Raw genomic sequence first — 55,137 nt, forward strand, 5'->3', positions numbered from 1 at the left:
TCCTGCGCCTGGGCAAGCTCGGTTCCTTCGACTTCAACTCGCGCTTCTACGCGGACGATGACCTGATTGTGGGAGCAGCGGATCCGTTCCAGCTCTTCCGCATCATGCACGAGGTCATCCGGGGCGGCGGCTTCGGCAAGGATTCCGCCGTGGCCCTCATGCTGGACCAGTGCCACAACCTGGAAGAGAAGATTCCGGGCCAGATCCGCTCGGTGCTCAACGTCCAGGAAATGACGGCCCGCGCCCTGCTGATCGACACCGCGGCGCTGACCGAAGCCCAGCGCGCCGGCGACGTCCTGGCCGCCAACGGCGTGTTCAACGACGCCTTCTACACCGACGTCCGGCCCATCCTGGCCGAATGGCGTGAATCCCGCGGCCTGCCCGCGGACCCGATGGCCGCCTTCAAGGCCAGCGGATACCAGAAAAAGATCAACGAGGACCGCGTGGGCGGCCAGCAATCCGGATGGGGCGCATAAACAGCCATGAGTAACAAGACTGTCGAAGACCTGATTTCCCGTTCCAACCGCCTCGGCGCCGATAAGCGGAACACCAACTTTGCCGGCGGCAACACCTCCGCCAAAGGCACCGAGAAGGATCCCGTCACCGGCGAGGACGTCCAGCTGCTCTGGGTCAAGGGCTCCGGTGGAGACCTGGGCACCCTGAAGGCCGGGAACCTTGCCGTGCTGCGCCTTGACCGGCTGAACGCCCTCAAGAACGTCTACCCCGGCGTCGAACGCGAAGACGAAATGGTGGCCGCCTTCGATTACTGCCTGCACGGCAAGGGCGGCGCCGCGCCCTCCATCGACACTGCCATGCACGGACTGGTGGACGCCGCACACGTTGACCACCTGCACCCGGACTCCGGCATTGCCATTGCCACCGCTGCGGACGGCGAGGCGATGACCACCAAGATCTTCGGCACCAAGGTGGTGTGGGTGCCCTGGCGCCGCCCCGGCTTCCAGCTGGGCCTGGACATCGCCGCCATCAAGGAGGCCAACCCGCAGGCCATCGGCACCATCCTGGGCGGCCACGGCATCACCGCGTGGGGCGAAACCAGCGAGGAAGCCGAAGCCAACTCGCTGTGGATCATCGAGCAGGCCGAGGCCTACATCAAGGACAACGGCACAGCCGAACCCTTCGGTGCAGCGCTGCCCGGCTACGCAGCCCTGCCGGAAGCAGAGCGGAAGGCCAAAGCCGCCGCCCTGGCACCCGTGATCCGCGGCCTGGCCTCCACCGACAAACCGCAGCTGGGGCACTTCAGCGATGACGCCGTCGTCCTTGACTTCCTCGCCGCAGCCGAACACCCGCGCCTGGGCGCCCTGGGCACGTCCTGCCCGGACCACTTCCTGCGCACCAAGGTCAAGCCGCTGGTCCTGGACCTGCCGGCCGACGCATCCATCGAGGACTCGATCGCCCGCCTGCACGAACTGCACGCGGACTACCGCGAGGACTACCAGGCCTACTACGACCGCCACGCCGACGAAAACAGCCCGGCACTGCGCGGCGCGGACCCGGCCATTGTGCTGGTTCCCGGGGTGGGCATGTTCAGCTTCGGCGCGAACAAGCAGACCGCCCGCGTGGCCGGGGAGTTCTACATCAACGCCATCAACGTGATGCGCGGTGCCGAGTCGATCTCCACCTACGCCCCGATCGAGGAATCCGAGAAGTTCCGGATCGAATACTGGGCGCTGGAGGAAGCCAAGCTGGCCCGCCTGCCCAAGCCGAAGTCGCACGCCACCCGCATCGCCCTGGTGACCGGAGCGGCGTCGGGCATCGGCAAGGCCATCGCCACCCGCCTCGCCGCGGAAGGCGCCTGCGTGGTCATTGCCGACCTGAACCTGGAGAACGCCGAAAAGGTGGCTGAGGAACTGGGCGGCCCGGACGTTGCCATCGGCGTCCAGGCGGACGTCACCAACGAAGCCCAGGTCGCGGCGGCAATCGACGCCGCGGTCCTGGCGTTCGGCGGCGTGGACCTGGTGGTGAACAACGCCGGCCTGTCCATCTCCAAGCCGCTGCTCGAAACCACCGAAAAGGACTGGGACCTCCAGCACAACGTGATGGCCAAGGGCTCCTTCCTGGTGGCCAAGGCCGCCGCAAAGGTCATGATTGCCCAGGGCCTGGGCGGGGACATCATCTACATCTCCTCGAAGAACTCCGTCTTCGCGGGCCCGAACAACATCGCCTACTCTGCCACCAAGGCGGACCAGGCGCACCAGGTCCGGCTGCTCGCAGCTGAACTGGGCGAGCACGGAATCCGCGTCAACGGCATCAACCCCGACGGTGTGGTCCGCGGCTCCGGGATCTTCGCCGGCGGCTGGGGCGCCAAGCGCGCCGCCGTGTATGGCGTGGACGAGGAAAAACTGGGCGAGTACTACGCCCAGCGCACCCTGCTCAAGCGCGAAGTCCTGCCTGAGCACGTGGCCAACGCCGCCGCCGTCCTCACCAGCAGCGAACTGTCCCACACCACCGGCCTGCACATCCCCGTGGATGCCGGTGTGGCAGCAGCCTTCCTGCGATGAGCACCAGGCCTGAAACCGGTGCCGGCGGCGGCGTGTTCGCCGCCGTCGACATCGGCGCTTCCTCCGGCCGGGTCATCCTGGGCCGGACCACCGGCGGCACCGTGGACCTTGAAGTGGTCCACCGGTTCCCCAACGGCGTGGTGGAGCTCGACGGCGGCCTCCGCTGGGATTTCGACGCCCTGTTCGCGGAGGTCCTCGCGGGGCTCGCTGCCGCGGCCACCGTGGCTGCGAGCCAGGACGAAACGATCACCAGCATCGGCATCGACACCTGGGCCGTGGACTACGGCCTGGTCAACGCCGCCGGCCAGCTGACGGCCCAGCCGTTCAGCTACCGGGATGACCGCAGCCGCGCCGCCGTCGCGCCCGTGCACGCAAAACTGGATCCGGCCCGCCTGTACGCCACAACCGGGCTGCAGTTCCTGCAGTTCAACACGCTGTACCAGCTGGCCACGGAACCGGACCTGACCGGGCTGCAGGCCCTGCTTATCCCGGACCTGATCGCCTTCCTCCTGACCGGGCAGCGGCGGACCGAAGCCACCAACGCCTCCACCACCGGCCTGTTCGACGCCGTGGCGGGGGAGTGGGCCACCGGGTTCCTGGCCGAGCTGGGCCTGCCCAAAAAGCTGTTCCCGCCCCTGGTCCAGCCAGGTGAAACCGTGGGGACGCTGCTGCCGGACGTCGCGGCCAACGTTGGCCTGCCGGCCACCACCACCGTGGTGGCTGTGGGCTCGCACGACACCGCTTCCGCCGTCGCCGCGGTCCCGGCCCAAGCGAAGGACTTCGCCTACATTTCCTCCGGGACATGGTCCCTGGTGGGGCTGGAGCTGGACTCGCCGGTGCTGACCGAGGCCAGCCGCGAGGCAAACTTCACCAACGAACGCGGCGTGGACGGCACCATCCGTTACCTGCGGAACATGGGCGGGCTGTGGCTGCTGAGTGAATGCCAGCGGTCCTGGGCTGCTGAAGGGTTCACGCAGGACCTGCCGGCGCTGCTCGCAGCCGCTGCGGCGCTGCCGTCCGGCGGCCCACAGGTCAACCCGGACGATCCCTACTTCATCGCGCCGGACAACATGCCTGCCCGGATCAGCTCGGCAGTTAAGGTCACCGGGGATATCCTGCCGGCGGATCCGGCGGCGGTCACCCGGTGCATCATGGACAGCCTGGCTGCGGGGTACGCCCGCACCATCCGCGACGCGGAACGGCTCGCGGCCCGCACCGTGGACGTGGTGCACGTGGTGGGCGGCGGATCCCAGAACGCCTTGCTCTGCCAGTTGACGGCGGATGCCACCGGCAAGCGCGTGGTGGCCGGCCCGGTCGAGGCCACGGCCCTGGGTAACGTCCTGGTCCAGGCCAGGGCTGCTGGCCAAGTGTCCGGCGGACTGGCGGACCTGCGGTCCCTTGTGGTGGGTTCGCACGCACTGCTGGAGTTCACCCCGGAGCTTGCCAGGCGATAACGCCCGTGCGGCGGGGTCCGGAACTCCGGGCCCTGCCGCAGGGTGGGATTTCCTGCCGGACCCCTTCTCTCCATCGATGTAATTGTCTAGGGTTGGATTCCGTGCGCACTGAACATTCCCTGACTTATGACTCGCCCGCAGCCGACTGGCTGGCAGCGCTGCCGCTGGGCAACGGACGCCTGGGAGCCATGGTTTTCGGCGGGGCGCCGGTCCCCGGGCAGCCCGGACTGGAGCACCGGTTCCAGCTCAATGACGGATCGGCCTGGTCCGGCTCCCCGCACAGCCAGGACCTCGGCCCTGCATTCAGCCGGGAATCAGCGGACGCCATCCTGGCCGCGGCGCGGGGGCAGATCAGCGCCGGTGATTTCGGGGCGGCCCACGAAACGATGAAGCAGCTGCAGCACCGCAACTCGCAGGCCTACCTTCCGTTCGCCGACTTTTTCCTGGCGGTCGCAGTTGCCGGCGATTCCGGGGCCCCCGCCGGCTACGGCCGCAGCCTGGACCTGGCCCGTGCCGTCAACAGCACCCGATACCAGCAGGCGGGCCACAACATCCGCATCGAGGCATTTGCGGCCCACCACCCCTCAGTCCTCGTGGTGACGGTGGAGTCCGGTGCGCCGCAGGGCCTGGACCTGGCACTCCGGCTCGATTCCCCGCTGCGCATCCTCCGGCGGACCGCGGCGGCAGGAACCGCGGCCATGGAACTGAAGCTGCCGTCCGGCGTCGCGCCTTCCCACGACGGCGGCGCCGTGGACTACTCCGATGATGATTCGCTCAGCCTCCAGGGCGCCGCCGTGATGTCCTGGGAACACGACGGCACCGACGCGGCGGCGGACGACGGCGGCCTGGCCGCCACCGGCGTCCACCGCGCCACGGTGTTCATCACCACCGAAACCACGTTCCACGGCCTCGGCCGGCAACCGCAGGGCACGGCGGCCGGCGCTGCCGACGCCGCCCGGGCACTGCTCGCCAGCGCAGCGGCAACCGGTCCGGCAGGATTACTGGAACGGCACGAAGCAAGCCACGCAGCCCTGTACGACAGCTGCAGCCTCACCCTTGACGTGCCCCCGTGGCAAGGCACCAACACGGCCGAGCGGCTGCTGGCCGCCAACCGGAATCCGGCCGGGCCGCTGGCGGCAGATCCCGGCCTGGCCGCGCTGCTGTTCAACTACGGCCGGTACCTGCTGATCTGCAGTTCCCGGGCGGGCCACCCGGGCTCGCGGCCGGGAACCGCCTGGCAGGGCACCCCCGCCAACCTGCAGGGCATCTGGAACGCCGAGCTGACCGCGCCGTGGAGCTCCAACTTCACCACCAACATCAACCTGCAGATGAACTACTGGGCCGCGGAACCCACGGGCCTGGCTGCCTGCGCGGAGCCCCTGTTCGCCCTCATTGAAGCCCTTCAGGTGACCGGGGCCCGCACGGCCAGGGAGTACTACGGCGCCGACGGCTGGGCGGTGCACCACAACTCGGATATCTGGGGGTACAGCAAACCGGTGGGGCACGGCAGGCATTCCCCGGAATGGTCCTACTGGCCCATGGCCGGGCTGTGGCTGGTCCGCCACCTGTGGGAGCACCTGCAGTTCGGGGCCGCCGGGCCCGGCTTCGCCCGGGACGCCGCCTGGCCCGCCGTCCGTGGCGCAGCAGCCTTCGCCCTGGACCTGCTGCTGGAGAACCCGGACGGGACGCTGGGCACCAGCCCGTCCACCTCGCCGGAAAACAGCTTCACCCTCCCCGGCGGCGGTGGCCGGGCTGCCGTCGCGGAGTCCTCCACCCTGGACCTGACGCTGATCCGGGACACCTTCCTGATGGTGGACGCCCTGGCGGCCGGGCTGGGCCAGCCGGACGACGCCGTTGCTGCCGCCGCCCGGCGTGCCCTGCCCCGGCTGCCGGAACCCGCGCCCGGGCGCAACGGCCGCCTGCGCGAATGGCTGGCCGACCCGGAAGAGTGGGAGCAGGACCACCGCCACGTCAGCCACCTCTACCTCGCCTACCCCGGCGATACACCGCTGGCACCGGAGCTCGAGGCGGCCGTCAAAGCCAGCCTCGACGGCCGCGGCGACGAATCCACCGGCTGGTCCCTGGCCTGGAAAATCCTCCTGCGGGCCCGGCTCCGGCAGCCGGAGAAGGTCAGCGACCTGTTCAGGTTGTACTTCCGGGACATGGCCGCCGAACGGTCGGGTCACAGCGGCGGGCTGTACCCGAACCTCTTCGGGGCCCACCCGCCGTTCCAGATCGACGGCAACTTCGGCTTTGTGGCCGGCGTGGCTGAGTGCCTGGTCCAGAGCCACCGGACCGCCGCCGGGGTGCAGGAAATCGAGCTGCTTCCAGCCCTTCCGGCCGAGCTTCCGGCCGGCAAAGCCAATCGGCTCCGCGCCCGCCCCGGGGTGGAAGTGGACCTCGAGTGGCGGGACGGCCGGCTGGCCGGGGCCACCCTTGCCGCCCAGCGCGAAGCCACCGTCCAGCTCCGGTCCGGGGACAAAATCCTGGCCCTCCGGCTGCTGCCCGGAGAGCCGGCCGCCATCACCGTCGGAGCCGGCGGCGGGCTGGCACTGAACACGGCGTCATCACGGCATGACGCTGCGCCCCAAACGACCTAGGATCAGCAGAAAACCACTTCCACCAGCAACAGGACCGGACCACCGCATGCCACTCTTTGACCTGCCCCTCGCCCAGCTGCGCAGCTACAGCAGCCACGTCACAGCACCGGATGACTTTGCGGCGTTCTGGGACGCCACCGTCGAGGAAACCAGGGCTTTCCCGCTGGCGCCAACGTTTGAACCCGTGGAGAACCACCTCACGGTCATCGACACCTTCGACGTCACGTTCGCAGGCTTCGGCGGCGCGCCCATCAAGGGCTGGCTGCACTTGCCGGCGCACCGCGACGCCGGAACCCGGCTGCCCGTGGTGGTGCACTACGTGGGCTACTCGGGCGGCCGCGGACTGGTCAACCAGGACACCCGCTGGGCGCAGGCCGGGTACGCCCACTTCATCATGGACACCCGGGGCCAGGGCTACGGCGGGACCCTGGGGGAAACACCGGACCCGCATCCCTCGGCAGGCGGAGTGGCCCACGCAGGCCTGATGACCCGCGGCATCGGGAACCGCGAGGACTACTACTACCGGCGTGTCTACATGGACGCCTTCCGTGCCGTGGAGGCTGCCCAGGCGCACCCCGCCGTCGACCCTGCCAAAGTGGTGCTGGCCGGCGTCAGCCAGGGCGGCGGCATTGTGGTGGCCGCTGCCGGGCTTGCGGCCGGCCGCCTGGACGGGGTCATCGCCGCCTTGCCGGATGTCCCGTTCCTGCAGGACTTCCCCCGCGCCATCGACATCACTCCGCGCGGGCCGTACCCGGAGATCGCCGCGTTCCTGGCCCGGCACCGGGACAGCTACGATTCCATCCTGGACGTGCTGCGCTACTTCGACGGCGTCAACCTGGCCCGCCTCGCCACCGCGCCGGCCCTTTATTCGGCGGCCCAGATGGATGACATCTGCCCGCCATCCACCGTGTTTGCCAGCTTCAACGCCTACGGCGCGGGGGAGCCGGGCGCGCCCGCGGCCGGCGTGGCCAAGGACATCGAGGTGTACAGGTTCAACAACCACGAGGGCGGCCAGGAGCACCACTGGATTAAGCAGCTGCAATTTCTCCACAAGATGCTGGCTTAGCCCTTCCTGTCCCTACCGCGCGGTGGGGGACGGGACTATCCTGTGCCTGTTGGCCACACCAGGCCTGCGGAGGTGCTGGGGCTTTCCGTGACATTTAGTCATCGGGAAAGTGAAACCACATGGACACAGCATCCAACGCCGCACCTCCAACAGCGGCACGCAGCCGGTTCCGGCGGGTTGGCATCATCGTGCCGGTCCTTGCGGCAATCACCATCGCGTTTGCAGGCCTGGCCGGGCCCGCGCAGGCTGCCGGAACCAGCTCCTACGGAACAGGCAGGGCGGAGGTCACGCTGAGCGCCAATGCGTTCGGGCTTCCCTTCGCGGACGCCCCGGTCCTGGTGGCGGCAGGCGTCGTTCCGGCCGCGCCAGGTACAGGTGTCCCGTCGGGAACCGTCAGCCTGTTGTCCGACGCCGATGGCACGGTGCTTGGCGTGGGGGACGTCGACACCGAAGAACCGTTCCTTGGGCTGGCGCTGATGGACTCGCCGGTCCTCGCCCTGGGAACGACCTTCTTCAAGGCCAGATACTCGGGGGACAGCACCTTCGTCCCCAAAACCATCAGGTTCTCGATTACTGCCATCAGCGGGCCGGGGACCAGGACGGCCATCACCGTTATGCCGGCTGGCACATCGGTGTTCGGTGCACCCGTTACCGTCACGGCGCGGGCCACGGCGCTCCCATCAGGGCCACTGACCGGAACGCCGCTGGGAAGCCTGGTGCTGATTGTCGACGGCGTCGAGGTCCAGGCCCAGGCCCCCGGACCGGGCTGGCAGTCGGTCTTCACCATCAACTACCTGCCCGCGGGCCAGCACGTGTTCACCGCAGAATTCAGGCACGCGGAGGGCGACTACTTCGGCTCAACCTCCGGGCCGGTGACCCACACCGTGACGCCTGCCCTTGCCGCGGTGAAGGGTGAGTTCCACAGCTCGCACCACGGCGACATCCGGCCGGGGACTGCTGTCACCGTCCAGGCCGTCATCATGCCGGCTGTTGGCGGCGGCGCAACGCCCACGGGGTGGGTGCAGTTCTATGACTGGAACACCAAGGTGGGCGCGCCGGTGAAACTGGTCAACGGCAAGGCCGGCTACACCCACACCTCGCTGCGCTACGGCAAACACGTCCTGCAAGCGAAATACCTCGGCTCCAGCACCTACCTGCCGGCGTTCACCCCGGCCAGGACGGTCACTGTGGTTGGTTAGGTGACCGTCGCCGGCCAGGTGCCGGCCGCCGTCGGACGATTCCTTGGCTTGTCCGCGCAGCAGGTCCTTCAAGGGCCGGTCCCGCGGACAAGCCTGGGACGGAGTGTGACGCCGGAATTTTGCGCTGCCCGCGCCGCCCGGTTAGGGTCTTGCCATGACTAACCGTTGGTATGCGTATTTTTCGTTGGCTCTGGAGGGGCCCGCGTCTAACTGACACGCATCCAACTTTCCTTCAGAGCCAACAGGGCAGAGACCATTCTCTGCCCTTCGCCATTTCCCGGCGGGTTCTGATTCTGGGCCCGCTTCCTCTCCCGGAACAGGACCCATCATGAGCACCGCATCAGCCGCCGCACCCGCAGCAAAATCCACGTCCAACCTGCGCGTCAGCGAATTCACTGCCCTCCCCACGCCCCAGGAGCTCATCGCCGAGCTGCCGCTGGACACCCGGGAAGCCACCGTGGTGGAACGCGGCCGCGACGAGGTCCGCGCCATCATGGACGGACTGGATGACCGCCTGCTGGTCATTGTGGGCCCCTGCTCCATTCACGATCCCAAAGCCGGGCTGGAATACGCCCGCCGGCTGGTCAGCCAGGCGGAGAAGCACAAAGCCGACCTGCTGATCGTCATGCGGACCTACTTCGAAAAGCCCCGCACCACCGTGGGCTGGAAGGGCCTGATCAACGACCCGCGCCTGGACGGCAGCCACGACATGGTCACCGGCCTGCGCGCCGCCCGGCATTTCCTCCAGCAGGTCACCGCGCTGGGCCTGCCCACGGCCACCGAATTCCTTGAGCCCATCAGCCCGCAGTACATGGCGGACCTCATCGCCTGGGGCGCCATCGGGGCGCGGACCACCGAAAGCCAGATCCACCGGCAGCTCGCTTCGGGGCTGTCCATGCCCATCGGGTTCAAAAACGGGACCGACGGCGACCTCCAGGTGGCCATCGACGCCTGCGGTGCCGCCGGGGCTGCCCAGGCCTTCCTGGGGATCGACGGCGACGGCCGGGCCGCGCTGGTGTCCACCGCCGGAAACCCCGACACCCATGTCATCCTCCGCGGCGGCCGGAAGGGCCCCAACTACTCCGCCGTGGACGTCCAGGCCGCCTCCGGCAAGCTGGCAGGCAAGGGCCTGAACCCGCGCCTGATCGTGGACGCAAGCCACGCCAACAGCGGCAAGAGCCACCACCGCCAGGCAGAGGTGGCCCTGGAAATCGGCGCCCAGCTCGAGGACGGCGGCCCGTCGGCACAGGCGATCGCCGGCGTGATGCTCGAAAGCTTCCTGGTGGGCGGCGCGCAGAACCTGGACGTTGCCGAACACCGCGCAGGGCGGGACGCGCTGGTCTACGGCCAGAGCGTCACCGACGCCTGCATGGACTGGGACGTCTCCGTGTCTGTCCTGGCCCAGCTGGCTGCCTCCGCACGGAAACGCCGGACGGCAAAATAAGCCGTCGCACTACTTTCACATCTGCCACAGGAACATCTACAGTATCTAAATAAGTGGTTGGTGGATGGGCTCAGCATCAAGAACACCGCATTGGCAAGTACCTGGGGTCTCTGTGTCCATCCGTCAGCAAAGGAAAATAGGGAAATGTCGGCAGAACAGAACTTCTCCAACGCGAAGTTCCTGACAGTGGCTGAAGTAGCCCAGGTCATGCGCGTCTCCAAAATGACCGTGTACCGGCTGGTGCACTCCGGTGAAATGCCGGCGGTGCGCTTCGGCCGGTCCTACCGGGTCCCCGAGAATGCCGTGGACCAGTACCTCAAGGGTGCTGTTGTCGACGGGCATACCGAAACCGCCTGAGGTTTTCAGCCTTAATGGGGCACCGTGAGCCTGTGGTGCGCTTTGTTGTCAGAAGCCGCCCCCGGAAAGCGGTACCCTGTTAAGGAACGTTTTACGTCATTGTTGGAATCTGTCGGTTGTGCAGTTCGTAGCTTTGTCCACGGACCATCCCAACAGACAGGTACTGCATCTAGTTTGTGAGGAACTTTCGTGGGTTCAGTTATTAAGAAGCGTCGCAAGCGTATGGCCAAGAAGAAGCACCGCAAGCTGCTTCGCAAGACCCGTCACCAGCGCCGCAATAAGAAGTAGAGATACTTCGTACAGCGTGGAAATGCCCGTCGCCTTCCAGGTGGCGGGCATTTTGCTGCCCTCTCCCAACTAGGTAGCAGTTGTTGTCGTTATGAGCGCTCATAACGACAACAACTGCCAGCTAGATGCGGGGGCCGCGGATCCGGGCGAAACCTTTCCACAGGCCGTAGACGGCGCCGCAGGCGGTTGCCACCTTCAGGCCGAAGGTCGCGGCGCGGCGGCCGGCGCGGAAGTCGTACACCGGCCAGTTGTTGTCCCGGGCGTGCCGCCGGAGCCGGGCGTCCGGGTTGATGGCCACCGGGTGCCCCACCAGGCTCAGCAGCGGGATGTCGTTGTAGGAGTCGCTGTAGGCCCAGCAGCGCGACAGGTCCAGGCCCTCGGCTTCCGCAATACCCCGGACGGCCACCGCTTTGGCGGAGCCGTGCAGGATGTCACCCACCAGGCGGCCCGTGTAAAGGCCGTCCGCCACTTCACCCACGGTGCCCAGGGCTCCGGTGAGTCCCAGCCGGGTGGAAATCACTGTGGCGACTTCGATGGGAGTGGCGGTCACCAGCCACACCCGCCTGCCCACCCGGAGGTGTTGCTGGGCCAGGGCCTTGGCCCCGGGCCAGATCCGGGAGGCGATCATCTCGTCATAGACTTCCTCGCCGAGCGCCTTGATGTCGGCAACACTGATGCCGGCGGCGAGGGTGAGGGCTGAATCGCGGACGGCATGGACGTCGTCGATGTTTTCGCCACGGGCAACAAACTTGAACTGCTTCCACGCCATGCCCGCGGCCTCCCGCAGCGTGAACGCCCCGCGCTGGTGCATCTTCCTGGCCACGTGGAACAGGCTGGCACCGCGCATCAGGGTGTTGTCCACGTCGAAGAACGCCGCCTCGCCCGGCTGCGGCGCAGCAACCGGGCTTGTGACGACGGCGACATATCTCTCCACGGGCATGGACTCGAGTCTAGTCAATCCGCAGGCCCGGCGGCGTCGCGTCACCGGGCAGCGTCAGCGGGGCTACGGTTAAGGCATGGCTGCACCCACCGTTGTCCTGATCACCAAAGCCGACTGCCACCTATGCGAGGAGGCCCGCCGCGCCGTGGGCAGGGTGGCCGCTGAACTGGGGCTGGAGTGGTCCGAGGAACAGGTGGACCAGCAGCCGGAACTCCGCGAGCGGTATGCCGAGGAGATTCCCGTGGTGCTGGTGGACGGGGTGCAGCGCGACTTCTGGAAAATTGATGAAAACCGGCTGGCCCGGCTCCTGCGGCGCGCGCTGGCGGAGTAGGGACCGCACGTGGCAGGCGGCCGGCCTTTGCGGGCAGGTGCTTTGTTGGCACTGGCGCCGGGGCTTTAGAGTGGAGTTCCAACGTGATGCAAGGAGGGGCTGGTGACTTCGCTGGACCCAACGCCCCAGGCTGTCCCGGACCTGCCGGACGCCTCGGCCAAGCAGATTCCCCCCGCGGCCGTGGCCCGGTTGACCATTTATCTGCGCGCCCTCAATACGCTCCTGGCTGACGGTGTGGAGCGGGTCTCCTCCGAGTCCCTGGCCGAGGCCTCCGGCGTCAGTTCAGCCACGCTGCGCAAGGACCTCTCCCATGTGGGTTCCTACGGCACCCGCGGTGTGGGCTACGAGGTGCAGTACCTCAGCCGCCACATTGCCGCCGCCCTGGGCCTGACCCACGACTGGAAAGTCGCAATCGTTGGTGCCGGCAACCTGGGCAAGGCATTGGCCAGGTATGGCGGGTTCGAGTCCCGCGGCTTTGACGTGGTGGCCATCTTCGATGCCGACCAGATGGTGGTGGGGAACGAGGTGGGCTGGCTGCGTGTCAGCGACGTGGCAGACCTTGAAGCCGTGCTGCAGCGCACGGGGGCGAACATGGTGGTGCTGGCTTTGCCGGCCGCCGTTGCCCAGGGCGTCTGCGACAGGGTGGTGGCGGCCGGAGTGAACAGTGTCCTCAGCTTCGCCCCCGTGATGCTGCAGGTCCCCGAGGGCGTCAACCTGCGAAAGGTGGACATGGCCACCGAACTGCAGATTCTTGCGTACCACGCACAGCGGGCGCAGGCCCCGGGTCAGACCGCCTAGGTTCCGGCGGTTCCGGGGCCCACGCCCGCAGGGGTGGTGGTTTCAGCCGGCTTAGCGGCCGTACGGGCTGCCGCCGTATGGGTTGGCAAACGGCTGCTGCTTCCGAAAGTAGGGCGCAGCCTTGGGCAGGTAAAGCAGCACGATTGCCACAATGCCGGCCACGGTGCCCAGGGTGCCGATGGAGGGGATGCCAAAGAGGCCGATGATGGACAGCGCCGCGAAGACGGTGCCCAGGATGCGGGCCCAGTTCTTGCCCTTGCGGACAAAGAAGGCCACCAGGAGGTACAGGGCAACGCCGATGATGGCGAAGACCACCAGGGAGCCGGTCATAAAGCCCTTGACGTCTTCATAGGAGACTCCGCTGCCCTCAAGCTGATCGTCGATGGGACCGCGCATTGCAGGATCATCCAGCTGGCCCAGGCCGGTGAACATCGAGATTACATAGATCACGGCCGAGGCGATGATGAGCCAGAAGGAGATGGTCACCAGCTGCGGAACGCCATTGGTGCCGGCATCCTCAGGCTGCCCGTACGGGGACTGCGCATAGGGCGACTGGCCGTACGGGGGCTGTCCGGCAGGCTGCTGGTTCCAGGCGGGAGCCTGCGGTGGGTTCTGGCCGAACTGCGGTGGGTTCTGGCCGTACTGCGGTGCGTCCTGGCCCGGCTGCTGGCCGTACTGCGGCGCATTTTGGCCGTACTGCGGTGCGTTTTCGCCATAGCGGGGCTGGCCGGGCTGCGGCTCGCCTGACTGCGGATCATTCGGGACGGGAGGAGTGCTCATGAAGCGGTCCTTTGCTCTCGGATTTCCAGGTGGGCTGCCGGGGGAGCGGACCTGGGCCGTACCCCCAGCATGGCTTCCTTCCACCGTACCCTTGCGGGTGCGCGTTATGGGTCATTCCTGGGAGGTATTCCGAGGGCCCGCGGGCTGCGCGGCCGGGGCGTTAAACGCCGAACCCCGGCACTGGACCTGACGGTCCGGTGCCGGGGTTCCGGGTACTGCCAGTCAGGCAGCGGGGGCGATCAGTTACGCGGCCGGAGCGATGAAGGCCAGTTCCAGGCTGATGGCAACCTTGTCGCTGACCAGGACGCCACCGGTCTCCAGGACGGCGTTCCAGGTGAGGCCGAAGTCCTTGCGGCTGATGGTGGTCTCGGCGGAGACGCCGGCGCGGGTGTTGCCGAACGGGTCAACGGCCACGCCGTTGAATTCGGTGTCCAGGGTGACCGGACGGGTAACGCCCTTGATGGTGAGGTCGCCGGCGAGTTCGTAGCTGTTGCCCTTGGCAACCAGGCCGTTGGAAACGAAGGAGATTTCCGGGAACTGCTCGACGTCGAAGAAGTCGCCGCCGCGGACGTGGCCGTCGCGGTTGGCGTCGCCGGAGTCGAAGCTGGCGGTCTTGATGGTGGCGTTAATCCGGGAATCGGCGACGTCCTCGGCCAGCTCAAGGGTGGCGGCTGCGTCGGTGAACTGGCCGCGGACCTTGCTGATGCCTGCGTGCCGGACGGTGAAGCCGATCTCGCTGTGGGAGTTGTCGAGGGTCCAGGTGCCGGTGGTGATGTCTGCGGGAAGTGCCATGGTGTGCTCCTTGAGGTGTTATGCCGGGTTCGGTTCGCTGGGACTCGATAACTTGAAGTCTCAACTAACTGCTGCATCCAGTATAAACATGCATTTGCATGTTTTGTTCCCTCCTGCGGAACATTTCTTCAAAAACTTAAGTTCTACTGGATGTAGAAGATTTCGGATCGCACGCCATCTTTGAGAAACTGGTAAACATGCCCCAAGCCACTGTCCATCTGCTCCGCCACGGCGAGGTCCATAATCCTGATGGCGTCCTGTACGGCAGGCTGCCCGAATTCCACCTGTCCCGGCTGGGCCAGGAGATGGCCCAGCTGCTGGCGGAATACTTCCGGGAACGGGCCGCCGCCGGTGCCCGCATCACCTACCTGGCAGCGTCACCGCTGGTCAGGGCCCAGGAAACCGCCGCGCCCACGGCTGACGCCCTGCACCTGCCGGTCCATACGGACAGCCGGATCATCGAGGCCCAGAACTACTTCGAGGGCATGAAGGTCAGCAAGGCGGAGCTTCGCCGGCCCCGGCACTGGCCGCACCTGGTCAACCCGCTGCGGCCCTCCTGGGGCGAACCGTACAAGGAGCAGGCCGCCCGGATGATGGCCGCCATCCAGGACGCCAGGCTCCAGGCCATCAGCCTGGCTGCAGGCGATTTCGGAGCTGACGGCCCCGAGGCCATCATGGTCAGCCACCAGCTCCCCATCTGGGCCACGCGGCTCAGCGCGGAAGGCCGCCGGCTGTGGCACGATCCACGCAAGCGCGAATGCACGCTCACGTCGGTGACCTCCCTGGTGTTCGACGACGGCGGGAACCTTGCGGACGTCCGTTACAGCGAGCCCGCTGCCGCACTCCTCCCCGGTGCGGCCAGCACCCCGGGAGCCTGACCATGGCCCGGAACATCGACCGGGGGACCGGCAACCTGCCCCTCACCTCGCGCCGCAGCATGCTGGTCACCGGCGGCCTGGCACTGACGGCCCTGACAGTTGGCCTTTCCGGCTGCGCCCAGGAGGACGCCCTGGCCAAGCAGGCCAAGGCAGGGGACAACAAAAACTACGTGGCCGGTGACGGCTCCGTCACCGAATTCGCCGCCGCGGACCGCAAATCCGCCATCCAGGTCAGCGGCACCCTGTTCAACGGCACCGACGTGGCACCCGCCGATTTCCAGGGCCAGGTCACGGTGCTGAACTTCTGGTTCGCAGCCTGCGCGCCGTGCCGCGTCGAGGCGCCGCTCCTGGAGGAACTGCACCTGGAGTTCAAGGACCAGGGCGTCCAGTTCTTCGGCGTGAACCTCCGGGACGAGAAAGCCACGGCTGAAGCGTTCGACAAGACGTTCAACCTCACCTACCCCAGCTTCGACGACAAGGACGGCGGCGTGCTGCTGGCCGTCTCGGGGCTGGTCCCTCCCGGCGCGGTCCCCACCACCCTGGTCCTGGACAAGCAGGGCCGGGTGGCTTCCCGCGTCCTTGGCGAGATCCAAAAAGGCACGCTGAAAGCCCTCATTACCGCCGCCGTGGCAGAGTAGCCCCGGGCGCCCGTGAACAGCCCCTTCGCTGAAACCATCCTCAACGGCTCGCTGCTGCTGGCCATCCCGGTGGCGCTCCTGGCCGGCCTGGTGTCTTTCCTCTCACCGTGCGTACTGCCCCTGGTGCCCGGCTACCTGGGATACGTGACCGGGCTCAGCGGCGTTGACCTGCAGAAGCAGAAACGCGGCCGGATGTTCGCCGGAATCGGGCTCTTCGTCCTGGGCTTCTCCGTGATCTTTGTCCTGCTGGGCGGCGCGTTCGGCCAGCTGGGCACCCTGATTACCGGCTCGCAGAATGCCTGGATCACGCAGCTGCTGGGCCTCCTGGTGATCATCATGGGTGTGGTCTTTATGGGTGGCCTCGGCTGGCTGCAGCGCGACGCCAAGATCCATGCCAAGCCGCCCGCCGGTCTTTGGGGCGCCCCGTTGCTGGGGCTGACCTTCGGACTGGGCTGGGCGCCGTGCATCGGCCCCACGTACTCCGCAGTGCAGCTGCTGAGCCTGTCCGGCGGCTCCTCCGCCGCCAAGGGCGCCTTCCTGGCCTTTGTGTACAGCCTGGGCCTGGGCATCCCCTTCCTCCTGATCGCCCTCGCGGTCCGCCGGGGGATGGGTGTGATGTCCTTCTTCCGCAAGCACCGCCTGGCCATCCAGCGGACCGGCGGCGGCATCCTGGTGCTGCTGGGCATCCTGATGGCCAGCGGTGTCTGGGGAACCTGGGTGACCGGGCTGCAGTACTGGTTCCAAACCGATGTGAAGTTGCCGATCTGATGAGCGAGCGTGTGAAGGTAAAAAAGAAATCCCCGGCCCCCGTCGCCGCCGCGAAAGCGGACGCGGCGCTGCCAGCCCTCGGGATCAAAGGTATGCTCCGCTGGGCATGGACCCAGCTGACCAGCATGCGCACGGCGCTGTTCCTGCTGCTGCTCCTGGCTGTTGCCGCGGTGCCGGGTTCCCTGTTCCCGCAGCGCCCCGCGAACCCCTCGATCGTCACGCAGTACATCAAGGACAACCCGGACTACGGCAAGGTGCTTGATGCGCTGCAGCTCTACGATGTGTATTCCTCCGCGTGGTTCTCGGCGATCTACCTGCTGCTTTTTGTCTCCCTGATCGGCTGCGTGGTGCCCCGCGCCATCGCCCACTTCAAGGCGATGCGGTCGCAACCGCCGCGGACCCCCAAACGTCTCTCCCGCCTCCCCGAGTACGGCACCCTGGTGATACCGGCCGACGCCGGGATCCCGGCGTCGGACGCCATCAACGGCGCCGCCGGGCTGCTCCGGAAGCGCGGCTACCGCGTGGACGTCCGGGACGCGGACGGCGCGCGGCCTTCGATCGGTGCCGAACGCGGCTTCGCCAAGGAGGTGGGCAACCTCATCTTCCACACCTCGCTGATCGGTGTCCTGGTCTCCGTGGCGCTGGGCGGCCTGTTCGGCTACAGCGGCCAGCGCATCCTGGTGGAGGGTGACACGTTTGTGAACACGCTGGTGGGCTACGACCAGTTCACCCCCGGCACCAACTTCCAGTCCGGGCAGCTGGAACCGTACTCCATCCAGCTGAACAAGTTCGACATCACCTTCGACCGGGAATCCCAGGGTAAGTTCGGCCAGCCCATCGACTTTTCGGCGGCTGTCACCACCAAGGAAAACCCGGACGCCCCCGCCCGGGACGAGACCCTCAAAGTCAACGACCCCATCACCCTGGGCGGCACCAGCATCTACCTCACCGGTAACGGCTACGCCCCCGTGGTGACCGTCCGCGACGGTGACGGCAACGTGTCCATGCAGGGCCCGGTGGTGGCCAAGCTCCAGGGCGACAACTACTACTCCTCCGTGGTGATCAAGGTTCCCGACGCCGCCCCGGACCAGCTGGGCTTTGTGGGCTTCTTCCTGCCCACCGCGTTCATCACTCCGGAAGGCGTCTCCTTCAGCGCCGACCCCGAACTCTTCAACCCGCAGCTGACGCTGAACTCCTACTACGGGGACCTGGGACTGGACAACGGGGCACCGCAGAACGTCTTCGAACTCGACGTTGAGGACCTCACGCCGCTCAACGCCCGGAACCTCGACGCCGGCGGCATCACCCTCACCCCCGGCGCCTCCTACACCCTTCCGGACGGTAAGGGCAGCATCAGCTTCGACGGCGTCAAGCGCTACATCGGCGTGGACATCCACCACAACCCCGGCCAGGCCTACGCCCTGGCGTTCGCGCTGCTGGCTGTCGCCGGGCTTATCCTGTCCCTCTACATCAACCGGCGCCGCGTCTGGGTCCGGACCGGGACCCATGAGGACGGCCGGACCATGGTGGAATACGGCCTCCTGGCCCGCGGCGAGGACCACCGGCTGGCCGCCGAAGCGGCAGCCCTGAAGGGGCTGTTCGCCACCGAATGGCAGCTGGAACCCGAATCCCCGGACGCATCCCAGCAAACTCCCAGCAGCGAGCGCGATAATAACGCAGGCTCCCCCACCCCAGCTGGCCCCGCCGGGCCCGAGAAGGACCAGTAATGCCGTTCGGAATCAACGAGACCATGGGCCAGTACAGCGAGCTCTTTATGCTGCTGGCCGCTGGCACCTACACCATCGCGTTCATCGCGTTTGCCTGGGACCTGGCCAAAAGCAGCAAGGCCCTGCGCGCCATCGACCTGAAGGCCGCACAGGCCGAGTCGCCCACCAGGGTGCCGGTTGCGGCCGGGGCGGCGCAAGCCGGTTCCCGCTCCGACGCGTCGCATCTGGCCGGGCCTGCGGGCCGGGCCGAACGGCCGTCGTCGGCTGCATCCGCCGGAAACGGCGGCGGGGTCATCACCGCCGACGGCGACATGAAGTACGCCGCCGAGCGCCGCGCGCCCGCGCGTACTGCCGTGGCCCTGACCGTCCTGGGCGTCCTCATCCACGCCGCCGGCGTCATCACCCGCGCCCTGGGCGCCGGGCGGGTGCCCTGGGGCAACATGTACGAATTCCTGACCACCGGCGCGTTTGTGGCCGTGGCCGTCTTCCTGCTGGTGCTGATCCGCCGCGACCTGCGGTTCCTGGGCACCTTTGTGGTGGGCCTGGCCATCATCATGCTGGTGGCGGCATCCGTTGCCTACTTCACCCCGGTGGGGCACCTGGTGCCGGCCCTGCAGAGCTACTGGCTGATCATCCACGTCTCCATCGCGGTGCTCTCCTCCGCCCTCTTCACCCTGACGTTCGCCATGTCCGCGCTGCAACTGGTGCAGTCGCACCGGCAGAAGACCGTGGCTTCCGGCGGCGCGGACAAGCTGGGCTTCATGCGCCTGGTCCCGTCCGCGCTGAGCCTGGAAAACCTCTCCTACCGCATCAACGCCATCGCCTTCATCGGCTGGACCTTCACGCTGATGTTCGGTGCCATCTGGGCCGAGAAGGCCTGGGGCCGGTTCTGGGGCTGGGACACCAAGGAAGTCTGGACCTTTGTCATCTGGGTGGTCTACGCCGGCTACCTGCACGCACGCGCCACCAGGGGCTGGACCGGAACCCGGGCAGCCTGGCTCTCGATCGTTGGCTACCTGTGCGTGGTCTTCAACTTCACCATCGTGAACCAGTTCTTCAACGGCCTGCACTCCTACTCGGGGCTGTAAGGCACCTGCAACGCCCAGGAGGGGGCTGCAAACCACAACGGGCCCTGCCTGGCTGATTCAGCCAGGCAGGGCCCGTTGTGTGTTACCGGAGTTGCCGGTGTAGCCGGGGGAGTGGGCTGCTACTTAAGCCCGTCCGCGTCGTGTTCGTCGGATTCGTGTTTGTCCGTGCCGGTGCCCTCTTGCCGGTCCCGGGCCTCAAGGTCGGCCTGCAGCTTCTTCAGCCGCTCCGCCTCAGTCTGGTTGCGCCGGCGGGACTCGAGGTTCCGCAGGAATTCGGGATCGTCGTCCGGGGCGGTGGGGTGGCGGCGGGCCTGCTGCTGCGGCGGGGTGCCGCGCGGGCGGCCGATCAGCAGCCACAGGATCGCGCCGACCACGGGTAGGACGATCATGACCACGATCCAGGCCGGTTTGGAGATGCCCCGGGTCTGACGGCCGTCGGTACGGATCACATCCACGAGGCCATACACGAAGATGACGAGGACTGCGACGGCCAGAGCCACACGGAAGAGCATGCCATCAAGTCTATCGTTACCTGCAGGGCAAGGGTCCGGGCGGGAGGCCGCTAAACTTGAATGTGGCCTTTTTGAAATATTCCCTCATCCGTCTTGCGCTGTTCGCCCCGCTTTTCGTGTTGTTCACGATCCTGCAGTTGGGCGCCCTGATGTCAGTCATCTGTGCTGCGCTGATCGCGTTCGCCGTCAGCTACCTCTTTTTCCAGAAGCAGCGTGACGCCGCCGCAGCCAACCTGCACCACCGGTTCTCCGGCAAGGCCAAGCCCATGCGGTCCGCCGGGGAGGTCCAGGACGCCAACGCCGAGGACGCCCTGCTGGACGCCAACCCGGACATCGCCATCAGCAACAACACCAAGGACCCCGGGGCCCGCAGCTAGCGTTTGCTAGAAGCCGTGGCTGAGCACCAGGCCTGCGGCGAACAGCACGCTGTAGCCCAGGTTGATCAGGCCGGTCTGCTTCAGGACCGGGATCAGGCTCTTGCGCTTGCGGCCGTTGATCATCAGCCAGGCGGGCATCAGGCACGCGGGGATCAGCAGCAGGACAATCAGCATCCATGGGCGGGCCGGGGCCAGGATGACCACCAGCAGGATGGCCACGGCCAGCATCAGGACGTAGCTTTCCCGGGCGTGCTTGTCGCCCAGCCGGACGGCCAGGGTCTTTTTGCCGGCCTGCAGGTCCGTGGGGATGTCCCGGACGTTGTTGGCCATCAGCAGGGCGGTGGCGATCAGGCCGGTTCCCACGGCGCCGATGATGGCGGGCAGGTCGATCTGGCCCGCCTGCGTGTAGGTGGTGCCGAGGGTGGCCACCAGGCCGAAGAACACAAACACAAACACGTCGCCCAGGCCCATGTAGCCGTACGGGTTCTTCCCGCCGGTGTAGCCCCAGGCCGCCATGACGCAGCCCAGCCCCACCAGGATCAGCCACCAGCTCTGGGTGATGACCACCAGGACCAGGCCAAACGCCATGGCCACGCCAAAGCACGCGAACGCGGCGAGTTTCACGTGGTTCGGCTTGGCGGCCCCGGACCCCACCAGGCGCAGCGGACCCACCCGGTCATCATCCGTGCCGCGGATGCCGTCCGAGTAGTCATTGGCGAAGTTCACGCCCACCTGCAGCAGCAGCGCCACGAGCGCCGCCAGGATGGCGTTGAACAGAAGGAATGAATCCATCCCGTAAGCGGCGGCGGAGCCGATCAGCACCGGCGCGATCGCGGCAGGCAGCGTCCGGAGTCGGGCGCCTTGGATCCATTGAGCGGCTGTGGCCACGGTCAGTACCTCATGTTGGTTCGGGAAAACGGCAGGCCGGCTACGCGGCCGCCGCAATGGTGCAGGTCCACTCTACTTTCCCGCGTGCCGGGCGCTGAGCTCCGCTGTCATGGCCAGCCGGTCAGGTTTGCCGTTGGGGAGCATCAGCAGGTCCGGCGCCACCAGCACGGTTTTGGGGGCGAGGTGCCCCAGGGCATCGTGCCATTCGGCGGCCAGCCCGGCGGCGGGGTCCCCGCTGCCGCCCTCCGCCCCGGCGAACGCGACGTAGGCCGCCACGGCCTGGCCCCATTCCGTGGACGGAACGCCGGCCACAAAAGCCGCGGAGACGCCGTCGTTCTTCTCCAGCTCAGCCTGCACCAGCGCGGCGGAAACCTTAACGCCGCCGGTGATGATCACATCGTCAGCCCGGCCCAGGACGGTGAGCCGGCCGTCGCCGTCAATGCTGCCCAGGTCGCTGGTCCGGTACCAGCGCACGCCGTCCTCCTCGAAGAAGGTGCGGGTTTCCTCATCCGGGGCCTCAAGGTAGCCGGCGGTGATGGTGTCGCCGCCCAGCAGGATCCGGCCGTCCTCGGCCACGCGCATGGAGACGCCCTCCATCGGGTAGCCGTTGTAGACGCAGCCGCCCGAGGTTTCGGCCGAACCGTACGTGGTGACTACGCGGACCCCGGCCTCCGTGGCGGCTGCCAGCAGCGACGCCGGCGCGGGCGCACCGCCCAGCAGGATGGCGTTGAAGCGGCGGAGCACGGCGAGGGTCTCGGGGGAGGGGTGGTCCAGCAGCCGGCGCAGCTGCGTGGGGACCAGGGACGTGAAGCGGATCTTGTCCGTCAGTTCCAGGGCCGCCTGGGTGAAGGCCTCCGGCGTGAACCCGCCGGACATGTCCATCACCCAGGGCCGGGTGCCGGCGAACAGAGACCTGACCAGCACCTGGATGCCGGCCACGTACTGGACGGGCAGCGCCAACAGCCACTGGCCCTCGCCCTTGAGCGCCAGCGCCGTGGCCATGGAGGACGCCGCCAGGGATTCCACCGTCAGGATGGTCGCCTTGGGCGTGCCGGTGGATCCGGAGGTGCGGACCACCGCCACGGCGTCGTCGCAGCCGGGGGTTTCGACGTGTCCCACCACCAGGGCGCCGTCCGCGCCGAGGGAAAGTTCGACGGCGGGACCCTCACCGTGGAGGGCGGCCGCCAGGGCCTTGAGTGCGGGATCGATGTCCAGGGGCCCGCCGGGGGCTGCCGTGCTGTTCTCTGCACTGTTCATTTGCATTGCCTGCCTTAGAAGTAGTGCGGGAAGTTGGACCAGTCGGGGTCGCGTTTTTGCAGGAAGGCTTCCTTGCCCTCCACCGCCTCATCCGTCATGTAGGCCAGCCGGGTGGCTTCGCCGGCGAACACCTGCTGCCCGGCCAGGCCGTCGTCGGCCAGGTTGAACGCGAATTTGAGCATCCTGATGGCCTGCGGGGACTGCCGGGCGATGTCCGCCGCGTACTCCAGGGCCACTTCCTCGAGCCGTTCATGGTCCACTGCTTCGTTGACGGCACCCATCCGGACCATGTCCTCCGCGGAATATTCGCGGGCCAGGAAGAAGATTTCCCGGGCCGCCTTCTGGCCGATCTGGCGGGCCAGCAGCGCCGAGCCGTAGCCGGCGTCGAAACTGCCCACAGTGGCGTCCGTCTGCTTGAACTTTCCGTGCTGGCGGGACGCGATGGTGAGGTCAGACACCACGTGCAGGGAGTGGCCGCCGCCGGCCGCCCAGCCGTTGACCACGGCGATCACCACTTTGGGCATGGTGCGGATCAGGCGCTGGACCTCCAGGATGTGGAGCCGGCCCGCGCGGGCGGGGTCGATGCTTTCCTGGGTCTCGCCGTCCGCGTAGCGGTAGCCGTCCCGGCCGCGGATCCGCTGGTCCCCACCGGAGCAGAACGAGTGCCCGCCGTCCTTGGGCGAGGGGCCGTTGCCGGTGAGCAGGACGGTGGCCACGTCCGGACTCATCCGGGCGTGGTCCATGGCGCGGTAAAGCTCGTCCACGGTGCCGGGCCGGAAGGCGTTCCGGACCTCGGGCCGGTTGAACGCGATCCGGACTGCGGGCAGGTCCCGGACCCATCCGCCGTCAGCATCCCGCTCCACCTGGCGGTGGTAGGTCATGTCCTGGAAGTCGTCGAATCCGGACACAACCCGCCAGCGGGTGGGGTCGAAGACGTCGGACACCGGTGCGGGGATTTGATTGCTCACCGTGCAAGTCTAGTAATTGGCCTCAGCTGATGCAGAACTCGTTGCCTTCAGGGTCCGCCATGGTGTGCCAGGAGTGCGGGCCCTGGCTGGCGGTCCACAGGAACGTGGCGCCCCTGGTTTCGAGCTCACTGCGCACCTCGTCCTTGTCCCGGCCTGCCAAGTTCAGGTCCCAGTGCACCCGGTTTTTGCCGGTTTTTTCCTCCAGTCCGATCTGGAAGAGCAGCCGACGGGTGGGGGCCTTGGACGCTATCTCCTCCGGCGGGCGGATGGCGGCGCCGTCCTTCCACACCAGGTTTCCGCGGTGCGTGATGGTCTGGTCCCCGGTGGCGAACCCCTGCTCGATCATGGACCGGATGAAGGCTGCGTCCTGCGGTTCCACCGCCCACTGCAGGGTTTCGGCCCACCAGTCGGCCAGCTGGTGGGGGTTCCGGCAATCAATGACAATCTGGATATTCAGTCCCATCCAACCAAGGTACGGTGGCAGGTGCTCCGGTGGAAGGTTGCGCTTGCGTGCCAGGTGCGGATCGGGGTGGCATGCGGCTGCGGGGAAGCGCTGCCAGGCCTTGCGGGAAAACGCCTATAACGTTGGAAAGTACTCTTGACAATATGTCATGACATGGGTCACAGTTTACCAGGAAAGGCTTTTCCCCCGGCGGTGTTGCCGGTGGCGGACAAGCCTCCAGCCAAGGGCTACGAGCTGGCCCAGGAGCATTAGCGAGAGACAGGACAAGGCATTGTCAGAGAAGACAAGAATCTCCAGCATCACCCGCCGGCAGTTCGGCATGACGGCACTAGGACTCTCAGCCCTGGCAGCGGGCCTCTCGGCCTGCGGCAGTGGCGGCGGCTCCACCGACGGCGGCGCCAAGACCCTTCAGCTGGTCCTCTCCGGCGACACCAACCAGGGCGGCGCGTTCGCAGCCGCCGCGGCCAAGTACAAGGAAGCCACCGGCATCACCATCGAAGTGGTGGACGTCCCCACCGCGGACATCACCACCAAGCTCAAAAACGCGGCCACGGCCAACGACCTGCCGGCCCTGGCGCGGGTCACCAGCGTCGACCCGCTCTGGGTCAACCAGCTCCAGGACCTCACGGACATCGCCAAGTCCCACGGCATCAGCGAAAACTTCCTGCAGGAATCCCCGGACGGCATCATCCCCGCCATCCCGTCCGACCTCACGGCCGTGGGCCTGTTCGTCAACAAGAGCCTGTTCGAAAAGGCCGGCGTGGCGTTCCCCACCGAGATCGACAAAGCCTGGACCTGGGATGAGTTCATCGCGGCAGTCACCGAAGTGCGCGAGAAAGCCGGCGCCAAGTACGGCGTGGTGATGGACCGCTCCGGCCACCGCCTGCGCGCCATGATGTACGAGTTCGGCAGCACCGCCTTCGCCAAGGAGGGCGACAAGTACGCTGCGGACGACAAAGCCGTGGAAACCCTTGAGTACTTTGCCAAGATCAACGACGACAAAACCATGCCCAAGTCGGTCTGGCTCAGCGGCGAGGACGGCAACGCGATGTTCAAGTCCGGCCAGGTGGCCGCGTACTACTCCGGCAGCTGGCAGGTTGCGGACTTCAACAAAAACATCAAGGACTTCGAGTGGATGTCGGTGCCGCTGCCCAAGCAGCCGGTCAACGCCACCAACCTCGGCGGCGGCTTTATGGTCGCCTTCAAGGACACCGGTGCCGATGAGGAAGCCAAGAAGTTCATCGACTGGTTCTACGACGACGCCAACTACACCGAGTTCGCACAGCTGGGCGGCTACATCCCGGCCAAGGACCTCAAAGTGGAGTACCAGTTCCAGCAGCCGTCCTTCGACCTGTACCAGAAGCAGATCGCGGAGAACGATGCCAAGGGCGACAACGCCATCAAGCGTGTGGTCATGGAAGCCTACGCCGAGGCCCCGTTCTCGGGTGACCCGCTGCGTGAAGAGACTGTCAAGATGCTCTCCGGCAGCCAGGACGCCAAAACCACGGTGGAGAACATCGTGAAGCTCTACAACGGCGCCTGAGTTCCATGGCACAGCCAACCATCACCCCGGCCCCGGAGCAGGCTCCTGCCCCGGCAGTCCGGAGCAAGTCCCAGCAGAACCGCCGGAACCGCTACGTCCTGGCACCGCTGATCCTCCTGGGCGTCAACGTGGTCCTGTTCCTGGTGTTCTTCGTCTGGCCCGGAGCCCTGGGTTTGCTGTATTCCTTCACGGACTACCGGGGCGTTGGCAAGCTGAACTTCATCGGCCTGGCCAACTTCCAGAAGCTCTTCGCGGACAGTACCTTCTACGCTGCGCTGGGCCGGACGTTCGTTTACACCGTGCTCTCGGTGCCGCTGGTGTTTGTGTGTTCCCTCGGGGTGGCCTCGCTGCTGGTCAGCAAGGCCGTCCGGGGGCGCACCGCCGCCAAGATCATCATCTTCCTGCCCTGGCTGATCTCTCCCATCGTGGTGGGCGTCATCTGGAAGTGGCTGTTCGGCCAGGACTTCGGGTTTGTGAACTTCCTGATCACCAGCGCCGGCGGCAGCGCGGTGCCGTGGTCCAGCAATGGGAACCTGGCCCTGATGGTGGTGATCTTCGCCTCGGCCTGGGGCGGTACCGCCTTCAACATGCTGCTGTTCATCGCGGCCCTGAAAAACATCCCGGAGGCCCTGCTGGAGGCCGCCGAACTGGATGGGGCCAACGCGTGGCAGCGCTTCCGGAACGTCACGTTCCCGGGCATCGCGCCGACGTCGTTCATGGTCATCCTGCTCTCCACGATCGGCTCCATGAAGGAGTTCGCCATGATCCAGGCGCTGACCAACGGCGGCCCGGGCACGGAAAACACCCTGATCGTGCAGTACATCTACAAAACCGGCTTCGAGCAGTCGAAGGTGGGCTACGCCAGCGCCGCGTCGATGGTGCTGATGGTGGTCCTGCTGGCGATCGCGCTCATCCAGCTGCGGTTCAACCGGAAGAAGGCCTGACCCATGGCAACAGCTGCCAACCTCCCGCCCGCCGTGGCGGAAGAACCAGCCCTCGGCGCCCAACGGGCCGCTGCCCGGCCCCGTAACCGCAAACGGAAAAACAGCGAAGCCGTAGGCCGGACCTCCCTGCCGCTGACCGTGCTGATGTGGGTCATCGCCGCCCTCTACGCAATTCCGCTGCTCTGGTTCCTGCTGAGCTCCTTCAAGCCCGGCAGTGAACTGTTCAGCTACCCGCTGTCGCTGATCCCGCGGGAATGGACGTTCCAGGGCTTTGTGGACGCGTGGGAGCGGGTGGACTTCGCCCAGTACTTCCTGAACACGGCCACGGTGGCGATCGTCACCACCGTCCTGACCGTCTTCTTCAGCGCCTGCACCGGTTACGCGCTGGCCAAGTACAACAACAAGGGCACCCGGCTGTTTTTTGTGTGCATCCTGGCCACCACCATGCTGCCCACCGAGGTGATCCTGAACCCCACCTTCACGGTGATCCGGGACCTGGGCCTGTACAACTCGCTGGCCGGCATCATCGTCCCCTCCGTCATCACCGCCACCGGCGTGTTTATGTTCCGGCAGTTCTTCCTGACGGTTCCCGATGACCTGCTGCACTCGGCACGGATCGACGGCGCCAGCGAGCTGGCCATCTTCTTCCGGATCATGCTCCCGCTGTCCAGGCCCATCCTGTTCACCCTGGCCATCTTTTCCTTCCAGTGGCGCTGGAACGACTACATCTGGCCGCTGATCGTGCTCAACGATCCCAAGTGGTACACGCTCCAGGTGGCGCTGCGCAGCATTGTGGGCGCCGAGAACATCGACTGGCCGGTCCTGCTGGGCGCGTCCGTGATCTCCCTCCTGCCGCTGGTGCTGGTGTTTTTTGTGTTCCAGAAGTACGTGCTCAACGCCGACGTCAGCGCCGGCCTCAAGGACTGACCCCGTTCCGCCCCGGCGGGACCTCTGAAAGGTAAGCATTTTGCAGACAGTTGTTGCCGACGCCGGTTTCCTTACCCGGGTGGCAAAGGCGGCGGACGGTTTTGTGGCGGCAATGCTGGACACGGACGACGGCGGCGCGCAGGTTTTGGCGCACCGGCCCGCCATGTCCCGGCTGCTGGCGTTGCTGGCCGTCTACACGGAGCCCGGTTCCGCCTATCACGGCCAGGATTGGCTGGGTGCGGACATGGACGCCTGCCTGGCCCGGCTGGAACAGCTGCAGGGCCCCACGGGCCTGTTTGACGGCACCAACCTGTGCTCGCCGCCGGACTCCGCGTTCACCCTGAACGACGTGTGCCTGGCCCTGGGCCTGATCCGGGGCGGCGCGGCGGCAGCCGCCGATCCGTTGCTGGTGGGGGTGGCGGAGCGGCTGGGGGGCATCATCGCCCGGGCCACGGACGCCATGGTGGCCGGCGGCGTGCACACCCCCAACCACCGGTGGGAGCTCTGCGCCGCGCTGGCACAGATGAACCAGCTGCAACCGCGGCCGGACATCGACCCCCGGATTGCGGAGTGGCTGGCCGAAGGGATCGACCAGCTGCCGGACGGCATGTACTCGGAGCGCAGCCCGCTGTACGCAACGGCGGTCACCAACCCTTCCCTGCTGGCCATCGCGGACAGCTCGGACCGGCCGGAACTGCTGGACCACGTCCGGGCCAACCTCACCGCGTTCCTGCCCTGGTTCAACCCGGACGGCACGGTGGAATCGGTGCACTCCCGCCGGCAGGACCAGTGGCAGGCCTTCGAAGCGGCCCCGTTCCTGCCCTTCTACCGCCGGCTCGCTGCCCAGGACGGGAACCCGGAGTTCGCGGCGGCCGCGGCCTGGCTGGAGGGCTTCCCGCTGCACGAACCGGCCAAGCTGCTGGCGCTGACCCGGCTGGATCCTTTGGTGGGCCAGGCGCTGGAGGCTGTGCCGGCGTCGGCCGCCGTTATGCCGCCGCCGCTGGTCCCGGCGGAGGCTGCGCTGGAAAGCTGCGGTGTATTCCGGTTCCGGGAGGCCGGCGCCGTGACCACGGTGTTCGGCGGCTGCGACCACCAGGAACCCGGGGTGGTATCCGGGCTGGCCACCAACCCCACGTTCCTGCGCTTCGCGGTGGGCGCGGCGGTCCTCTCCGGCGTGCGCCTTTCCCGCAGCTTCTTCGACCTGGGCCCGTTCCGCAGCCAGCACACCCGCCGCACGGGCAGCTCCGTCGCCCTGTCAGAGGAGCTGGCCGCGAACTTCTACCTGCCCCTGCCTGCCGCGAAACGCCGGGCGGACGGCATCTACGCGCTTGAACATGAGGGCCGGTTCAGCGCCGCCATGGACTTCAGCAGCCGCCCCACGGTTGTGCACCGGCTGTCCACCAGCGTGGATGTCAGCGTGGCCGGCGCCGCGACGGTTGTTGACGTGGCCTTTGACGGCACGGACACCGCCTACGCCCTGGAACTGACCTTCGCACCCGGCGGCGAGCTGGAGGGCGTGGTGCCGCTGGATGAACCGGACACCTACCAGCTGGTGGCGGAGACGGGCCGGTACCGGGTGGGGACGGACGTCATCGAGTTCGGCCCTGGCCTTGCCGCCGATCCCGATTCCCCGGCGGCATACAACCCCGGCGAAAGCTACCGGTACCTCGCGGGCACCAACGCCGCAGCAGGGGTGAAGGTGTTTATCACCGGGCGCACCATCGGCACCCGCCGCTTCACGTTCCGGGCAGCGGGCGCCTAGGCCTGCAGCTGCTGCATCTGCTCAAAGAGTTCGGGCGGGATGGCGTACAGGAACACCACTGCCAGCAGGTTCTTCGCCGCGTGGACGAAGTAGGAAAACATCAGGTTCTTCCCGGTCCACACATAGACGAACACCAGGGTTGCGCCCATGGCCAGGTAGGGGAGCAGGGCGGTGAGGGTGATGGCTTCCCGGCCGGCGATGTGCAGCGCGGCGAACAGCACCACGGACAGGGCGCAGCAGAGCCAGATGTTCAGCCGCCGGCTCAGCTTGCCGATCAGCAGGTGCCGGAAGATGAACTCCTCCACAAACGGGCCGGCCACCACCAGCAGCGGCACCATCAGCCACGCGGGCACCTGCTGCATCAGCCGCTGCAGCCCGGCCTGGTTGACGGACGTCTGGACCTCACCGCCCAGCGCCACCAGCACAGCCGTCAGGATCATCATCACGATCACGCCCGCAGGCACCATCAGCACCGTGAACCAGGGCCGCGTGGCCAGCACGCGGAGGTCCCGGCCCACCACCTTCCGCGCCGCCAGGAACGCCAGGATGCCCACCGAGGCGTAGAACAGCAGGTTCAAAGCGTAGGAGGCCGCTGCGGGTGACGGCGACAGCTGCGCCACCAGCGGGGCCAGGAACTCCCCGGCCAGGGCGAAGATCCCCGCGAAGCCGATGTAGAGAATCACGGCGGCATAATCCAAGCGGGAGAAGCGGTACAGCTGCGGCTGCAGGGCAGGGGAAATCCGGTGGGCGGTGGCCATGGTTTCAGCCTAGTCTCCCCTCCCGTTGCCCTATCACTTATGGCTCCCACCTGGTCCTTTTGGCGACCATAAGTGATAGGGCAACGGGGGGAGGTCGGGGTACGGGGGCGGGGGCGGATCCGGTACTGCAGACACCGGAAGTGTTGTGCGCGTCACGTGGCACCCTTCGCGTCTTGTACGATGGACGAGCCGCGCGAAGCTTCGGCTGTGCGAAGGATCATGGATGTAATCGGTTGCCCCAGGGGCTAAACACCGAATTATGTGATCTGGATCATTCGCCCCCGGATGCGGCCAACCCCCAACCTACAAGGAATCGTTGTGCCTCAAAGTACCCCCTCAGATCTTAAGAACACCCCGGCCGCGGCCACGTCTGACCCGTCCCTCAGCGCCGAGGGATACAGCAAAACGCTGGGCCGCCGCCACGTCACCATGATCGCCATGGGCGGCGCGATCGGCGTCGGCCTCTTTATGGGAGCCGGCGGCCGCCTCGCCTCCACCGGCCCCGCCCTGATCTTCTCCTACGCCATTGCCGGCGTCATCGCCTACCTGCTGATGCGGGCCCTCGGCGAACTCATCATGTACCGGCAGACCTCAGGCTCGTTCGTCAGCTACGCCGGCGAAATGTTCGGCCGCAAGGGCGCCTATGTGTCCGGCTGGATGTACTTCATCAACTGGGGCATGACGGGCATCGCGGAACTGATCGCAATCGGCCTGTACTTCCAGTTCTTCTTCCCCAACGTCCCTGTGGAGGTCAGCGCCATTGCCGCGCTCCTGCTCCTGGTGGCCGTGAACCTGCTCAGCGTCAAGGCGTTCGGCGAGTTCGAATTCTGGGCCTCCTGCCTCAAGGTGGGCGCCATCCTGATCTTCCTGGCAGTGGGCACCTTCATGGTGGTCACCAACGCCAAGGTGGGTGACGGCAACGCCTCGGTGAACAACCTCTTCGCTGCTGAAGGCGGCATGTTCCCGAAGGGCGCCCTGGTGATGGTGCTTGTCCTGAACGCCGTGATCTTCGCCTACAACGGCATCGAACTGGTCGGCATCACCGCAGGCGAGATGCAGAACCCAAAGCGCGAAGTGCCCAAGGCCATCCGCGCCGTTGTGCTCCGCATCGTGGTGTTCTACGTCGGTTCTGTAACCCTGCTGGCCATGCTGCTTCCCTCCGACCAGTACGTGGCCGGGACCTCACCGTTCGTCACCGTGTTCGGCCAGATGGGCCTGGGCTGGGTGGGCGATGTGATGAACATGATCGTCATCACCGCGGCCCTGTCCTCCTGCAACTCCGGCCTGTACTCGATCGGCCGGGTCTTCCGCACCATGGCCAACAACGGCCACGCCCCGCAGTGGCTCACCAAAATGTCCTCCCGCCACGTCCCGTACGCCGCCATCCTGGCCATCGCGGCGTTCTACCTGGTGGGCATCCTGCTGAACATCTGGCTGGGCGGCTCCTACGCCTTCGACCTCGCCCTGAACACCGCCTCGATCGGCGTGATATTCACCTGGGGCGCCATCTTCGCCAGCCAGATCGCGCTGCGCCACCGCAAGGGCGTCACCTCCAGCCTGCCCATGCCCGGTTCGCCGTGGACCAGCTGGGCCGGGCTGGTGGCACTGCTGGTGATTGTGGTCCTGATCGGCTTCGACACCATGACCAACAAGGGCGGTGAGGTCTTCTACCTGGGCCTCTGGACCCTGGCGACCATCCCGTTCTTCGCCCTGGTGCTGTGGCTCGGCTGGCAGAAGGTCAGGAACAACGCACCGAAGAACGAGCTCTACAGCTAGGAATTCTTCGGCAGCCGCCAGGCTGGTTGGAAACGTACGACGGCGGGACGCCCCTAGGGTGCCCCGCCGTCCGGCGTTTAACGGGAGAGTCCGTCAGGGCGCCGTCGTTTTGAGGTGGCGGGCGAAGTGGTCCTCAATCCGCTGCCAGGCTTCCGGTGCAGACTCCGGATCCGGCCCGATCCCCAGCACCCGCATCAGCGGCCGCAGGACGGCGGGCCCGGCCTCGGATTCGTTGAGGAACGCATGGCCGGCGTGGGGAAACTCCTTGACGTCGTTTTCGATCCCCAGATCATCAAGGACGGTTTCCAGCCGGGCGGCGGCACCCTTGAGGGTTTTGTCCCGGGCGCCGAAATTGGCCACGATGGGGCAGGCGTCACGGAGGGCCTCCTCTGGATGCCCGGGGAGCTTCCCGTAGTTGACCGCCGCGGCGTCAAACCCGTCGTGGGCCGCCAGGAGGGCAAAGCCGCCGCCCATGCAGAAGCCGATCACGCCCGTCCTGCCGGTGCTGTCCGAGGCGCCGGCCAGCCAGGCGCGCGCCACGGAAATGTCCGTAAACGCCGTACCGTGGCCGCTGACCAGGCTTTGCATCGTTGCCACCAGGCAGCGCCTGCGGCCGTCGCTGAAAAGGTCGACGGCGAGGGTCAGGTAACCCGCCCGGGCCAGCCGGTCCGCGTGGCCCATTGAGTTCGCGTCCAGGCCGAATGCCTCGTGGATCATCACCACGGCGGGGAACGGGCCCGGCCCCGGGGGCGTGGCCAGATAGCCGCGCAGGTTGGTGGAACCGCCGGCAACTGCGCTTTCGGCGCTAAGGTCGATGAAGGTCATGGGGCAAGGCTAGCGGCGGCTGCCGGCAACAGGCCGCAGGGCTGGCTGTGCGGAATGGACTCGCCGACTGGAATCCCTGGCTGCTGCGTCCGCACAGCAGAACGGCGGCGGATCCCTTGGGATCCGCCGCCGTCCATGCGCTGCGTTCCAGCAATGCAGCTGGCTACCCGAAGGCGGTGCCCGGCTGCCTCAGCCTGAACCTAGTTGCGCTTGAATTCGTCCTTGACGCTTTCGCCGACCTTCTTTGCGTCGGCCTTGACCTGGTCAGCCTGGCCTTCGGCTTTGAGCTTGTCATTGTCGGTTGCGTTTCCTGCAGCTTCCTTGGCTTTTCCGCCCATGTCTTCCGCTGCGTTGCTGATCTTGTCTCCGAGGCCCATGCTGGTTGCCACCTTTCGTTGCGTTGATCAAATACTGCATTTTCACCATAACACGAAGCTTGCTTACTAAATCAAGCTGGACCGGACTTTCCCTGCCTGTAAGTTGTCGGCGGCCACGGCTAGGCTCGAAGCATGGACCAAAGCACAAACGTCACCCGGCACATCCAGGCAACACCTGACCAGGTCTGGGCCGTGATCACGGACATTCCCGGCTCGGCCACCACACTGTCCGGCGTCGAAGCTGTCCAGCCGCTCACGGACGGTCCTTACGGCGAGGGAACACGCTGGAAGGAGACCCGGAAAATGATGGGCCGGTCCGAGACCGTTGAGATGTGGGTGGCCCAAGTGGAGCCGACCCGCAGCACCACCGTCAAAGCGGAGCAGGGCGGTGCCGACTACAGCACCCGGTTCAGCCTGGCACCACGCGAGGGCGGCACTGACCTCACTGTCACCTTCGGCACCCACGTGGACAACCCTTCGGCGGCCATGCGCGTGATGTTGGCCGTGTTCGGCAAGGTCGGGCTGGCCATCACCCGCAAGGCCCTCGCCAAGGATCTCGCGGACATTGCGGCCAAAGCGGAGTCGTTTTAGTGGCGGCCACCCGGGCACGTGCCCCCAAGGTCGCCGCGCCGCAGCTCTCCCGGGCACTCCTGGCGGGCGTGGACCTGATGGACCTGGAGTCGGCGGGATTCCACAGCGGCGAACGGTATGACGGTGTCCGGTTCCACCGGGCAGCAGCGGACGGTCTGAACCTGGGCGGTGCTGATTTTTCCGAATGCGAGTTCCAGGGCATCTCCTTCAACGACACCCAGCTCCGCGGCGCCACCTTCCGTGACTGCATCATCGGCGAGCTGTACGCCCCCGTGTTCCGGGCCGCCCGGAGCGCCTGGCGGGACGTCGAGGTCCGGAACCCCCGGCTGGGGTCCGCGGAACTCTACGAAAGCGGCTGGCAGTCGGTCCATATCGATGGCGGCAAGCTGGACTTCCTCAACCTGCGCGGCGCCAAACTCACCGACGTCCTGATCAGCGACTGCATCATCAACGAACTGGACCTTGGGTCGGCCACCGGAACGCGGGTGGCACTGAAAAACTGCACCATCGGCACCCTTGACGTCAGCGGCGCAAAGCTCAAGGACGTTGACCTCCGCGGGACCGAATTCCGGTCCATCAGCGGGCTCGGCAGCCTGGCAGGTGTGGTGGTGGACGAGTACCAGTTAAGCCTCCTGGCGCCGTTGCTGGCGGCGCACCTGGGGTTGACGGTCCTGTAACGCCCCGGCTGGGGCGCTTCGCAACGACGGGTGCCCCGTGTACTATTTACAGAACGAACGGTCGGTAAGTGGTTTTCCGCGTTGCCGGGCGCCGATGACAGTGCTGTTGATCGCGTGAAGGGTGTTTCCATGGCTGCAACCGCAGGTCCGCAGGCTTTCCTTGTTGGCGGGGTACGAACCCCGGTGGGCCGGTACGGCGGCGCGCTGTCAGCCGTCCGCCCCGACGACCTGGCGGCCCTGGTGGTCCGCGAGGCGGTGGCCCGGGCCGGGCTCGATCCGGACAGCATCGACGAGGTCATCCTGGGCAACGCCAACGGCGCCGGTGAGGAAAACCGGAACGTGGCCCGGATGGCCACCGTCCTGGCCGGGCTGCCCCTCCATATTCCCGGTATCACCGTCAACAGGCTCTGCGCCTCGGGGCTGAGCGCCATCATCCAGGCCAGCCACATGATTAAGGCCGGCGCCGCGGACATCGTGATCGCCGGCGGGGTGGAATCCATGAGCCGGGCGCCGTGGGTCCAGGAGAAGCCGGCCGCCGCGTTCGCCAAACCCGGCCAGATTTTCGATACCTCCATCGGGTGGCGGTTTGTGAACCCGGAGTTCCAAAAGGGACCGCTGTCCAGGGATGGCAAAATGACGTTTTCCATGCCGGAGACCGGCGAGGAAGTGGCCCGCGTGGACGGCATCACCCGCGAAGACGCGGACGCCTTTGCCGTCCGCTCGCACGCGCTGGCGCTGGACGCCATTGCCGCCGGCCGCTTCAAGGACGAAATCGTGCCCGTGACGGTGGCTACCAGGAAATCGGCGACCGTGGTGGATACCGATGAAGGCCCCCGGGCCGGTACCACCATGGACGTCCTGGCCGGGCTGCGGCCTGTGGTCCGCGGCGGGAGCGTGGTCACCGCTGGAAACTCCTCCACCCTGAACGACGGCGCATCCGCCATCATTGTGGCCTCGGAAGAAGCCATCAAAAAGCTGGGCCTGGTCCCGCGTGCCCGCATCGTTGACGGCGCGTCGGCCGGCTGCGAACCGGAAATCATGGGCATCGGCCCGGTGCCCGCCACCCGCAAGGTCCTGGCGCGGAGCGGGCGCACCATCGGTGAGGTTGCCGCCGTCGAACTTAACGAAGCCTTTGCCACCCAATCCCTGGCCAGCATCCGCCGCCTGGGCCTTGACCCGGACATTGTGAACCGCGACGGCGGCGCCATCGCCCTGGGCCACCCGCTTGGTTCCAGCGGCTCCAGGATCGCCATCACCCTGCTGGGCCGGATGGAGCGCGAAGATGCGGCGCTGGGCCTGGCCACCATGTGCATCGGTGTGGGCCAGGGCACCGCCCTGCTGTTGGAGAAAGTCTGATGCCGGGCGCCGTGGACCTGGCCGCCGAAACCTTCTCCGCCCTGCTGGTGGAGGAACGCGCCGACCGGGTGGTGGTGCTGCTCAACCGGCCGGAGGTCCGTAACGCCATAGACCAGCAGATGGTCGACGAGCTGCACGTGGTGTGTACGGCACTGGAACAGACCCCGCGGATCCTCGTCATCGCCGGTACTGACGGTGTTTTTGCATCCGGCGCCGACATCAGGCAGTTGCGGGAACGGCGGCGGGACGATGCGCTGCAGGGCATCAACTCCACAATCTTCATCAGGATTGCCAAGCTGCCCATGCCGGTCATCGCCGCGCTGGACGGCTACTGCCTGGGCGGCGGCGCGGAGCTGGCCTACGCCGCCGACTTCCGGATCGGCACGCCGTCAGTGCAGATCGGCAACCCGGAAACCGGGCTGGGAATCCTCGCCGCTGCGGGGGCCGGCTGGCGCCTCAAGGAGCTGGTGGGGGAGCCGGTGGCCAAGCAGATCCTGCTGGCCGGACGGGTCCTCGGCGCCGAGGAGGCCCTGGCCGTCAATCTCATTTCCGGGATCCATGACACGGCGGACCTGATGGCCGCCGCCCACAGCCTGGCGGACCGGATCGGACGGCAGGACCCGCTGGCCGTGCGGATCACCAAGCAGGTGTTCCACGCCCCGGCTGAAGCCCACCCCCTCATCGACCAGCTGGCCCAGGGCATCCTCTTCGAATCGCAGGCGAAGTTCGACAGGATGCAGGCCTTCCTGGACACCAAAGCTGCCCGGGGTACCCAGCCCGGCGGAAAGAAGGACTCATGACCAACCCCCAGCTTTCCCCCGGCCTGCCGGGGTCCATCGGTGTCCTGGGCGGCGGCCGCATGGGCGCCGGCATCGCCCACGCGTTCCTGGTCAAGGGTGCGGACGTGGTGGTGGTGGAGCGCGACGCCGAGGCTGCCGCCGCCGCCCGCGACAGGGTCCTGTCCGCCGCGGCCAAGAGTGTTGAACGCGGCGCAGTGACGGCCTCCGTGGATGACCTCGCGGCGCGCCTGGAGGTGGTCACCGGCTACGGCGCGTTCGCGGGCCGGGAGCTGGTGGTGGAGGCAGTTCCGGAGGACTGGGAACTGAAGGTCGCGGCGCTCCGGGGGATCGAGGAGCAGTTGACCGCCGGTGCGTGCATCGCCTCGAACACGTCCTCGCTGTCCGTGACCGGGCTGGCCAACGAACTGAAGCGGCCCGAGGACTTTTTGGGCCTGCACTTCTTCAACCCCGTCCCGGCCTCCACCCTCATCGAGGTGGTCCTGGGCGAAAGGACCTCCGCCGGGCTTGCCGCCGCAGCGCGGAACTGGGTGGCAGCGCTGGGGAAGACTGCTGTTGTGGTCAACGACGCGCCGGGGTTCGCGTCCTCCCGCCTGGGGGTGGCCATTGCCCTGGAGGCAATGCGGATGGTGGAAGAGGGGGTCGCCTCTGCCGAAGACATCGATGCGGCAATGGTCCTGGGCTACAAGCACCCCACCGGACCGCTGCGGACCACGGACATTGTGGGCCTTGACGTGCGGTTGGGCATTGCCGAATACCTGCACTCCACCCTGGGGGAGCGCTTCGCCCCGCCGCAGATCCTGCGGGACAAGGTGGCCCGCGGCGAACTGGGCCGCAAGACCGGCCGCGGGTTCTTCGACTGGCCCGCCCAGTAACGCGTTCCGGCTAGTCGAAGAAGCCCACGATGTAGCCGATGAAGTAGAGCAGGAACAGCACCACGCCGGCACCGATGGCACCCACCCAGAAAATCTGCTGGCCCTTGCCGGAGCCTTTCTGGCGCGGTTCCGACGTTCCGGCCACCGAGCCTTCGCCCGGCGGTGTTTCGCCCGGTGGAACGCCGCCGCCGGGTTCCAGGCCTGTGATCTTGTCGTCCTCGGGGTCCGGATTGGTACCTGACACGTCAACTCCCTCGCTCGCGGTCCTGCTGTCCCCACACTAACGGGCAGCGGAGTGTGGGCCTAGGCTGATGCAGTGACTTTTATGAACCCCGTAACCTTGACCGGCCGCCGCGTGATCCTGGAACCGCTGGCGCCGGAACACCATGACGGCCTGGTGGACGCAGCCGCGGACGGCGAACTGTGGCGTCTCTGGTACACCTCGGTGCCCACCCCGGAGGGCATGGCAGCCGAAATCCGGCGCCGGCTGGACCTCCAGGAGCAGGGCAGCATGCTGCCGTTCACCACGAGGCTGGCGGACCCGGCCACCGGCGGTCCGGGCCAGGTCATCGGGATGACCACCTACATGAACATCGACGCCGCAACACCGCGGGTGGAGATTGGCTCCACCTGGAACGCGGCGTCCTCGCAGGGCACCGGCACCAACCCGGAGTCCAAGCTGCTCCTGCTGGAACACGCGTTCGAGGCGCTCGGCTGCCCGGCCGTGGAGTTCCGCACGCACTGGCTGAACCACCAGTCACGCGAAGCGATTGCACGGTTGGGCGCCAAGCAGGACGGCGTGCTCCGGAACCACTCGCGGACCTCGGACGGGATACTCCGCGACACCGTGGTGTTCTCCATCCTGGAGCACGAGTGGCCCATGGTCCGCGCCGGGCTTGAGTACCGGCTGGCCCGGCGCGGGTAGGGCGCGGCTACCTCCGTGCGAGCTGTGCCGGCTTGACTGCCCCCATGATCGCTGAGGCGTAGGCACGATGCCCGGCCTGGTTCGGGTGGAAGTTGTAGTCCGCAGTGGGCAGGGCAAGATTCAGTTGCAGCCATGGGTCCGCGGAGTTGACCTGGTGTCCTGCGAACCGTGCCGTCATATCGACGTACTGTGCGTTGGCGTGGAAGGCAGTGTTGGCGGTGTTCACGGCTGCTTCGATCGTTGTATTCAGCCGGATGGTCGCCCCATTCATCAGCTGCTGGTTTTCTGCTGGAATAGGAGCAAAGGGGCTGGCCGGATCAAAAAGGAACGGATAGCCCAGGACTGCAATCCTCGCGTTTGGTGCTGCCGCATGGATGGCAGCGTAAGTCTGGGCAAGGCCGGCCTGGAGCAAACCGAGGTTAGTGGGCGACGTGAGGTAGTCCAAGGTGCCGGCGCAGACAGCCGCGGGCTGGGTGGCGCAGACTCCAAGGGCGTAGGAGAAGCCCACATCGTTGGCTCCGGCGGTGATGCTGACCAGTTCAGTATCCGCGGAGATCGCCCCCATGAAGGCCAGGGACGCGAGTTGCTCCTGCACTGTGGGAGTTACAATGACGCGGTCATAGAAGGGGCTGGCCTGTGACAGGACCGCTCCATGGCAGGCACCGTTGGCCACGAGGTTTACCCGGCCCGTTTTTCCCACCACGTCCACGTAGCCCGGATTGCTCTGCCAGCAAGCCACCCCCGCGGGGCGTAAGGCTAAGCCGGCGCCTGTGCCTGCCGTGTATGAGTCGCCCAGCGCAACATAGTCCGCCTGCGGAGGCGGCGCTGCCTGCGCAGGGATTGCCGTGAAACCGAGTGCCATTGCCATGGTGGCAAGGACGGCCGCAAAGGCCCCCCGCCGCCGTCGTAAAGCCAAATTTGCCATGATGTTCTCCTTTGAACAACAGCTTTCCTACGTGGCGGGCGGTGGGCTCGCAAGTGACACCGTACGCCTGATTGCGCCGCAGGTCACCGGCTGGTGTGCACGAAGTGCCTCCCGGGCTGTGATTAGCTTTCGGAATGAGGAATTCGGGCAGGTCCGTCGTCTGGGATGGCGCCGTTAATGCGTGGCACGTAACGGGCGGAGTGTTCCGCATGGGGCGCCGGGAATGGCTCACCGCGGCAGGCTGGCAGCAGGCGCACGACGACGGCATCCGCACCGTGGTGGACCTCCGTAACGCCGCGGAGGTGCGCCGCCGGGACACGGACCCTTCCGTTGTGCCCGCCGACCTGCACGGCATCACTGTGGTCGCGGCGCCCACCGAAGTGCCCGGCGACCCCGACTTTGCGGCAGTCTGCGGCCCTTACCTGAACAACCCCGCCTATTACGCGGACAACGCCCGGCTGTTCCCGGACAAGCTGGTGGATGTCTTCCGGGCGCTCGCGGCAGCCGCGGACAGGGGTGCGGTGGTGCTCCACTGCGCGGCCGGCCGGGACCGCAGCGGCATGGTCGCCGCAATGGTCCAGGACCTCGCCGGCGACACAGACGCGGAGATTGCGCAGGGATACCGGCAGGCGGCGCGCGGCATCAACGAGCGCTACCGGACCCACGGACCGCCCCATGACCGCGAACGCTACCTCGACGAAGCAGAGCTGGCGCCGCTCCTGGCCGCCCGCGGCGCGCTGGTGGTGCAGTTTGTCCGTAAGCTCGACACCCGGGCGTTTCTCCTGCGGCACGGTTTAACGCCCGATGAACTTACAGCGGTCCAGTCCCTGGCCGGAGCGGGAGTGGCGAAATGAAATCAGTTATCAACAGGCAGTTCCTGCCGCTGGCCGCGGCGGCAGCGCTGGTGGCGTCGTCGGCGTGGCTTGCAGCACCCGCGTGGGGCACACCGGCTGCCCCCTCTGCGGAAGACTCATCTTCTGCACCAGCCCCCGCCGGACCGGCGGAAGGCGACCTCACCACGGCGGTCCAGCGGGACCTTGGCCTGACGCCGGCGGAGTTTTCCGCCGCCGGCCAGCTGGGATCCGCCGCTGCAGACATCGAGGCTGCCCTTCGGAACGTGCCGGGCTTCACCGCCCTGCAGGTTGTGGACGGGCGCATCGTCGTATCCGGGGACGGGCCCGGACTGGCCGCGGCAGTGGCTGGATTGGCACTGGACACTCCGGTGGACCTGGCAGTGGATTCCGGCGAACGTGCCGCCCTTGAGGCCGCCGCCCAGGCCACCGAGCCCTCCGTCGGTGACGGGGCCGCCGCCGAGGCGGCGGCTGACGCGGCTGCGGGCAGCCAAACTGCGGCCAGCACGGAGCAGCTGTTCCAGGACTACGTCAGCCAGGTGGGACCCGCAGGACTGCAGGCAGTGGTGGCGTCCGGCGCCGGATTTGTCATCAGGACCGGCGGCATCAATCAGCCCGAGGCCGCTGATGCCGCTGCCGAGGGACAACCCGGCGCTCCGGGTGTTACTGCCGGCACTGAACGCGGCAAGCTGTCGCCGGCACGGTTCGTCTCCCGGTTCACCAACGTTAAACTCGACGCCGGGCCGCCCCTGGCCGCGGAAGCGGACGTGCTGGGCGGTACCGGGTTCTTTTCGGACCAGGGCGTGACCTGCTCCACCGGGTTCTCCGTGTTTAGCCCGGACGGCCTGCCGGCGGTCCTCACCGCCGGCCATTGTTCCACTGACGGCGCCGCCCGGACCGCAACCCTCGAGCCCCGCGGCCCGGCCGCTGCGCTGCTGGGGACCTTCGGTTTCAGCCAGTTCGGTGGCGCCGGCAACTCCAGGATCATCGAAAACCCAGACGACGCCGAGAACCCGGGCAACGTGGGCGCAGACGTCTCGGTGGTGGCCCACCTCCAGAAAGGCATGGACCCCGTGCCTGCAGCCAGCACCTGGGCTGATGCTTCCGCGCCGGGCCCGGACGTGAAGATCATCGGCCAGGCCAACCCGGTGGTGGGCATGCCCGTGTGCCGCTCCGGCCGGACGTCGGCGTGGTCCTGCGGCAGCGTGGATGAGGTGGGCATCTTTGTGGTGCCGGGCCCCGGCTCCTGGGCTGATCCCGGCGACCTGCGGGCATTCCACGGCTTCCTGTCCTACGGCATCGAATCCAGTGGCGGCGACTCCGGCGGGCCCTACCTCAGCGGCAACTACGCGGTGGGCACCCATTCCGCCGGCGACGCCCCGGATGCCGCGGGCAACGTGGTCCGGAATTTCGCCGTTGCGTCCACCCTTGCCGACAACCTTAAGGTGCTGCCCGGTTACGGCCTTGAGGTATTCCTCAACAAGCCCGCCGTCACCGCGCCCGCGGCCGGCAAAAACTACACTGCTGGCCAGCCCGTCACCGGCACCGTCCCGGCGGCACCGGCATCAGCCGTGGCAGCCGGATCGAAGGTCCGCGTCAGTGTCCGCGGGGAAGCCCCTGTTGATGTTCCGGTCGACGCCGGCGGGAACTGGAGCTTCGAGGTCCCCGCAGGGTTCACCGGGAAGCTGCGGTTCACCGCCGAGACCGTCAACGGGTTCAGCACGTCCGGCCCGGCCAGCTTCAGTTTCGCGGCTCCGCCTGCTGTCCCGGCTGTCCCTGCCGTGCCGGCTGTCCCGGCCCAACCTGCTGCGCCCGTCAAACCGGCGCCTGTTCCCGTGAAACCGGCGGCTCCCGTCGAAGCCAAGCCGGACCCGCTGCCCATCGTGGTGGCGCCGGCCGTTGCTGACCCAGCCACAGCGGCCCCAGCCACCGCTGACCCCAGCGGCGCCGCGGGGGGCCCGGCCGCCGTCGTCCAGCCGCCGTCGGACACCCCCGCTGACCTGGCCATCACGGGCGTTGGTGGCAACGGCAGCACGGCAGTGCCCACAGGTGCTGCGCTTGCCAACACGGGCGCCGCCGTCGCCGGAATGGTGTGGATCGGGCTGGGCACCGGTCTGGCCGGCGCCTTCCTGCTGATCCTGGTCCGGCGCGGAAGGAAGCCGGCAACGCGGTAAAGCGCCGTTACCTGCGGTCCAGCAGCAGGTTGGTGATGCGGAGGGTGCAGAGCCGCTGGCCGGCATCGTTGGTGATGAGCACTTCGTGGGTGGTGAGGGTGCCGCCCAGGTGGATGGGCGTGGCGGTGATGGTGATTACGCCTTCCCGGGCCGAGCGGTGATGCGTGGCCGACACGTCCACACCCACGGCGGTCTTGCCCAGGGTGCTCGCGTGGATGACCGCCGCCCAGGAGCCCACTGCCTCGCCTACGGCCAGTGACGCCCCGCCGTGCAGCAGGCCGAACGACTGCCGGTTCCCCGCAACGGGCATGGTGGCCACAACGCGCTGCACGGATTCCTCGACAATCCTGACCCCCATCTTCTCGTCCAGTTCACCCAGCGTGATCTTCCACAGCTCCGGACCGGCCGCTGCCTCAGTCCCGGTGGTGGATGCGTCGCCCATGAACTCTCCTTCTGATGGCTGCAGCCGGCCGTTGCCTGCTGATGTGCGCCGCCGCACATTCATGTAGTCTACCTATATTACCGAACGGACGGTCAGTAATGATCGCCGCCAAGTTTGCCCCCCTTGCCGGAAGGACCCGTCAACGATGACCACCACAGCCACAGCCCCACAGGCTCCCGCCAACACCGTGGAAACAGTCCCCAGCTTCGTCAAGGACTCCTGGTGGACCCCCGGCCCGGACGCCGACGGCGCCGCAGTCCCCGTCCGCGACGCCAGCACCGGGGAAATCCTGGCCAACGTCAGCACGGCGGGCCTGGACCTGGCCGCCGTCGTGGATTACGGCCGCACCACCGGCCAGGCCGAACTGGGCAGGCTCACCTTCCACCAGCGCGCACTCAAGCTCAAGGAACTGGCGCAGTACCTGAACGCCCGCCGCGAGCACTTCTACGGCTTCTCCGCCCAGAGCGGCGCCACCAAAATCGACTCCATGATCGACATCGACGGCGGAATCGGCGTCCTGTTCACCTTCGGCTCCAAGGGCCGGCGCGAACTGCCCAACTCGCAGGTGGTGGTGGACGGGCCCATGGAGGTGCTGTCCAAGGACGGCTCATTCGTCGGCGAGCACATCTATACCCGCATCCCCGGCGTCGCCGTGCAGATCAACGCCTTCAACTTTCCGGTCTGGGGCATGCTGGAGAAGCTGGCCCCCGCCTTCCTGGCCGGGGTCCCCACCATCGTCAAGCCCGCCACCCCCACAGGCTATGTTGCCGCTTCCGTGGTGAAGGCCATCATCGAATCCAACATCCTGCCCAAGGGTTCCCTCCAGCTGATTTCCGGCTCGGTCCGGGGCCTCCTGGACGTTTTGGACTACCGCGACCTCGTGGCGTTCACCGGTTCCGCCTCCACGGCGCTGTCCCTGAAATCGCACCCCAATGTGGTGGAAGGCGGGGTCCGGTTCACCTCCGAGACCGACTCCCTCAATGCCGCCATCCTGGGCCCCGACGCCGTTCCGGGCACCCCCGAGTTCGACGCGTTCATCAAGTCCGTGGTCACCGAGATGACCGTCAAGGCCGGCCAGAAATGCACGTCCATCCGCCGGACCATCGTCCCGGCGGACCTGGTGCAGCCAGTTATTGCGGCGATCGGAAAGCGTGTGGAGGAGCGCGTGGTCCTTGGTGACCCACGCGCGGAGGGCGTCACCATGGGCGCCCTCGCCTCCGTGGAGCAGCTCGCGGATGTCCGCGCCGCTGTGCAGTCAATGCTCGACGCCGGCGGTGAACTGGCGTACGGAACGCTCGATTCGCCGTCGGTCATCTCCACGGACGGCACCACGGGCGTGGTGGAGGCCGGCGCGTTTATGTCGCCCGTGGTCCTGAGCTGGCACGACGCTGAAACCGAAGCCATCCATTCGCTGGAGGCCTTTGGCCCGGTGGCGTCAGTGATCGGGTACAAGGACCTGCCCGACGCCGTCCGCCTCGCCGCCCGCGGTGGCGGCTCCCTTGTGGCGACTGTGTGCACCAACGATCCGGCTGTGGCACGGGAACTGGTCACCGGCATCGCCGCCCACCACGGCCGCGTCCTGATGCTCAACCGCGAAGACGCCAGGTCCTCCACCGGACATGGCTCACCGGTGCCACATCTGGTCCACGGCGGTCCCGGCCGGGCCGGCGGCGGTGAAGAACTGGGCGGCATCCGCTCGGTCATGCACCACATGCAACGCACTGCCATCCAGGGCTCACCGAACATGCTCACCGCTGTCACCGGCGTCTGGCATGCCGGCGCGGACCGCAACTTCACCGTGGACACCGAAGGCACGCACCCCTTCCGGAAGGATCTGGCGTCGCTGCGGATCGGGGACGCCGTCCGCTCCGACCTGCGCCAGGTCACCCTCGAGGACATCACGGCCTTCGCCAATTCCACGGGGGATACGTTCTACGCGCACACCAACCAGGAAGCGGCCGAAGCGAACCCGTTTTTCCCGGGCATCGTGGCGCACGGCTACCTGCTCCTGGCATGGGGCGCCGGACTCTTTGTTGAGCCGGCCCCGGGCCCCGTCCTGGCCAACTACGGCCTGGAAAACCTCCGGTTCATCACGCCGGTCGCCGCCGGCGACTCCATCCGCGTGACGCTCACAGCCAAGAAAATCACCCCGCGCGAGACGGACGAGTACGGTGAGGTGGCCTGGGATGCCGTCCTCACCAACCAGGACGACGAAACCGTGGCCACCTACGACGTCCTGACCCTCGTGGCGAAGTAGCCCCGCACCCCCGTTGCGCTATCACTTTTGCTCCCCAAACCCAGGGTTTGGGGAGCAAAAGTGATAGCGCAACGGGGGTTTTGGGGGTTTGGCGGGGCCTTTAGAGAATCAGGACTCGGCGCCGTCGTGGGTGCCGTCGTCGCTGCTGTCCTCTTCGGCGGCCGTGGCCGTCTGGTCCGACAGGTCGAGGTTTCCGCGGGCCTCGTCGATGGAGGGCTCGTCCGCAGGCACGCTGTAGGTGTCCGGGCGGATGCCGTGGGCCTGTTCCTCGATCAGGGCCTGCTCTTCGCTGAAGCGGATGGCGTTGGCCTCGTCGCCTGAATCGCCGGCGATGTCCTCACGGAGTTTCGACGGGTCCGGGACGATGAATCCGGCAGCTGCTTCTTCCTTGGGGTGGCTCATTTTTGTACCTTCCGTTCGGGTTCGTCATTCCACCGTAGTCCGGGCACAGGGGATTACCAAGCACGCTTAGCATCGCGTGGCCCGCGCAAGGGGGCTGGACGAACCGAAAGGTCAGGGCTGGGCGTGCAGGCCGTCAAAGGCCATGGTGATGATATTGTCCGCCAGCCGCTCGGGGGAGAGGGAGCCGCCGGGTTTGTACCATTCCACGATCGAGTTGATCATGCCGAAGACCAGGCGGCTGACGGTGCGCGGATCGATGTCGTCACGGAGCGAGCCCTCGTCGCGCGCAGCGGAAATCAGGCCGGCCACCTTGTGGTCGAACGTTCGCCGCCGTTCCAGGGCGTCCCGTTCGATTTCGGTGTTGCCGCGGAGCCGCAGCAGCAGCGTAACGAACGGCAACCGGTTCACCAGCACCGAAACAGTCTGGCGGAGGACAAACTCCAGCCGGGCATCGGCGGCCCCGGACGCGGCCTCCGGCTGTTCCAGGATGGCTTCCAGGCCGCCCAGTGCGTGGTCCAGGGCCAGCTTGAGGAGGTCGCCCTTGGACGGCACATGGTGGTAGATCGCGGACTTGGAGATGCCCAGGTTCTCAGCCAGGATGCCCATGGACGTGGCGTCGTAGCCGTGCCTGTTGAAGACGTTGACGGCGATGCGCAGCACCGATTGCTGGTCGTAGCCGGGCCGGCCGCGTTTGGTGCCCGCGGGCGGGCCGGCCGTGCTGGATGCTTCAGTGGTGCTGGACATAGACGCTAGTTTCTCATGAACGGTCGGTTGGTCCGGGCCGGTAGGGCTGCCGGCCCGGGCGGGTCGCTCCGGCCAGCTAGACCTTGGGCCGCAGGTCGTAGATCCGCCGCAGTTTGCCGTTGGACCGCTCAAGCGCACCCGGCTCCACGATGTCCACCGCGCATGAAGAACCCACGTGGATCTTGATCTGCTCCCGCAAGGTGCGGGCCGCCGTCGTGCCCTGCTCCTGCGTGACCGTCTCACGGCGCTCGATCCGGACCGTCAACTGGTCCATTCGCTGGCCTTCAGGGCGGGTAAGCTCGAGCTGGAAGTGCGGGCTGAGCTCCGGGATGCGGAGGGCGATTTCCTCGATCTGCGACGGGAAGAGGTTCACGCCGCGCAGGATGATCATGTCGTCGCTGCGGCCCGTGATGCGGCCCATGCGGCGGTGCGCCGGGCGCGCGGTGCCGGGCAGGAGGCGGGTGAGGTCCTTGGTGCGGTAGCGGATGATGGGCAGGGCTTCCTTGGTGAGCGAGGTGAAGACGAGTTCGCCGTGCTCGCCGTCGCCCAGTACGTTTTCCTTGCCGGCCAGCGGGTTGAAGGGGTCGATGATCTCCGGCCGGAAGTGGTCCTCCCAAATGTGGCTGCCGTCCTGCGTCTCCACGGCCTCGCCGGCGACCCCCGGGCCCATCACCTCGGACAGGCCGTAAATGTCGCAGGCCTTGATGTCCATGGTGACCTCGAGCTCGTGCCGCATTTCCTGGGTCCAGGGCTCGGCGCCCAGCACCGCGAACTTCAGCGACGTCGAGGTGGGGTCGATGCCCATGTGCGCCATGGCGTCGGCGATGGTCAGCAGGTACGTGGGGGTGGCCAGGATCGCATCCGGCTGGAAGTCCTGGATGAGCTGGATCTGGCGTTCGGTTTGGCCGCCGGACATGGGGATCACGGTGCAGCCGAGTGCTTCCGCGCCGGCGTGTGCGCCCAGGCCGCCGGTGAACAGCCCGTAGCCGTAGGCGTTGTGCACCTTCATGCCGGGGCGGATGCCGGCGGCACGGAAGCTGCGGGCCACCAGTTTGGCCCAGTCGGCCAGGTCCTGTTTGGTGTAGCCGACGACGGTGGGCCGGCCCGTGGTGCCCGAGCTCGCGTGGATGCGGGCTACATCGCGCTGTGGCACCGCGAACATTCCGAACGGGTATTCGGCGCGGAGGTCATCCTTGGTGGTGAACGGGAAGTTGCCCAAGTCGCTGAGTTCGCGGAGGTCGGCGGGGTGGATGCCGGCGTCGTCGAACTTGCGCCTGTAGAGCGGCACGCGGTCGTAGGCGTAGGCGACGGTGTGCTGCAGGCGGCTGAGCTGCAGGGCTTCCAGTTCGTCGCGGGAGATGGTTTCCTCGCGGTCCAGGTCGGCGCCTGTGCCTGTTGGGGAAACGGGTGTTTCGGGGGCGTGCAAGGTCATGGCGTTCCTACTTCCTGGGGATGGTGCGGCTGCGGCCGCGGAACTCGGCAATGAGTTCGCCGGGGGCGCCGGGGATGGTGTCTGCGGCTGCGTCCGCGGCGAACACCTGGATGTCGTAGATGCCGCTGCGGCCCGCGCTGGAGCGGAGGCTGGCTGCCGCGGTGATGACCTGGCCCTGGTAAGCGGGCTTGAGGAAGTTGATGTCGACGCCGGACGCCACGGTGATGGTGTTTTCCGCACCGGGCGCCGGGTTGGCCGGGTTGCAGGCCAGGGCGAAGGCGGAGTCGGCGAAGGCGAAGATCATTCCGCCGTGGGCCATCCCGAAGCCGTTGAGCATTTCCTGCCGGAGGGTCATCCGGATGGTGGCGTGGCCGTCGCCCACGGCGAGGACCTCGATGCCCATCCAGGCGGAGGCGTGGTCGTTCGCCAGGATGGGATGGGGGAGCCCGGACAGTGTTGTTTCAGCCATGCGTCATTGCCTCCAGCTTTATTTACCGAATGTTCATTAGGTAATCCCATCGGGGGGTCCGGTGTCAAGGGCGCCCCTCCCCAACTGACTCGCAGTTGTTGTCGTTTTGAGGGCGCAAAACGACAACAACTGCGAGTCAGTTGGGTGAGGAGGGGCTGGGAGGGGGCCACGCGCAGGGGGCGTGTCCGGCACCACGCGGGCGGGACGGCCCAAGCCCGCCAACAAGTGCAAGGATGGATGGACCGGCACCAGCAAACAGCAAAGGGCGGACCATGGCCAAAGGCATTTACGTCAGCGCAACCACCCCCGGCTCGGGCAAATCCCTGGTGGCCCTGGGCCTGGCGGACACCCTGCACCGGCATGCGGACAGGATCGGTTTCTTCAAGCCCGTGGTCCACGGCAAGGTGGCGGCGGACGATCCCATGGTGGCCCTGATGAAGTCCCGGTTCGCCCTTGAGGATGAGCGCTGCCGCGGCGGGCTCACGTTCGAGGAGGTCCGCGGCCTGCTGGCGGATGGCCGGCGTGCTGACATCGATGCCCGCTGCGTCGAGATCTTCGCCGAAATTTCCCGGCACTGCGACGTGGTGATCGTGGAAGGAACGGACCTCACCGGCCAGGACGCCGCCGTCGAGTTCGACCTCAACGCCCGCCTGGCCAACAACCTGGCCGCACCCGTGGTGGCGGTGGTGGGCGCCAAGGGACGGACCGTGGCGGAGGCTGCGGCCGCCGTCGAGGTTGCCAGGAAGGAGCTCCTGGCGGAAAAGTGCTCGCTGCTGGCCATCATGGTGAACCGCGCCGACCCGGAAGACCTTGCGGACATCGCCGCTGCCGTGAAACCCGGGGCCTCCGGCCGGCCCGTGTACGTGCTGCCCGAGCTGGACGAAATTGCCCGCCCCACCACGGGTGAGGTGGCCGCGGCGCTGGGCGTCCGGCAGATTGCCGGCCGCGCCGACATGGAGCGGGACGTCCGGGACATCAAGGTGGCGGCCATGAACGTGGGCAACTTCCTGAACGTGCTGGACGAGGGCGCCCTGGTGATTGTGCCGGGCGACCGGGCCGACGTGATGGTGGCCTGCCTGGCGTCCTCCTTCTCGCCTGAATTCCCGGTGCCGTCCGGCCTCATCCTCACGGGTGGGCTGGCTCCCGACGCCAACATCTACCCGCTCCTGGCGCAGGCTCCGTTCCCGGTCTTTGCCTCCAGCCAGGACACCTACACCACGGCCCGCCGGGTGGCGGAGGTCCGGAGCGAGATCTGGTCCGGACACCGCCGCAAGGTGGCCTCGGCGTTGGGCCTGTGGTCCCGCCGCGTTGACGAAGCCGAGCTGGTGGAACGCCTGCACCTGCCCCGGGCGGAGCGGATGACCCCGCTGCGGTTCCTGCACGACCTGATCGAACGGGCCCGGACCCAGCGGCGGCACGTGGTCCTGCCCGAGGGTACGGACGTCAGGATCCTGCGTGCTGCCGAGATCCTGCACCGCCGCGACGTCTGCGACCTGACCGTCCTGGGCCCGGAAACCGACGTGCGCGAACTGGCGGCAGGCAGCGGCATCGACCTTTCCGGCATCAACGTGGTGGACCCGGCAACATCCCCGCTCCGGCAGCAGTTCGCGGAGAAGTACGCCGAGCTGCGGGCACACAAGGGCGTGGACTTGCCCAAAGCCCTGGAAATCATGCAGGATGTCAGCTATTTCGGCACCATGATGGTCCAGCTGGGAGTGGTGGACGGCATGGTGTCCGGGGCCGCACACACCACGGCCCACACCATCCGACCCGCCCTGGAATTCGTCAAAACGCGGGACGGCGTGAAGATCGTGTCCTCGGTGTTCCTGATGCTGATGCCGGACCGGGTCCTGGTTTATGGCGACTGCGCCGTGAACCCCGATCCCAATGTGGAGCAGCTGGCGGACATCGCCCTGGCGTCCGCGGAGACCGCCGTGCAGTTCGGGGTGGAGCCGCGTGTGGCCATGCTGTCCTACTCCACCGGCGGCTCCGGCTCGGGAGAGGCCGTGGACGAGGTGCGGCAGGCCACCGACCTGGTGCGCCAGCGCCGCCCGGACCTCGCTGTCGAGGGTCCCATCCAGTACGACGCCGCCGTGGACGCCTCGATTGCCGCGTCCAAAATGCCCGGCTCCACAGTGGCCGGGCAGGCAACGGTGTTCATTTTCCCGGACCTGAACACCGGCAACAACACGTACAAGGCCGTGCAGCAAAGCTCCGGCGCCGTGGCCGTGGGGCCCGTCCTGCAGGGCCTGCGCAAACCGGTCAACGACCTCTCCCGCGGCTGCACCGTGGAGGACATCGTCAACACCGTGGCCATCACGGCCATCCAGGCGCAGGCCTGACACGGCGCCGCTGCCGCAGGAATCCGCGGAGACGGACGACGCCGGCACCTGGCTAAGGTGCCGGCGCCGCCTCCTGCGGGACTAGCTGTTGTCCGGTTTGGCCGGGCTGTCCGGGTCCTCCTGCTTGGCGGGCTCGTCGGAGAGCCCCTGCGGGGTCAGGTCCAGGTCTGCAGGGTTTTCCGGCTGCTCTGCCGCGTCACCGGTCTGGCCCGCCTTGGCGCTTCCGGTGTCGTCCAGGGCAGGGTTGGCGCCTTCGACGCCGGTGGGATCCTTGGTGCCGGAGCCGGCGTCCTGCTCTTTCCCGCTGTCAAGCGGCGCGGTGCTGCTGGACCCCGTGTTGGTGGCGTCGTTGTCTTCGGTGTGGTTGGTGCTGTTCGGCATGGAATTTCCTCCCGGGCGTGGTGCAGCGTGTGTGTTGACCATAAGCACACGGTCCGGCCATTCGCAACGGCGGGTGGTTTGATGTGAACTTTCCCGCTGAGCCCCGGAAAGTACTTGACATATTAGAAAGTACTTTCTTAGGGTGGAGTCAACAACAAGGCACCCACCGGAAGGCACACCATGGACAGCCAGAGCCCCACCTCAGCCGAAGCACTTGAGCTCCTGGCCCGCGCCGAAAGCCTCGGCAGATCGGCCACCAGAACCGCCGGCTGGCCGGCCGCCGTCACATTCACCAGCCTGGCCATCCTGGGCTCGCTGCTGATGGTCGGCTTCCACATCGTGGCCACTACAGGCTACGGAGCCCCGCTGCTGGCCGGGTCCATCGGTGTCTGGGCTGCAGTGATCTCCTGCATCATTCCCATCTTCCAACGGTCCGCGAAAACCGGTTTCACCCGCCGGTTCCTGACCTCCCTGTTCGGCTTCTTCTTCCTGTACGTGCTCGCCATCGTGGTGGGCGTTGTCCGCTTCAGCGACGGCAACCTGGCGTACTACATGAGCGCCGCCGTCGTGCTTGCAGGCTTTGGCCTGTCCCAGGCGCTCCGCGAACTCCGCTCATGAGCACTGGTCCTGAACACCCGCGGCACCGGCTGGATGACCTGGTCCACTCGCCGGTGAGGTTTTCCATCATGGCGGCGCTGGCCGGGGCGGAGACCATGGATTTCAAGGACCTCCGCGATGCCATCCAGGTCAGCGACTCGGTGCTGAGCAAGCAGCTGTCCATCCTGGAGAAGGCCGGGTATGTGCAGATCCGCAAGAGCTTCGTTGGCAAGCTGCCCCGCACTTCCGCCAGCCTGTCCAAAGCCGGCACGGACGCCTGGCGTGCGCACCTGCAGACCCTGCGGGACATCGCCGGAGGATAGGGTCGGCGCAGGATCCGCAGCAGCGAGGGACCGCCCGATAGGCTGGGACCGGAACTGCAGGCGCACGGCTCAGGAGGCCCCACTCATGCTCGTACTGGTCATCAACTCCGGTTCATCCTCGCTCAAGTACCAGGTGCGCGACGTGGCGGCGGGAAGCGTCCTGACGGAGGGCCTGATCGAAAAGATCGGCGTGGGCAACGGCGGCGGCGGGGACGGCGAAACCGTGGGCCCGCGCGACCACGCCGAAGCGTTGGAGCAGGTGGACGCCGCCATCCAGCAGGACCTGGGCGACCTGACGCTCGACGCCGTGGGGCACCGGGTGGTGCACGGCGGCGAGCGGTTCGCCGAACCCGTGCTGATCGACAACGAGATCACCCGCGCCATCGAGCGGCTCAACCCGCTGGCGCCCCTGCATAACCCGGCCAACGTGCTGGGGATCCGGGCCATCGCCAAAAAATGGCCGGACATGCCGCAGGTGGCGGTCTTCGACACCGCCTTCCACCGCACCCTCCCCGAGCACGCCTGGCGGTACGCCGTCCCGGACGAGCTTTACACCAACCACGGCATCCGCCGATACGGGTTCCACGGCACCTCGCACGAGTACGTCACCCGGCAGGCGGCCGCGCTGCTGGACCTGCCCGTGGACGAGTTCGACGGCGTGATCGCCCACCTGGGCAACGGCGCGTCCGTCACGGCCATCCGCGGCGGCCACTCGGTGGACACGTCCATGGGCTTCACTCCCCTCGAAGGCCTGGTCATGGGCACCCGGTCCGGCGACCTGGACCCCTCCATCCTGGTGTTCCTGGGCCGTGCAGGCTGGACCCCGGAAGACCTGGACACCCTGCTCAACCGGGAGTCCGGCCTGAAGGGGCTGGCCGACAACAATGACATGCGCTCCGTGGTGGACGCCGCGGAGTCCGGCGACGCCAGGGCAGCCACCGCCCTGGCCGTCACGTCCTACCGGCTGGCCAAGTACATCGGCGGCTACCACGTGGCCGTGGGCGGGGCGAAGGCGCTGGTGTTCACCGCCGGCATCGGCGAGAACTCGCACCAGTTCCGTGCCCTCGTGGCGGACCGGCTAAGTGCCTTGGGTGTGGAGCTCGACGCCGGCCTGAACAGTGTCCGGACCAGGGAACCGCGCGTGATTTCCACGCCGGAGTCAGGATTGCCGGTCCTGGTGGTCCCCACCGATGAGGAGCGGGCCATCGCGGAGGCGACGGCCGCAGTCGTCAATCTCCCCGCGGCCACCTAACCCACGGCGGGAACCCGTTCACGCCCGGCCCTTCAGGATCAGGTTCCAGTAGACCTGCGGGAAGATGTCCCGGTCCACCACCCAGGACAGCCGGCTCTCGTTCCAGGTGGGGACGCGGGGGATGCTGGGCCGGGGGCGGTACCGGTCATCGAACTCCGCGAACACCACCGTGGAGCGCGACACCGTAAAGGGGCAGACGGAGTACCCGTCGTACTTGGCCGGCAGCGCCTTGCCCTTCCGGGCGGCGACGAGGTTCTGCGCCACCACCTTGGTCTGCTTGCGCAGGGCCCCGCCGGACTTTGAATTGGTGGTGCCGGCGGCGTCGCCCAGCGACCAGACATTGGGGTAGCGGAGGTGCCGCAGGGTCTGCCGGTCCACGTCGACGAAGCCGCCCGGTTCGCCCGGCGCCGGCAGGTCCGTGGCCTTGAGCCAGTCCGGCGCCGACTGCGGCGGCACGGCGTTCAGGACGTCGTAGCGGAGGGCTTCCTCCGCCCCGGACCCGGTGTCCCGGATGGTGGCCACCTGCGAGCCGGCGTCCACTGCCACCAGCTCGCTGTTGGTCCGGAGTTCGATGCCGTATTCGGCAATCTTCCGGTCCAGCTCGTCGTCTATTTCGGGGACACCGAACACGGTGGGGTAGGGCTGGACCATCACCACGCGGATGCTGTCCAGTACGCCCTGTTCGCGCCAGTAGTCGCAGGCAAGGTACATGGGTTTCTGGCTGGCGCCGCCGCACTTGATGGGCCCGGCCGGCATGGTGAACACGGCGGTCCCGGAGGTCATGCCGCTGAGCAGGGTCCAGGTCTTGGGCGCCAGCTCAAACTCGTAGTGCGACGAGCCGTGCGCCGAGTGGACGGCCTCGGCCAGCCCGGGCACAGCGTCCCAGTCATATTGCAGGCCCGGGCACACCACCAGCTGTCCGTAGGCCACTTCGGCGCCGGAGGCCAGGGTCACGGTGTTGGCGTCGGCGTCGATGGCGGCGGCGCCGTCGTGGATCCACGTGACGCCCGTCGGGGTGACGGACAGCTGGCTGCGGATGGCTTCCGTGGCCTGCGCCCGCCCGCCGGCGATATGGGAGAAGAGCGGCTGGTAGAGGTGGTGGTCCTTGGGCTCGACCACCGCCACATCCGTGACGCCGTAGCGGTGCAGGCGCGCGGCCAGGGAGATCCCGGCGTTGCCACCGCCGATAATCAGGACCTCGTGCCGGGCGGCCACGGCTACTTCTTCTCGCTCAGGGCCGAGGCCTTGTGCGCGGCGCGTGCACCGGTTTTGGCCGACTCCACCACATACTGCGGCTCGTCCTTGCTGGCGCGGTGCGTGTTGCCGTCCAGTTCGAAGTCGCTGGTCTTCTTTTCCACGATTTTCCCGTGCGTCATGCCCTGCGGCGTGTTCCATTCCACGGACGTTCCCTTGCTCAATGACATCTGCTCTCCTAGCGGGGTGGTGCGGTGGGTTGGGGCTCGCCGGCGGGTGCCGTGCCCCCAGTATCCGCCGTGGGGGCCGCCGGCTCAACGGGTGCGTCCGACGCCGGCAGGCCCCCTATGGCGGGTTGCGTCGCCGGTGCGCTGGTAGGGGCAGTCCCTGCCGGGGCCGCCGGGGCCGGTGCCGTTCCCGCTGGAACCGGTGCGCTGCCGGAACCGGAGCCGGAACTGGAGCCTGTGGCGCCGGTGGCCGGCTGGCGGCTGGGGGCAGGCGTTGCGCCCGGGCCGGGCGTTGCCCCCGGGGCAGGCGTTGCGCCCGGGCCGGGGGAAGTGGCCGGGGAGGGTCCGGTGGGCGGCGCGGTCCTGGCCGCAGCGGGATCAGCTTTGACGATCGCAGTGATGCGGTCCTTGTAGGCCGAAAGCCGGCCCTGGATGGAGGCCAGCGGTTGGTTGCGGAGGGTCCGGCCATAGTCGGCGATCTCCGCCCACAGTGCCTCGAGCTGCCCCTGGCTGTCCGTGCCGAGGGGGCCGTCCAGCGTCAGGACCAGCTGGCTTGCCAAGGCGTACGTGAGGCAGTCCCTGCAGTTGTAGTTGGCTGCCGCGGACAGGTTTTCCGGAACAACAACGTCCGCCTCACCCACAATCAGCACCACCTGGAAGCCGACGGCCACGGCCGCGCAGTCCGCGCAGTCGGCGAACGCGTAGGCCTCGTTGCGGGTGTCCACGGGCCCGCCGTCGTCGGCCCACACCAGAGCAAACGCCACGCTGTACTTGACCGAACCGTCAGTGGTGTTGACCGCCAGGGCCTGGTTGCCGTAGCCTTCGGGCGCGGCGGGCCGGTCGAACGGGAACACCCACGA

General features: G+C 67.3%; 57 protein-coding genes (2 of these 57 running past the window's edge). 35 read left to right on the plus strand and 22 right to left on the minus strand.

Annotated features, from left to right (window positions below; genetic code table 11):
- The 9 genes from rhaI to QRN07_RS04280 all read left to right on the plus strand — a co-directional run.
- Window positions 1-476, plus strand: partial view of an L-rhamnose isomerase gene (gene rhaI / locus QRN07_RS04240; RefSeq protein WP_285240401.1) — the final stretch only. The gene continues 691 nt to the left of window position 1, outside the view; only the last 476 of its 1,167 coding nucleotides appear in the window; its start codon lies off the left edge, out of view; the stop codon is at window positions 474-476.
- Between the two features lie 6 nt (window positions 477-482).
- Complete coding sequence (locus QRN07_RS04245) at window positions 483-2,519, plus strand: bifunctional aldolase/short-chain dehydrogenase (protein ID WP_285240402.1); 2,037 nt, start codon at window positions 483-485, stop codon at window positions 2,517-2,519.
- Entirely contained in the window at window positions 2,516-3,973 is a 1,458-nt protein-coding gene (locus tag QRN07_RS04250; protein WP_285240403.1) for a rhamnulokinase, read from the plus strand. The genes QRN07_RS04245 and QRN07_RS04250 overlap by 4 nt, the downstream gene beginning before the upstream one ends.
- A 101-nt stretch (window positions 3,974-4,074) precedes the next feature.
- A complete protein-coding gene (locus QRN07_RS04255; RefSeq protein WP_285240404.1) occupies window positions 4,075-6,573 on the plus strand; it encodes a glycosyl hydrolase family 95 catalytic domain-containing protein in 2,499 nt (832 codons plus the stop codon).
- Between the two features lie 46 nt (window positions 6,574-6,619).
- Window positions 6,620-7,639 (plus strand): acetylxylan esterase, encoded by a 1,020-nt coding sequence (locus tag QRN07_RS04260; protein ID WP_285240405.1) that lies wholly within the window; start codon window positions 6,620-6,622, stop codon window positions 7,637-7,639.
- Between the two features lie 119 nt (window positions 7,640-7,758).
- Window positions 7,759-8,838 (plus strand): Ig-like domain-containing protein, encoded by a 1,080-nt coding sequence (locus tag QRN07_RS04265; protein ID WP_285240406.1) that lies wholly within the window; start codon window positions 7,759-7,761, stop codon window positions 8,836-8,838.
- Window positions 8,839-9,166: 328 nt separating this feature from the next.
- The gene (locus tag QRN07_RS04270) at window positions 9,167-10,282 is read left to right on the plus strand and encodes a 3-deoxy-7-phosphoheptulonate synthase (protein WP_285240407.1); all 1,116 of its coding nucleotides are present in this window, start codon (window positions 9,167-9,169) and stop codon (window positions 10,280-10,282) included.
- Between the two features lie 144 nt (window positions 10,283-10,426).
- Window positions 10,427-10,639 carry a helix-turn-helix domain-containing protein gene (locus QRN07_RS04275; RefSeq protein ID WP_050686732.1) on the plus strand — a complete coding sequence of 71 codons (213 nt, stop codon included), beginning with the start codon at window positions 10,427-10,429 and terminating at the stop codon, window positions 10,637-10,639.
- Between the two features lie 189 nt (window positions 10,640-10,828).
- The gene (locus QRN07_RS04280; RefSeq protein WP_003792170.1) at window positions 10,829-10,927 is read left to right on the plus strand and encodes a 30S ribosomal protein bS22; all 99 of its coding nucleotides are present in this window, start codon (window positions 10,829-10,831) and stop codon (window positions 10,925-10,927) included.
- 121 nt (window positions 10,928-11,048) lie between these two features.
- Here the strand turns inward: QRN07_RS04280 and QRN07_RS04285 are convergent, their stop codons facing one another.
- The gene (locus tag QRN07_RS04285; RefSeq protein ID WP_285240408.1) at window positions 11,049-11,867 is read right to left on the minus strand and encodes an HAD family hydrolase; all 819 of its coding nucleotides are present in this window, start codon (window positions 11,865-11,867) and stop codon (window positions 11,049-11,051) included.
- A gap of 76 nt (window positions 11,868-11,943) precedes the next feature.
- Between QRN07_RS04285 and QRN07_RS04290 the strand changes: the two genes are divergently transcribed.
- Window positions 11,944-12,198 (plus strand): glutaredoxin family protein, encoded by a 255-nt coding sequence (locus QRN07_RS04290; RefSeq protein WP_285240409.1) that lies wholly within the window; start codon window positions 11,944-11,946, stop codon window positions 12,196-12,198.
- 102 nt (window positions 12,199-12,300) lie between these two features.
- Window positions 12,301-12,996 (plus strand): redox-sensing transcriptional repressor Rex, encoded by a 696-nt coding sequence (locus QRN07_RS04295; RefSeq protein WP_056596524.1) that lies wholly within the window; start codon window positions 12,301-12,303, stop codon window positions 12,994-12,996.
- A 51-nt stretch (window positions 12,997-13,047) separates the two neighbouring features.
- Here QRN07_RS04295 and QRN07_RS04300 read toward each other — a convergent pair whose 3' ends face one another.
- Together QRN07_RS04300 and QRN07_RS04305 are read right to left on the minus strand one after the other, a co-directional pair.
- The gene (locus QRN07_RS04300) at window positions 13,048-13,776 is read right to left on the minus strand and encodes a hypothetical protein (RefSeq protein ID WP_050684435.1); all 729 of its coding nucleotides are present in this window, start codon (window positions 13,774-13,776) and stop codon (window positions 13,048-13,050) included.
- 243 nt (window positions 13,777-14,019) lie between these two features.
- Window positions 14,020-14,568 carry a YceI family protein gene (locus QRN07_RS04305; RefSeq protein WP_050684436.1) on the minus strand — a complete coding sequence of 183 codons (549 nt, stop codon included), beginning with the start codon at window positions 14,566-14,568 and terminating at the stop codon, window positions 14,020-14,022.
- 197 nt (window positions 14,569-14,765) lie between these two features.
- Here QRN07_RS04305 and QRN07_RS04310 point away from each other — a divergent pair, with 197 nt between their 5' ends.
- The 5 genes from QRN07_RS04310 to ccsB are packed head-to-tail and all read left to right on the plus strand — an operon-like array spanning window position 14,766 to window position 19,667.
- Window positions 14,766-15,446, plus strand: a complete 681-nt coding sequence (locus tag QRN07_RS04310; RefSeq protein WP_285240410.1) for a histidine phosphatase family protein — start codon at window positions 14,766-14,768, stop codon at window positions 15,444-15,446.
- 2 nt (window positions 15,447-15,448) lie between these two features.
- On the plus strand, window positions 15,449-16,084 hold the full coding sequence (locus QRN07_RS04315) for a TlpA family protein disulfide reductase (RefSeq protein ID WP_502934775.1): 636 nt from the start codon (window positions 15,449-15,451) through the stop codon (window positions 16,082-16,084).
- Window positions 16,085-16,096: 12 nt separating this feature from the next.
- On the plus strand, window positions 16,097-16,852 hold the full coding sequence (locus QRN07_RS04320; protein WP_050684438.1) for a cytochrome c biogenesis CcdA family protein: 756 nt from the start codon (window positions 16,097-16,099) through the stop codon (window positions 16,850-16,852).
- Window positions 16,852-18,579: a cytochrome c biogenesis protein ResB gene (gene resB, locus QRN07_RS04325; protein ID WP_285240411.1), complete on the plus strand. Its 1,728-nt coding sequence runs from the start codon at window positions 16,852-16,854 to the stop codon at window positions 18,577-18,579. Before QRN07_RS04320 ends, resB begins: the two co-directional genes overlap by 1 nt.
- Window positions 18,579-19,667: a c-type cytochrome biogenesis protein CcsB gene (gene ccsB / locus QRN07_RS04330; RefSeq protein ID WP_285240412.1), complete on the plus strand. Its 1,089-nt coding sequence runs from the start codon at window positions 18,579-18,581 to the stop codon at window positions 19,665-19,667. The genes resB and ccsB overlap by 1 nt, the downstream gene beginning before the upstream one ends.
- A 119-nt stretch (window positions 19,668-19,786) precedes the next feature.
- Here the strand turns inward: ccsB and QRN07_RS04335 are convergent, their stop codons facing one another.
- Window positions 19,787-20,179 carry a PLD nuclease N-terminal domain-containing protein gene (locus QRN07_RS04335; protein WP_285240413.1) on the minus strand — a complete coding sequence of 131 codons (393 nt, stop codon included), beginning with the start codon at window positions 20,177-20,179 and terminating at the stop codon, window positions 19,787-19,789.
- Between the two features lie 62 nt (window positions 20,180-20,241).
- Between QRN07_RS04335 and QRN07_RS04340 the strand changes: the two genes are divergently transcribed.
- Window positions 20,242-20,556 carry a DUF4229 domain-containing protein gene (locus QRN07_RS04340; protein WP_285240414.1) on the plus strand — a complete coding sequence of 105 codons (315 nt, stop codon included), beginning with the start codon at window positions 20,242-20,244 and terminating at the stop codon, window positions 20,554-20,556.
- A 6-nt stretch (window positions 20,557-20,562) separates the two neighbouring features.
- Here QRN07_RS04340 and QRN07_RS04345 read toward each other — a convergent pair whose 3' ends face one another.
- The 4 genes from QRN07_RS04345 to QRN07_RS04360 form a co-directional block, all read right to left on the minus strand.
- Window positions 20,563-21,444, minus strand: coding sequence for a 1,4-dihydroxy-2-naphthoate polyprenyltransferase (locus QRN07_RS04345; RefSeq protein ID WP_050684442.1), 882 nt, complete (start codon window positions 21,442-21,444; stop codon window positions 20,563-20,565).
- 72 nt (window positions 21,445-21,516) lie between these two features.
- Complete coding sequence (locus tag QRN07_RS04350; RefSeq protein ID WP_200933610.1) at window positions 21,517-22,701, minus strand: AMP-binding protein; 1,185 nt, start codon at window positions 22,699-22,701, stop codon at window positions 21,517-21,519.
- 14 nt (window positions 22,702-22,715) lie between these two features.
- A complete protein-coding gene (locus QRN07_RS04355; protein WP_285240415.1) occupies window positions 22,716-23,669 on the minus strand; it encodes a 1,4-dihydroxy-2-naphthoyl-CoA synthase in 954 nt (317 codons plus the stop codon).
- Window positions 23,670-23,691: 22 nt separating this feature from the next.
- Window positions 23,692-24,132, minus strand: coding sequence for a VOC family protein (locus QRN07_RS04360; protein ID WP_050684444.1), 441 nt, complete (start codon window positions 24,130-24,132; stop codon window positions 23,692-23,694).
- Between the two features lie 271 nt (window positions 24,133-24,403).
- Here QRN07_RS04360 and QRN07_RS04365 point away from each other — a divergent pair, with 271 nt between their 5' ends.
- From QRN07_RS04365 to QRN07_RS04380, 4 genes are read left to right on the plus strand one after another with little or no spacing between them, the layout of a single operon-like run.
- The gene (locus QRN07_RS04365; protein WP_050684445.1) at window positions 24,404-25,675 is read left to right on the plus strand and encodes an ABC transporter substrate-binding protein; all 1,272 of its coding nucleotides are present in this window, start codon (window positions 24,404-24,406) and stop codon (window positions 25,673-25,675) included.
- Between the two features lie 5 nt (window positions 25,676-25,680).
- Window positions 25,681-26,619 (plus strand): carbohydrate ABC transporter permease, encoded by a 939-nt coding sequence (locus QRN07_RS04370; RefSeq protein ID WP_197273518.1) that lies wholly within the window; start codon window positions 25,681-25,683, stop codon window positions 26,617-26,619.
- Window positions 26,620-26,622: 3 nt separating this feature from the next.
- A complete protein-coding gene (locus tag QRN07_RS04375) occupies window positions 26,623-27,546 on the plus strand; it encodes a carbohydrate ABC transporter permease (RefSeq protein WP_285240416.1) in 924 nt (307 codons plus the stop codon).
- Window positions 27,547-27,586: 40 nt separating this feature from the next.
- A complete protein-coding gene (locus tag QRN07_RS04380; RefSeq protein ID WP_285240417.1) occupies window positions 27,587-29,308 on the plus strand; it encodes a hypothetical protein in 1,722 nt (573 codons plus the stop codon).
- On the opposite strand, the gene QRN07_RS04385 is transcribed toward QRN07_RS04380, so the two are convergent.
- Complete coding sequence (locus QRN07_RS04385) at window positions 29,305-30,066, minus strand: CPBP family intramembrane glutamic endopeptidase (RefSeq protein ID WP_050684447.1); 762 nt, start codon at window positions 30,064-30,066, stop codon at window positions 29,305-29,307. The two genes, QRN07_RS04380 and QRN07_RS04385, sit on opposite strands and share 4 nt — an antisense overlap.
- Window positions 30,067-30,384: 318 nt before the next feature.
- On the opposite strand from QRN07_RS04385, the gene QRN07_RS04390 reads away from it, so the two are divergent.
- A complete protein-coding gene (locus QRN07_RS04390; protein ID WP_050684448.1) occupies window positions 30,385-31,842 on the plus strand; it encodes an amino acid permease in 1,458 nt (485 codons plus the stop codon).
- 93 nt (window positions 31,843-31,935) lie between these two features.
- On the opposite strand, the gene QRN07_RS04395 is transcribed toward QRN07_RS04390, so the two are convergent.
- Window positions 31,936-32,667, minus strand: coding sequence for a dienelactone hydrolase family protein (locus QRN07_RS04395; protein ID WP_285240418.1), 732 nt, complete (start codon window positions 32,665-32,667; stop codon window positions 31,936-31,938).
- Between the two features lie 200 nt (window positions 32,668-32,867).
- The gene (locus tag QRN07_RS04400) at window positions 32,868-33,044 is read right to left on the minus strand and encodes a CsbD family protein (RefSeq protein WP_050684450.1); all 177 of its coding nucleotides are present in this window, start codon (window positions 33,042-33,044) and stop codon (window positions 32,868-32,870) included.
- A 132-nt stretch (window positions 33,045-33,176) separates the two neighbouring features.
- On the opposite strand from QRN07_RS04400, the gene QRN07_RS04405 reads away from it, so the two are divergent.
- From QRN07_RS04405 to QRN07_RS04425, 5 genes are all read left to right on the plus strand, one after another.
- A complete protein-coding gene (locus QRN07_RS04405) occupies window positions 33,177-33,635 on the plus strand; it encodes an SRPBCC family protein (RefSeq protein WP_285240419.1) in 459 nt (152 codons plus the stop codon).
- 77 nt (window positions 33,636-33,712) lie between these two features.
- Window positions 33,713-34,312 carry a pentapeptide repeat-containing protein gene (locus QRN07_RS04410; protein WP_285240487.1) on the plus strand — a complete coding sequence of 200 codons (600 nt, stop codon included), beginning with the start codon at window positions 33,713-33,715 and terminating at the stop codon, window positions 34,310-34,312.
- A gap of 129 nt (window positions 34,313-34,441) precedes the next feature.
- Window positions 34,442-35,668 (plus strand): thiolase family protein, encoded by a 1,227-nt coding sequence (locus QRN07_RS04415; RefSeq protein ID WP_285240420.1) that lies wholly within the window; start codon window positions 34,442-34,444, stop codon window positions 35,666-35,668.
- A complete protein-coding gene (locus QRN07_RS04420) occupies window positions 35,668-36,468 on the plus strand; it encodes an enoyl-CoA hydratase/isomerase family protein (protein WP_197273520.1) in 801 nt (266 codons plus the stop codon). The genes QRN07_RS04415 and QRN07_RS04420 overlap by 1 nt, the downstream gene beginning before the upstream one ends.
- On the plus strand, window positions 36,465-37,340 hold the full coding sequence (locus tag QRN07_RS04425; protein WP_050684453.1) for a 3-hydroxyacyl-CoA dehydrogenase family protein: 876 nt from the start codon (window positions 36,465-36,467) through the stop codon (window positions 37,338-37,340). The genes QRN07_RS04420 and QRN07_RS04425 overlap by 4 nt, the downstream gene beginning before the upstream one ends.
- Window positions 37,341-37,350: 10 nt before the next feature.
- On the opposite strand, the gene QRN07_RS04430 is transcribed toward QRN07_RS04425, so the two are convergent.
- Entirely contained in the window at window positions 37,351-37,584 is a 234-nt protein-coding gene (locus tag QRN07_RS04430; protein WP_050684454.1) for a DUF6480 family protein, read from the minus strand.
- Window positions 37,585-37,656: 72 nt separating this feature from the next.
- Here QRN07_RS04430 and QRN07_RS04435 point away from each other — a divergent pair, with 72 nt between their 5' ends.
- A complete protein-coding gene (locus tag QRN07_RS04435) occupies window positions 37,657-38,265 on the plus strand; it encodes a GNAT family N-acetyltransferase (protein ID WP_050684455.1) in 609 nt (202 codons plus the stop codon).
- A gap of 7 nt (window positions 38,266-38,272) precedes the next feature.
- Here QRN07_RS04435 and QRN07_RS04440 read toward each other — a convergent pair whose 3' ends face one another.
- Complete coding sequence (locus tag QRN07_RS04440) at window positions 38,273-39,190, minus strand: SGNH/GDSL hydrolase family protein (RefSeq protein WP_285240421.1); 918 nt, start codon at window positions 39,188-39,190, stop codon at window positions 38,273-38,275.
- Between the two features lie 134 nt (window positions 39,191-39,324).
- Here QRN07_RS04440 and QRN07_RS04445 point away from each other — a divergent pair, with 134 nt between their 5' ends.
- Window positions 39,325-40,044: a tyrosine-protein phosphatase gene (locus QRN07_RS04445; RefSeq protein ID WP_285240422.1), complete on the plus strand. Its 720-nt coding sequence runs from the start codon at window positions 39,325-39,327 to the stop codon at window positions 40,042-40,044.
- Window positions 40,041-42,215, plus strand: coding sequence for a S1 family peptidase (locus QRN07_RS04450; protein WP_285240423.1), 2,175 nt, complete (start codon window positions 40,041-40,043; stop codon window positions 42,213-42,215). The genes QRN07_RS04445 and QRN07_RS04450 overlap by 4 nt, the downstream gene beginning before the upstream one ends.
- Window positions 42,216-42,222: 7 nt before the next feature.
- Here QRN07_RS04450 and QRN07_RS04455 read toward each other — a convergent pair whose 3' ends face one another.
- Window positions 42,223-42,657: a PaaI family thioesterase gene (locus QRN07_RS04455; protein ID WP_050684459.1), complete on the minus strand. Its 435-nt coding sequence runs from the start codon at window positions 42,655-42,657 to the stop codon at window positions 42,223-42,225.
- A gap of 145 nt (window positions 42,658-42,802) precedes the next feature.
- Here QRN07_RS04455 and paaZ point away from each other — a divergent pair, with 145 nt between their 5' ends.
- A complete protein-coding gene (gene paaZ, locus QRN07_RS04460; protein WP_285240424.1) occupies window positions 42,803-44,914 on the plus strand; it encodes a phenylacetic acid degradation bifunctional protein PaaZ in 2,112 nt (703 codons plus the stop codon).
- 108 nt (window positions 44,915-45,022) lie between these two features.
- Here paaZ and QRN07_RS04465 read toward each other — a convergent pair whose 3' ends face one another.
- The 4 genes from QRN07_RS04465 to QRN07_RS04480 form a co-directional block, all read right to left on the minus strand.
- Entirely contained in the window at window positions 45,023-45,316 is a 294-nt protein-coding gene (locus tag QRN07_RS04465) for a hypothetical protein (protein WP_050684461.1), read from the minus strand.
- A gap of 111 nt (window positions 45,317-45,427) precedes the next feature.
- Window positions 45,428-46,060, minus strand: coding sequence for a TetR/AcrR family transcriptional regulator (locus QRN07_RS04470; RefSeq protein WP_285240425.1), 633 nt, complete (start codon window positions 46,058-46,060; stop codon window positions 45,428-45,430).
- 76 nt (window positions 46,061-46,136) lie between these two features.
- Window positions 46,137-47,492, minus strand: coding sequence for a phenylacetate--CoA ligase PaaK (paaK, locus tag QRN07_RS04475; protein ID WP_285240426.1), 1,356 nt, complete (start codon window positions 47,490-47,492; stop codon window positions 46,137-46,139).
- 7 nt (window positions 47,493-47,499) lie between these two features.
- Window positions 47,500-47,961, minus strand: coding sequence for a hotdog fold thioesterase (locus QRN07_RS04480; RefSeq protein WP_285240427.1), 462 nt, complete (start codon window positions 47,959-47,961; stop codon window positions 47,500-47,502).
- Window positions 47,962-48,233: 272 nt separating this feature from the next.
- Here QRN07_RS04480 and pta point away from each other — a divergent pair, with 272 nt between their 5' ends.
- Window positions 48,234-50,303, plus strand: coding sequence for a phosphate acetyltransferase (gene pta, locus QRN07_RS04485; RefSeq protein WP_056596586.1), 2,070 nt, complete (start codon window positions 48,234-48,236; stop codon window positions 50,301-50,303).
- An 81-nt stretch (window positions 50,304-50,384) separates the two neighbouring features.
- Here pta and QRN07_RS04490 read toward each other — a convergent pair whose 3' ends face one another.
- Complete coding sequence (locus QRN07_RS04490) at window positions 50,385-50,684, minus strand: hypothetical protein (RefSeq protein WP_285240428.1); 300 nt, start codon at window positions 50,682-50,684, stop codon at window positions 50,385-50,387.
- Between the two features lie 180 nt (window positions 50,685-50,864).
- Between QRN07_RS04490 and QRN07_RS04495 the strand changes: the two genes are divergently transcribed.
- The 3 genes from QRN07_RS04495 (at window position 50,865) to QRN07_RS04505 (ending at window position 52,856) form a co-directional block, all read left to right on the plus strand.
- Window positions 50,865-51,302, plus strand: a complete 438-nt coding sequence (locus QRN07_RS04495; protein ID WP_056596589.1) for a hypothetical protein — start codon at window positions 50,865-50,867, stop codon at window positions 51,300-51,302.
- Complete coding sequence (locus tag QRN07_RS04500; protein ID WP_285240429.1) at window positions 51,299-51,604, plus strand: winged helix-turn-helix domain-containing protein; 306 nt, start codon at window positions 51,299-51,301, stop codon at window positions 51,602-51,604. The genes QRN07_RS04495 and QRN07_RS04500 overlap by 4 nt, the downstream gene beginning before the upstream one ends.
- Window positions 51,605-51,689: 85 nt before the next feature.
- Window positions 51,690-52,856 carry an acetate kinase gene (locus tag QRN07_RS04505; RefSeq protein WP_285240430.1) on the plus strand — a complete coding sequence of 389 codons (1,167 nt, stop codon included), beginning with the start codon at window positions 51,690-51,692 and terminating at the stop codon, window positions 52,854-52,856.
- 18 nt (window positions 52,857-52,874) lie between these two features.
- Here the strand turns inward: QRN07_RS04505 and QRN07_RS04510 are convergent, their stop codons facing one another.
- The 3 genes in view from QRN07_RS04510 to QRN07_RS04520 are tightly spaced (at most 8 nt apart) and all read right to left on the minus strand, a layout consistent with a single transcriptional unit that may run on beyond the window.
- Complete coding sequence (locus tag QRN07_RS04510) at window positions 52,875-54,071, minus strand: NAD(P)/FAD-dependent oxidoreductase (protein ID WP_056596597.1); 1,197 nt, start codon at window positions 54,069-54,071, stop codon at window positions 52,875-52,877.
- Window positions 54,072-54,073: 2 nt separating this feature from the next.
- On the minus strand, window positions 54,074-54,280 hold the full coding sequence (locus tag QRN07_RS04515; protein ID WP_056596600.1) for a hypervirulence associated TUDOR domain-containing protein: 207 nt from the start codon (window positions 54,278-54,280) through the stop codon (window positions 54,074-54,076).
- A gap of 8 nt (window positions 54,281-54,288) precedes the next feature.
- On the minus strand, window positions 54,289-55,137 hold the end of the coding sequence (locus QRN07_RS04520; protein WP_285240431.1) for a hypothetical protein. Its footprint extends 1,647 nt past the window's final position; only the last 849 of its 2,496 coding nucleotides appear in the window; the start codon falls outside the window, past its right edge; its stop codon occupies window positions 54,289-54,291.

Source organism: Pseudarthrobacter sp. MEB009 (assembly GCF_030208875.1).
Classification (GTDB): Bacteria; Actinomycetota; Actinomycetes; order Actinomycetales; family Micrococcaceae; genus Arthrobacter.

Coding starts and splice junctions, on each gene's coding strand:
- QRN07_RS04245 (WP_285240402.1), top strand. CDS start 483: ATGAGTAACAAGACTGTCGAAGACCTGATTTCCCGTTCCAACCGCCTC.
- QRN07_RS04250 (WP_285240403.1), top strand. CDS start 2,516: ATGAGCACCAGGCCTGAAACCGGTGCCGGCGGCGGCGTGTTCGCCGCC.
- QRN07_RS04260 (WP_285240405.1), top strand. CDS start 6,620: ATGCCACTCTTTGACCTGCCCCTCGCCCAGCTGCGCAGCTACAGCAGC.
- QRN07_RS04265 (WP_285240406.1), top strand. CDS start 7,759: ATGGACACAGCATCCAACGCCGCACCTCCAACAGCGGCACGCAGCCGG.
- QRN07_RS04270 (WP_285240407.1), top strand. CDS start 9,167: ATGAGCACCGCATCAGCCGCCGCACCCGCAGCAAAATCCACGTCCAAC.
- QRN07_RS04275 (WP_050686732.1), top strand. CDS start 10,427: ATGTCGGCAGAACAGAACTTCTCCAACGCGAAGTTCCTGACAGTGGCT.
- QRN07_RS04285 (WP_285240408.1), bottom strand. CDS start 11,867: ATGCCCGTGGAGAGATATGTCGCCGTCGTCACAAGCCCGGTTGCTGCG.
- QRN07_RS04290 (WP_285240409.1), top strand. CDS start 11,944: ATGGCTGCACCCACCGTTGTCCTGATCACCAAAGCCGACTGCCACCTA.
- QRN07_RS04300 (WP_050684435.1), bottom strand. CDS start 13,776: ATGAGCACTCCTCCCGTCCCGAATGATCCGCAGTCAGGCGAGCCGCAG.
- QRN07_RS04305 (WP_050684436.1), bottom strand. CDS start 14,568: ATGGCACTTCCCGCAGACATCACCACCGGCACCTGGACCCTCGACAAC.
- QRN07_RS04310 (WP_285240410.1), top strand. CDS start 14,766: ATGCCCCAAGCCACTGTCCATCTGCTCCGCCACGGCGAGGTCCATAAT.
- QRN07_RS04315 (WP_502934775.1), top strand. CDS start 15,449: ATGGCCCGGAACATCGACCGGGGGACCGGCAACCTGCCCCTCACCTCG.
- resB (WP_285240411.1), top strand. CDS start 16,852: ATGAGCGAGCGTGTGAAGGTAAAAAAGAAATCCCCGGCCCCCGTCGCC.
- ccsB (WP_285240412.1), top strand. CDS start 18,579: ATGCCGTTCGGAATCAACGAGACCATGGGCCAGTACAGCGAGCTCTTT.
- QRN07_RS04335 (WP_285240413.1), bottom strand. CDS start 20,179: ATGCTCTTCCGTGTGGCTCTGGCCGTCGCAGTCCTCGTCATCTTCGTG.
- QRN07_RS04350 (WP_200933610.1), bottom strand. CDS start 22,701: ATGAACAGTGCAGAGAACAGCACGGCAGCCCCCGGCGGGCCCCTGGAC.
- QRN07_RS04360 (WP_050684444.1), bottom strand. CDS start 24,132: ATGGGACTGAATATCCAGATTGTCATTGATTGCCGGAACCCCCACCAG.
- QRN07_RS04370 (WP_197273518.1), top strand. CDS start 25,681: ATGGCACAGCCAACCATCACCCCGGCCCCGGAGCAGGCTCCTGCCCCG.
- QRN07_RS04375 (WP_285240416.1), top strand. CDS start 26,623: ATGGCAACAGCTGCCAACCTCCCGCCCGCCGTGGCGGAAGAACCAGCC.
- QRN07_RS04385 (WP_050684447.1), bottom strand. CDS start 30,066: ATGGCCACCGCCCACCGGATTTCCCCTGCCCTGCAGCCGCAGCTGTAC.
- QRN07_RS04395 (WP_285240418.1), bottom strand. CDS start 32,667: ATGACCTTCATCGACCTTAGCGCCGAAAGCGCAGTTGCCGGCGGTTCC.
- QRN07_RS04400 (WP_050684450.1), bottom strand. CDS start 33,044: ATGGGCCTCGGAGACAAGATCAGCAACGCAGCGGAAGACATGGGCGGA.
- QRN07_RS04405 (WP_285240419.1), top strand. CDS start 33,177: ATGGACCAAAGCACAAACGTCACCCGGCACATCCAGGCAACACCTGAC.
- QRN07_RS04410 (WP_285240487.1), top strand. CDS start 33,713: ATGGACCTGGAGTCGGCGGGATTCCACAGCGGCGAACGGTATGACGGT.
- QRN07_RS04415 (WP_285240420.1), top strand. CDS start 34,442: ATGGCTGCAACCGCAGGTCCGCAGGCTTTCCTTGTTGGCGGGGTACGA.
- QRN07_RS04420 (WP_197273520.1), top strand. CDS start 35,668: ATGCCGGGCGCCGTGGACCTGGCCGCCGAAACCTTCTCCGCCCTGCTG.
- QRN07_RS04425 (WP_050684453.1), top strand. CDS start 36,465: ATGACCAACCCCCAGCTTTCCCCCGGCCTGCCGGGGTCCATCGGTGTC.
- QRN07_RS04440 (WP_285240421.1), bottom strand. CDS start 39,190: ATGGCAAATTTGGCTTTACGACGGCGGCGGGGGGCCTTTGCGGCCGTC.
- QRN07_RS04445 (WP_285240422.1), top strand. CDS start 39,325: ATGAGGAATTCGGGCAGGTCCGTCGTCTGGGATGGCGCCGTTAATGCG.
- QRN07_RS04450 (WP_285240423.1), top strand. CDS start 40,041: ATGAAATCAGTTATCAACAGGCAGTTCCTGCCGCTGGCCGCGGCGGCA.
- QRN07_RS04455 (WP_050684459.1), bottom strand. CDS start 42,657: ATGGGCGACGCATCCACCACCGGGACTGAGGCAGCGGCCGGTCCGGAG.
- paaZ (WP_285240424.1), top strand. CDS start 42,803: ATGACCACCACAGCCACAGCCCCACAGGCTCCCGCCAACACCGTGGAA.
- QRN07_RS04465 (WP_050684461.1), bottom strand. CDS start 45,316: ATGAGCCACCCCAAGGAAGAAGCAGCTGCCGGATTCATCGTCCCGGAC.
- QRN07_RS04470 (WP_285240425.1), bottom strand. CDS start 46,060: ATGTCCAGCACCACTGAAGCATCCAGCACGGCCGGCCCGCCCGCGGGC.
- paaK (WP_285240426.1), bottom strand. CDS start 47,492: ATGACCTTGCACGCCCCCGAAACACCCGTTTCCCCAACAGGCACAGGC.
- QRN07_RS04480 (WP_285240427.1), bottom strand. CDS start 47,961: ATGGCTGAAACAACACTGTCCGGGCTCCCCCATCCCATCCTGGCGAAC.
- pta (WP_056596586.1), top strand. CDS start 48,234: ATGGCCAAAGGCATTTACGTCAGCGCAACCACCCCCGGCTCGGGCAAA.
- QRN07_RS04490 (WP_285240428.1), bottom strand. CDS start 50,684: ATGCCGAACAGCACCAACCACACCGAAGACAACGACGCCACCAACACG.
- QRN07_RS04495 (WP_056596589.1), top strand. CDS start 50,865: ATGGACAGCCAGAGCCCCACCTCAGCCGAAGCACTTGAGCTCCTGGCC.
- QRN07_RS04500 (WP_285240429.1), top strand. CDS start 51,299: ATGAGCACTGGTCCTGAACACCCGCGGCACCGGCTGGATGACCTGGTC.
- QRN07_RS04505 (WP_285240430.1), top strand. CDS start 51,690: ATGCTCGTACTGGTCATCAACTCCGGTTCATCCTCGCTCAAGTACCAG.
- QRN07_RS04515 (WP_056596600.1), bottom strand. CDS start 54,280: ATGTCATTGAGCAAGGGAACGTCCGTGGAATGGAACACGCCGCAGGGC.